Source organism: Roseobacter sp. N2S, from assembly GCF_031454055.1.
Lineage (GTDB): Bacteria > Pseudomonadota > Alphaproteobacteria > Rhodobacterales > Rhodobacteraceae > Amylibacter.
Window position 1 is genome coordinate 113,214 of record NZ_JAVDQB010000007.1, and the last position, 55,433, is coordinate 168,646.

The following is a 55,433-nucleotide window of genomic DNA, read 5'->3' on the forward strand; positions in this document are numbered from 1 at the left end:
TTTTACCGTCGCCCGATACATCAATGGTTTTCATTGAACAATTCCGCCGTGTGGCCAATTGTTGTGCGCCAAACAAAAGGGCTGTACCCAGTCCCGTGGATTCCCCTTCGGAACTGCGCTGCACCCGCGAAACCCGATCGGCTACCGTGCCTAAAACTCCTGGATCGGTAATCCGCGTCCAATCGACCCAAATCCGTTGATGTGTCTGCCCACCCCATTCAAACACCAACAGGTCCACCTCGGCCCCTGTGGCACCAATCATCCAGTCCGCCACCTGTGGATCCCGCAAAGCGCGCACCAACCCGTCACGCTGTAGCAAATATTCGGGCGTCGAAACGCTGGCAGATACATCAATCGCCAGAACCAATGCCTGCCGACAGGCCTGCGCGGTGCTGCCCAATCCCAAAACCAGCCCTAAAACAAGCGCAGCGCTTAACCTTTGACCTGCTGTTTTGAGTATTTCTGGAACATTGAAACGCAATTCCAACACCTCAATCCGCCCCATTCTCTTTTTGTTTTTCAAATATCCAAATCCTGCCATATCAACGGTTTCTAGGGTTCTCACTCCACATGAGCCACCTGTTTTGTAACCTCACGGATCAACTTCCTGCGGATTTTTTCCGGGTAGTCGCGAAATCCAAAGGCGGGGAGGACGAATGAATTGGGACCTGCAATCACTTTTTGGCGGTAGTATTCGGTTAATTGGGCGGTTTCTCCCTCGATCGACAGCCCGTTGATCACAAATCCGGCCGCCGCGAGGGTTTCTTTGATGTCTTCAGGGGCGGCACCTTCGTTTGAAGTGCCATCGCCTGACACGTCTATCACACGTCGTTCGCAATCCGAAACGGCACCGAATTGGTTTGCGGTAAAGGCCAGAGCCTCGCCTATTCCCGTCGAAAAGTTACGCCATTTGCGGGGGACGGTTTCAACTTTGCGGGCCAGTGCTTCTGCGTCTTCCTCTGTCAAAACACGGTGCCATGGAACGACGACGGCTTGTCGGGATTGCCCCGACCAATGGACGACCAATACGGCCGCTTGTTCCGTAATCAGCGCATCTGCTACCAATCCATCGCGCAAAGCGGCTGCCAGTCCACCCATTTGCAGATCATATTCATAGTCATCAACCGAGCCTGACACATCCACAGCCAGCGCAAGGGCCACACCGCAGGCCTGTGCAGAGAGTGCGCTTGCGCCTGTGACCACCATGGCGCAGGCCCAATGTGTCAGTGATTTTACGGCTTTGGACATGCCTTAACCTTTTAAACCTACCTTCACGTTAGCGGCAGGACAGGCTTGCGGCAATCATATGCCGATCACAGGTGTGCCATCGCAACAGCCTAAAAGGTGGATTTAAAGCCCAGGTTCATCCGTAAGTCACGGGTGGAATAAATCGGAATTGAGGAATTGGTTTTGCTGGCACTGACGTTCACAGTCGGCGCAAACCCGTAGTAATTGATCTTGGGGAACAGTACCGAAACTGTGGCCCGTGCCCGCTCGTCACTGCGTTGGACGCCGTTGATATTCAGGTTGCTATACTCTGTACGTTCCAGATTAAGCGAGAAGGTGGGCACCACATCTATTGGCAGGGGAGGCGGCGTATAGGACACATGGGCGCCGACAACTTTGCTTTCGACCACATTAGACTGCGAGGAGGTGTTGCGGGCAGACACCCCATAGCCAACCAGCGCCCGATTTTTGAACCCGTGGCGCATATCAAGGTTCACACTGGCCACATTCGCCGAGGCGCTGTCGGAATCCAGCCGGTTTTGCCGTTCAAGCCCGATGCGGGCGCGCACGAGGGTGGTTTTGGAAATATTGTAATCCTGCCCGACACTGACGCGGGCGTAATTGGACAGGGGGCTACCGCCATACCAGTTTCGGCCCAAGGCCATGTCAAACCGCGTTGGTCCCCAGCCCGGTGCCTTATACGCCTTTGGAAACAGGGTGATGCCCGCCTGCAGTTCCAAGCCTGCATAGGCAAAGTCAGAGCCTTTTTTCCCCGATCCAATCGCTTTTGACGCTTTGGACAGCTTGTAGGTGGTGCCAGTGGCGCTGAACCCAAGGCGCAGTAATGTGTTTTCGTTCAACGACTTGCGGTAGTTTGTTGTTATTCCAAGCGTGATCCCCGTGCCGGAATGGGGTTGCCCTGAGGATGGGATACGAAAGGGCAGGCCGCCGATGATCAGCTCGTCATTGGTTGAGCCGTTGTTGATGTTTGAACTGGGGAAAACCGAAAATGACAGGGCGGTGCTAACAGGCTTGTTACGCCGCACAAAGTTGAAATCCCGTTTTGCCAGCTTGCGCGCCTTTTCGTTGGGCGCGTTCTGCGCGGCGCGGCGCAGCCAGAACTGGGCCCGCATTTTTGCGCCGTCCGCAAAATAGGTTTTCGCCACCAGATGGGCCGCGTTGAATTTATGGTCTTGGGTCTGGGCCAGATCCCAAGCTTCCAATGCCGCTGTCTTCGCAGCTTTGGATTGGCGCATGGTGCGCAAAGCCTCGCCCCGCAACAAAGCGGCTTCAAAATTGTTCGGATCTTGATCTTTTAATGCATCCGCGATTTGCAGCGTGATATGGGGGCGGTTCTTTTCAAGCGAGGTCCAGGCCAAGACGCTGGCTTCTTCGGGGGAAAGGGACAAAGGTGCTGCAAAGCCAACTGAAACGGCCAGCCCAAGGCCGACCGCTGCTACAGTTGCAAGTTTGGTGAAAAAGTGCCGCATGCCCCCAGCGGTCCTTTTAACTATCGTTCAGCAGTGAAGACGCCCAGTTCGCGGGTATCGCCCACAGTTGTGACGATATAGCCTGCCGTTTCCTGACCTTCATCACCGCCAAAAACACCACTGTAGATGCCATCGCCGTCTGTGCCACCCACATTCTGCACGACTTCGCCCTGGAAGGTAGAGTTGTCCCGATCAATAATCGAGTTTTTCAGCGTAATGTCACTGCCAACCTCAACACCAGTATCATTTTGGGTCAGTGTTCGGTTGGTGATCCAACCGCGGAATGTGTCATCCGAGAAATCGGCTTCCATTTTCGCATCGGCGTTGATGATATCCATACCGCCTCCCACATCGCTTGTACGGGTTCCGATATATTTGCCTTCGTAATAAGCGCGCTGCGTTTCGTTCGGCAAGTAGGTGGTTGTGCCGCGTTCATAGGTGGCGCCACTGTAGCCATGGTCAATGTATTCGCCAGAGTTAACGACAATAACAGCTACGTCACCCGTGCTCGATTCCCCACGGAACGCTGTATAATTGTCAAAGCCTCTAACGCTGGAATAGGCTTGATACCCGTTTTGATCCAAAGCCCTGTTGCGATCCAACCGGCTTTCAAAAACTTCGTCATCAAAGGGGATAGTTTCAACGATGATTTGACGGTTGTCGGCGTCATTTTCCAGACGGGTTGCCTGATTGTCACCTACCAATAATACTTTGGCGGGGCTTCTGCCTGAAACATCGTCTGTACCGCCAGTTGAAGAGCCGGGTGTTGTCACGGTGCCATCAGAACTGCCGCCACCACATGCGCTTAAGAGCGTTGCGACCGACGCCGCGACTGCCAATGAGAGTCTCATTTGAATATCCTGCTTTTTTTATTATCACTGCCTCGTTGATCCCACTAACGGTATGGTTGCGGATTCTGTCAATCTTTTCAACGATCACGGACGTCAACCTGTTGCAAAACTATCGCGCAGTGTGTGACATAAAAATTCGTCAAAAACCGCCACATATCGTGTTTCGTAAAAGCCAGCTTCTAGATATAGTGGTCAGCGAGTCAGATATACAGGAACCGTCCCCATGCCACTTACGCCAGAACAACAGGCCGAAATTACCGACCAGCGGGCGCAAACCGCCCAGACCCGTCGTGTTGTTGCCCCCGGAATGGAGGAGCATCTCTATACGGCGCACCCGGTTCTGGACCACGGTTTTGTACGTGTCATTGACTATATGGGCGACGATTCCGCGATCACGCAGGCCGCCCGTGTGTCCTATGGTAAGGGCACCAAAGCGGTGCAAAACGACGAGGGTTTGATCCGCTATCTGATGCGTCACTGGCATTCGACCCCGTTTGAAATGTGCGAAATCAAGCTGCATGTAAAGCTGCCCGTCTTCGTGGCGCGCCAGTGGATTCGCCACCGGACCGCCAACGTGAATGAATACTCTGCCCGCTATTCGATTCTGGACCGCGAATTCTATATTCCCGCCGAGGAACATCTGGCCAGGCAATCTGTTATCAACAATCAGGGCAGGGGCGAAACCCTTGTGGGCGAGGACGCACAGCGGGTGCTGGAAATGCTGAAAGCCGACAGCGCGCGGGCCTATGACAACTATCAAACCATGATCGACGATGGCGGCGAGGACGGCGGCGGCATTGCGCTGGCACGCGAACTGGCCCGGATGAACCTGCCCGCCAACATCTATACCCAATGGTATTGGAAGGTGGACCTGCACAACCTGTTCCACTTCCTGCGCCTGCGCGCCGATGCCCACGCCCAATACGAAATCCGCGTCTACGCCGAAGAAATCTGCCGGCTGGTGGCGGATTGGGTGCCCCACGCCTATAAAGCGTTTGAGGATTATCGGTTGGGTGGCGCACAACTGTCACAACCCGCTGTAGAAGCCCTGCGCAAAATGCTGAAAGGTGAGGAAGTGACTGCTGCTGATGTTGGTATGAGCGTGCGGGAATGGCGGGAGTTTATGGAGGTTGTGGGGTGAGAGAACTGGACAGGTGATATGAAATTCACGGTCTATATTGATGAAAGTGGTGAGGCTGGCATTGCTAAAATAAGGAATGATGCCAGCCGAGGTGCTTCGCCATATTTTGTACTTGGAGCAGCGGTGTTTCAGCCAGAGGCAGAAAATAAAGCACGCCAGACACTTGATGCGTTTAAGCAAAAAATTGGTAAAACGAATTGGAAACACGCTACGGACTTAGGTCATTCGGAAAAGGTTCTTTTGGCTCGGAGTATTGGAAATCTTCAAGTTCGCCTATTCGCTTTAATTTCCAACAAAGCAACTTTGGGCATCTACAAAGAGACGATCGAGGCCGACCCACAGAAATTCTACAATAAGTGTGTTTCTTACCTACTTGAAAGGATCTGCGACTACTTGATTACCGCTGGTGCAAAGGCTGACGATATTCAGGTGACTTTGGAACGTAGGAACCATGACTACGACCGACTGATTAGATATGTAGGGAAGGTCAAGAAAAACCCTTTGAACCCTAAGTCTTTCTCCTTGCGAGTTTTAAATCCTTTTTCCATCACAACCAAAGCTAAAGGTGAGGAGGATTTACTGGAAATTGCAGATTTTGTAGCCCACGCAGTGTACCAATTGGGAAACAAAATCCCCAGTAATTACGAAATTCCCGAGCCAAGGTATTTTCAGGAGCTTAGCTCTAGGTTCGCAGGTGATACTAAGGGTGTAGTAACCAGTGCCGGCTTAAAATGTATTCACAACCTTGAGCAATTGAAGTTGGATCATGACGTAGAGAAAATTGTTCGAAATGCGCGAGCAAGATTGCCGAACCGCTAAAAGTGCAAGCGTAGGGTGCGTGGTTTCCACGCACCGCACTTCCGTTTCTATCCTACAATGGTGCGTGGGAACCACGCACCCTACGGTGTTCGCGCAAATTGATCGGTCCATTCGGGTGGAACCAACCCCCTTTGGGTGTCGCGGTGGATGGATGAATAGGGCCAATCGCTAGGCCTTTCAACCAATCCATGTTTTACGGGGTTGTTCCAACAATATCGCACATGGGCTGCGTAATCGTCGGGTCCGCGAATATGGTGTTCCCAAAAGCGTCGTTGCCAAATCCCCCGCTCACTGCGTTTTATATGGCTTTGCCGTAAATTCTGCCGCGCAAACTTTCGGGAAAACCGGCTTTTGATCACCCGGACCCGCGTTGAATAGGCTGCATCCTCGGCTGGAAGTGTTATGACGGCATGAAAATGGTTTGGCAAAACGACAAATGCATTTACCTTGAACGGCCAATTGCGTTGGGTTTGCCTTATGGCATCACGCAATGCCTCAACTTCGTGAAGTAAAAGTTGCGATCTTCGGTCCGCAAGAGTGACGGTTAAAAAAACACAGGCCCCGTTTTGGACCGGTCGTATGTAATTCGGCATCACCGGAAGCTGCACGATTTCAGTTAATAAATACCTAACGTCAAAGTAGTGGGCGTAACACCATCACAAACGAAAAACGCCCGCAGGTTTCCCTGCGAGCGTTTCAATCGTCTAGCCAGCAGGGCGTACCCTGCCGTGCGCAAATTAATCGCGCATTGCCAGTTGACCAGCGGAGGATTTACCGTCGCGGCCTTGTTCGATTTCGTATGATACTTTGTCGTTGTCGTTCAGGCCGGAAAGACCAGCACGTTCAACAGCAGAAATGTGCACGAATACATCATCACCACCAGCTTCAGGCTCGATAAAGCCGAAACCTTTAGTTGCGTTAAACCATTTTACGGTGCCATTAGCCATCGTAAGTCTCCTAATTTAGTACCACCCACAGTATGTGGCGGCTTGGTGCAGTCTGGTCTCTAGTCGGTACCCGCGTCTGCAACAAAGAAGAAGAACGGAACGTGTGAAAGACGGCTTCACGGGGTCTCTATGCAGCATTTTTTCCCAAATGCAAAGGGTTCGTTGCTTCTATTCTGTCGATTTTTGCCTTTTACCGCCTGTTTTATACGATCTGGGGGCGTATCCGGCCCTGTGGTTCGCTAAATCCAGCCATGGTTCAAAGTTTTTGCGGCCGTGTTGGAACCATCCGCCAAACCGCGCGTTACCTTTTCGTAGCACATGAGATGCAACAGAAAAGGACACGATATGAACCGTACATTTACACGAACCGCCGCCGCCACTTTGATCGCCGCTGCCACACTGCCATTCGCCGTGCAGGCTGATGAGGCGACCCCAAAGGATTCCAACGCGTCCGAATTGGCCGCGCCGTTGAACTGGGATAACAAAGTCCAAGTGGGTGAACTGACTTGTGCGCAATCCGATCGCGAAAACCTGATTGTTTTCTCAAAAGCGACGTTTGATTGCGCCTATGTTCCTGCCGATACCGGTGTCGTTGAACATTACACAGGGACCGCGCGCAAAGTTGGCGTCGATCTGACGGCGCAAAAGGTTGAAACCATGGTTTGGTATGTGTTTGCCCCCACATCCGGTCTTGAAAAAGGCGGACTGGCTGGCAACTTTATCGGCGCAACAGCAGATGCGACGCTGGGTGCGGGTGGTGGTGGCCACTTGTTGGTTGGCGGGCTTGACCGTTCGTTCGCCCTGCAGCCCGCCGCGATTTCTGGCACAACCGGTGTTGGCGTTGCAGTTGGTATTGAAAAATTCAACCTCGACTACAACGAATAACCTCCCCACGTTGTCGTCCCCTCCCTGCGCTCGCAGCTTTTGCTGCGGGCGTTTTTTATGTTCCAATGCCTTTTACACGGCCCGCAAACATAATCCCCATTCGCGAATAACCCGTGCTACACTCAGCCATATATCTTTGGGAGGGATCGTTATGAGCACAGCAATCGAATGGGTTCTGGAAATGGAGATTCAGGTAGGGCAGGCCGACGCGGTTCTGCCTTTGGTCACAGAAATGGCCAAAGCCACGCAGGCAGATGAACCCGGTGCGCTGACCTATGAATATTATCTGAACGCCGATAAAACCCGTTGCACCGTGTTGGAACGCTATGCAGATAATGCTGCCGTAATGGTTCATCTGGGCAATTTCGGCGCAAAATTCGCGGATCGCTTTATGGCCGCCTTTGCGCCTGTATCCTTCACCGTTTACGGTCCCGCCAACGAAGAGGTTCGCAATGCGCTTGCAGGGCTTGGCGCAACCCATCAGGATTTGATTGCAGGTTTCTCTCGTTAAATAGCGCTGAACCTATGCCTTAAACGGCCTTGCCTTGGCGCAGGGACAATGATCCTATCTGCTTGAACCTGATACAAAGATCCGCGTTCTACTCCCTGTAGAAGCTGCGGGTCTTGTGGCTTGGAGGGCCAAAAATGCTGACATTATTTCATTCCCCGGGAAGCTGTTCCAACGGTATTCTGTATCTGCTGGACGAGGCGGGGATAGCCTTTGACACCCAAGTGGTGAACGTGCGCACAGGTGAGCAAAACACACCTGAATACCGTGCGCAAAACCCCAAAGGTAAAGTCCCCGCGTTAAAACTGAAAGACGGCACCGTCCTGACAGAGTTTCAGTCGATCGCCTATTGGATCGGGCAGTCATTGGCGCCACAACTTTGGCCCGGCGATCTAATGGTCCAGACACGCACTCTTGCGGCCTTGGATTTCATGGTGGGATCGGTCCACATGCGGGGCTTTACCTTTGTCAAAGTCCCACAGAAATTCGTCTCCGACACAGACGCCCAAGACGCTTTGCGCAGCCATGGCCGGACGCAGGTGGAAAACGGGTTAAATGTGCTGTCAGAAATGTTGGCCGATCAGGAATATCTGATGGGGCCGATCAGCATTGCGGATGGCGCATTGTTTTACATTCTGGACTGGGCGGCGGCGGACGGTTTTGAACTGCCTAAAAATCTAGCGAGCTGCCTGACCCGACTGCGCGCACGGGCGGGCTTTGCCAATTCCAAAGGGCTGTATTCTTCCTGAAACGGTGGCGGGCACCCCGATCTTTTACCCCGTTGCGCAGCGTTACAGGCGGCGCATCGGGAAAAACCGCGCCACGCCACTGGTCACGGCCAAAGCGGCAGTGATACGCTGGCCCGACCCGCAGGTCCGCTGTGACCCGCATCTTACCCGCCCCCAAGCTCGTTTGGCGCGGGATTTACTGACATAAAACCGAGGATACTATGGCACTTGATCCCGAAACTTTCGACCTTTTGAAAAACACGCTGGAACGCTTTGTGCGCGAACGTCTGGTGCCAAACGAGGCTATAGTCGCGGATACAAACAACATCCCCGAAGACATCCGCGCCGAAATGCGGGATTTGGGTCTGTTCGGCCTGTCGATCCCCGAAGAATACGGTGGTCTGGGTCTTGGCATGGAAGAAGAGGTCAATCTCGCATTCGAGTTGGGCAGAACCTCGCCGGCGTTCAGATCCCTGTTGGGCACCAACAACGGTATCGGCTCGCAAGGCTTGATCATGGATGGGACAGAGGCGCAAAAACAGCATTACCTGCCCAAACTTGCCAGCGGTGAAATGATCGCTTCCTTCGCGTTGACCGAAGCCGAGGCAGGGTCAGACGCCCGCTCATTGCGTACATCCGCCAAACGGGACGGCGATGATTTCATCCTGAACGGCACCAAACGCTTTATCACCAACGCACCGCACGCAGGGCTGTTCACCGTATTTGCCCGCACCGAAGATCCCGAAAACCCAGAGGGCAGCATCACCGCATTTCTGGTCGAAGCGGGGACTCCGGGTCTGTCTACTGGTCCTGTCGATCGCAAAATGGGCCAGCAGGGATCGTTGACCAGTGACGTGATTTTCGAAAACTGCCGTGTGCCTGCATCCGCGGTTCTGGGCGAAAAAACAGGGCAGGGCTTTCGCACCGCCATGAAAGTTCTTGACCGCGGACGCCTGCATATTTCTGCTGTTTGCGTGGGGGCGGCCGAACGTCTGATCTCGGACAGTTTGGATTATGCAATGGAGCGCAAGCAATTCGGCCAACCTATTGCAGAATTCCAGTTGATCCAAGCCATGTTGGCAGACAGCCGCGCCGAGTCCTTTGCCGCCCGTTGCATGGTGCTGGAAACCGCCCGCGCCAAAGACCGCAACGAAGTGGTCACCACAGATGCAGCCTGCTGTAAAATGTACGCAAGCGAAATGGTGGGCCGTGTGGCTGACCGCGCCGTGCAAATCCACGGTGGTGCAGGTTACATGTCTGAATACGCAATAGAACGCTTTTACCGCGATGTGCGCCTGTTCCGCATCTATGAAGGCACCACCCAGATCCAGCAATTGGTCATCGCCCGCAACATGATCAAAGCCCGCAAGAACGAGCGTTAACAACAAACGGGGGCAGTCTGCCCCCGTACCCCCTCAGGATATTTGCCCCAAAAAGAGCCTTTTTTGTTTGTCCAATATCCCCGCCGGAGGCTTTTAATCTTTTAAATGCTGCCTCTGTTCCAGCCACGTCCCTGCGTTCCGAATAATTCGTATCCACTGTCTGTGACCCGCAGCGTGTCTTCCAGCTTGATGAAGCCCCGTTTGGGATGCAGCATGGTGGTTTCCACCGACAGGATCGTATTGGCGCGAAGCGGTTTATCCGCATCGCGGTTTTCATAGGCGACAGGGTGGTTGGTCATCAGGAATGGCGCTTCATGGCTGATTAGCCCCATGCCATGGGCAAAGAAATCGGTGCAGGCCGCATTGGGCTGTGCCGCGCGGCAAGCCTCGCCTGCGGCAATCACGTCAGCGCCTGTGGTCCCTGCACGGATTTTGGCAAAGGCGGCTTGCTGCGTGGTCTCAATTTCCGCCAACAGGTCTTGTAACTCGGTATCTGGTTCACCAAGCACGCCCATGCGACAGATATCCCCAATATAGCCGTTCAGATTGCCGCCGGAATCGATCGAAAGAACCTCGCCCTTTTCCCAAGTCTGGGTTGATGCGGCGCGGTTGTGGCTGCTGCCCAGTGTCAAAAGGCAATATTCAAAGGCCAGCCCCCGTTTGGTTTCTTCCTGTCGTAGGCGATCAATGATGTGGAATTTACTGTCGCCTGCCATAGATGCGGCGATTGTGGCTTGCATGGCTTGGGTGATCAACTCCGAGGCTTGTCGCAATTGCACCAGCTCGGCTTCGGATTTAACCGCGCGTAATTCTTCAAGAACGGCTGTGGCATCCACAAGTGCAATGTTTGGCATCTGCTCGGTGATCATCTGATGGGCATTCATCGGCAGAAAGGACGGTTCCACCCCGATCCGCCCCGTGGTCACGCCGACTTTGGCCAGATGATCCAACGCCTGTTGTGTGGAATCCAGACTGGTCCAGGACATGGTATAGACGCTGTCCGGCCAGAACGGATGGTTCTCATGCTCGCCGCCCTCCATTTTATTGCCCACATAGGCGGTCTTCTCCACAGCGCCTTTGACATAGACAAACACCGGCAAGTAACGGCTGTGGCCGATGGCGTCCATTCCGGCAAAAAAGATGAACTGATAGCCACCAAGCAGATAGCGCACATTGTGTTTCGAAGTGACCAGCAGGGCATCAAGCCCTGCGGCGTCCATCAGATCATCAAGATGGGAAAACGAATAGTGAAGCGATGCGGAGGTCATATTAGTCTGCCTTGCCCTTTGCGGCGTCTTTTGTAGCAGGGATAATATGGAAATCAGGCGCGTCCCGCAGCAGTTTTTCGGGACCTGTGGGGGAGTAGACTACAAACAACTGCATCGGCTGACTGCCTGTGTTCAAGGTGGAATGAAAACGGCTGTCGGGAACAAAAATGGTGCAGCCTGCGCTGACCTCTCGGGTTTCGGGGATGCCGTTTTCATCCTCGACCATTTGTTCGCCTGTGCCACTAAGAACAAAGATGATTTCTTCAGCGTCAGGGTGGTTGTGGCGGCTGTGGCCCTGACCGGGTGGGACAAAGACCACGCCTGCGGAAAACTTCGTCGCACCGTTCACCTCGGGCCCAGTGGTGGGCGCAAACCGTCCCCAGTCAAAGCCGTAATTGTCCACGTCGGCGGGGTAGATGAAATATTTGTCCATAGTAGTCATGTTCAACGTCCTTTTGTCGGAATTTCAATGGCTTTGAAGGTCTTGATCTGGTCGCGGATGGCAACCTCGGCTGGCAAGCGCTCGGCACTGCTGGCGCCATAAAAGCCGTGGCATTGATCGCAGTGGGCCAGAACATAGGCCGCATCATCCGGCATGCTGATCGGCCCGCCGTGACACAGCACAATCACATTGGATCGCACAGAGCGCGCGGCGGCGGCGATGGTGTCGATTTCCGCGACACAATCGTCCAGAGACTTGGCCGAGGTTGCGCCAATCGCCCCGCCAGTTGTCACCCCCATATGGGCGACGATAATATCAGCACCCGCTTTGGTCATGGCGATGGCTTCATCGGGGGTGAATACATATGGCGTGGTCAACAGGCCAAGGTCATGCGCCATCGCAATCATATCCACCTCTAGCCCATAGCCCATTCCGGTTTCTTCAAAGCTTTGCCGCATGGCCCCGTCGAACAGGCCGATGGTGGGAAAGTTTTGCACGCCAGAGAATCCCATGGCCTTTAGTTCAGCCAGAAACTGCGGCATCAGGATGAAAGGATCGGTGCCGTTCACACCTGCCAGAACGGGGGTGTGCTGCACCACGGGCAGCACCTCGACCGCCATTTCCTTGACGATTTCATTGGCATTGCCATAGGCCAGCAACCCCGCCGCCGACCCGCGCCCCGCCATACGGTAACGGCCCGAATTATAGATGATGATCAGATCAATACCGCCGGCTTCTTCGGATTTGGCAGATAGGCCAGTGCCTGCGCCGCCGCCGATAATGGGGCGGTTTTCTGCGATCATGGTTTGGAATCTGCCTAGGATGTCGGCTTTTGGGATGAAGGGCATGGGGTTAACGATCCTCTATCAGGTATTGGAAGGTTTGCACGGCCAGCGCGGAGAAAGCTGCGTCGTTGATGTGATGGGGGCTGCGAATGATCTGGCGTTTGGCGGTCTGCTTCACGCGGGAATGTAGCGTGTCAAACAGGGCGGCATTGGCATCAGGATTCCAGAATGGGCCTTCGGGGGTGTCCAGTGCTGACACCCCGCCTTCGGGAATCAACAGGCGGATCGGGCCGCGACAAGCATTCAGCTTTTTGGCAATCCAGTTGGCGATCTCCACGCTTTCCACCGCCGTGGTGCGCATCAAGGTTACATTTGCATTGTGATTGTAAAACAGACGGTTACTGAACTGGTCTGGTACAGTGTCCGGCGCCCAAAAGTTCACCATGTCAAGCGCACCCAAAGACCCGACCCAAGGCTGTTGCGCGCGCGCGGCGGCCCCCAGACGATCCGGTCCCGCACGCAGTACCCCGCCAACAACCTCATCCGCGATCTCGGTCAGGGTCATGTCCAACACGCCCGTCAGATAACCAGAGTCAGTCAGGCTTTCCAAGGTGCGCCCGCCTGTGCCTGTGGCGTGAAACACCACACAGTCATAGTCTTGGTTCAGCGCGGCAGTGATCTGGGTGACGCAGGGCGTGGTCACACCGAACATGGACAAACCGATGGAGGGTTTTTCCGCGATCGGGCGCACGTAGGGGCTGGCCACCATACCCAAAATCGCCTGAGCCGCGTTATGCAGGATATTACGGCTTAGGCGGTTCAGCCCTGCCAGATCGGTCACCGAAGGGATCACAATTGTATCCGAAGTGCCCACATAAGGCGCCATATCCCCCGAAGCGAGGGTCGAGACCATCAGTTTGGGCACGCCGTAGGGCAGGGCGCGCAGCCCCTCGCAGATCATGGCTGTACCGCCCCCGCCGCCAATTCCGATGATGGCGGCAATGTCGTTCTGGCGGGCGCTACAGAAAATGCCAAAGGCCTCCCCCATGGACGCAACCGCGTGGCCGCGATCTGTGCCGCCCAGCACATGGTTTGCCCCTTTGGGGTGAAAGGCGGCAACGTCATGGGCGGAAATATCAGCCTCTGGGCCGAAACTTTGCGCAGACAGGTCCACTGTCACCACATGCATTGCCCCGCGGCGCAAGATTGCTGCCAGATAGGTCAGTTCCTCGGCTTTGGTGTCATAGGTTCCAACCAGATAAAGTTTCGCCATGTTACGTCTTCGCCTTCGTGCCGCTGCCTTGCCAATTACAATTCCACTAAAATCCCCAGACTTGGGCTACTTGCTAATCTGGTCTGGCCAGAATGGTCAAATTATAAACGAGTCGTAAACTGTTTTTTTCGCCAGAAAGGGAAAAATACTTTTAGCTGAAAACCGCATGACTTGCAAAATAATTGAGGTTTTTAGGTTGTTATGGGCCACCTTGCATCCCTGGGTTTGGTCGAAACAATCGCTTGACTCACTGCCGCATCTGGTATTACCAAAAATACCATAAAGACAATAATACTTCCAAATCGGTGCAAGGGATGGATGCACTGTAAAAGGAAGAGCCGCAAAGTTAGGGACCAACGCTTAAGTCGAAGACCAAAATCAAAACGGGAGGATTATGAAATGAAACGTAAAATCAGTGGCATGCTGGCAGGGGTTGCACTGTCAGCCCTGATGGCAACATCCGCCGCAGCCGAAGATCTGGTAATTTTTTGGGCCGAATGGGACCCTGCCAACTTTTTGCAAGAGCTTGTAAATGAATACGAAGCCGAAACAGGGGTTTCCGTGACGGTGGAAACCACCCCTTGGGCCGATTTCCAAACCAAAGCCTTTACCGAGTTCAACGCTCGTGGCAGCGCCTACGACATGATCGTCGGGGACAGCCAGTGGCTTGGCGCGGCCTCCGAAGGGGGGCATTATGTGGACCTGACGGATTTCTTCATCGAGCATAATCTGGCCGAGGTGATGGCCCCAGCCACCGTGAAATATTACGCTGAATATCCTGGCAATTCCGGCAAATACTGGGCGATTCCTGCCGAGGGGGACGCCGTGGGCTGGTCCTATCGCAAGGACTGGTTTGAAGATCCGGCTGAAATGGAAGCCTTCAAGGCGAAATACGGCTATGATCTGGCACCACCTGCCACATGGGCGCAGTTGATGGATATTTCCGAATTCTTCCATCGTCCGGACGAAAACCGTTACGGCGTCGCGGTTTACACTGACAATTCCTATGATGCGATGGTGATGGGCGTTGAAAACGCGATCTTCTCATATGGTGCGGATTTGGGGGATTTCGAAACCTATAAGGTGGAAGGTTACATCAATTCTGATGCGGCGGTTCAGGCGCTTGAAGATTACAAGAAACTGTATTCCTACACACCTCCGGGTTGGGCAAAGACATTCTTTGTGGAAAACAATCAGGCCATTACCGAAGGTCTGGTGGCCATGTCCATGAACTACTTCGCGTTTTTTCCCGCGCTGTTGAACGAGGCGTCTAACCCCCATGCGGCCAACACAGGCTTCTTTGCCAATCCCGCCGGTCCCACAGGCGCGCAACATGCGGCTTTGGGTGGACAGGGCATTTCAGTGGTGAAATATTCGCAAAACCAAGAAGAAAGCATGAAGTTTCTGGAATGGTTCATCAAGGATGAGACCCAAAAACGCTGGGCAGAACTGGGCGGCTATACAGCCAGTGCTGCGGTTCTGGAATCCGAAGAGTTCCGCAAAGCGACCCCGTATAACGAGGCGTTTTACCAGACCATGTTCAAGGTTAAGGATTTCTGGGCGGTGCCTGAATTTGCGGAATTGCTGACCTCGGCCAACCAACGTCTGTATCCGTTCATTGTGGGCGATGAAGGTACTGCCAAGGAAACCCTTGATGCGCTGGCTGCGGATTGGACTGCAACATTCAAGAAATACGGACGCGGCGAATAAACCCCGCTACCCTTAGGCAAAGACAGGGGGCGCTGCGGCGCCCTTTGTGTCCCAGCCGATAGATTTTCAGACCAATAAGCGAAAAAGGATACCCCTGTGCCGACGCATACTATGACCCGGCTTGATCCAAACTCACATGCGGCCTCTAAGGGGTTAAGTGATTTGTCGATCCGAAACCTGTTTATCATTCCCACAATCGCGTTTCTGATTATCTTTAACATTTTCCCGCTGTTGTATTCGCTTGGGTATTCGTTCACGGATTTTCGTGCATCGACTAACCAGCCTGCCAAATTCATCGGCCTGCAAAACTACCGCGAATTGTTAAGTGATCCGTTCATCTGGAAGAACTTTTCCATCACCGCGAAATACGTGCTGATTTCGGTGACAGGGCAGGTGATTGTCGGCTTTGGTCTGGCGATGTTGCTGAACCGCGCGATCCCCGCCAAAGGGCTGATCACTACGTTGCTGCTGTTGCCGATGATGCTGTCCATGGCGGTTGTGGGCCTGTTCTGGAAACTGCTGTACGACCCGAACTTTGGCATCATTAACTACTTCCTTGGGCTGGGTAAATTCGAATGGCTGGCCGACCCTGATGTGGCGCTTTGGGCCATCGCCATTGTCGATATCTGGATGTGGTCGCCCTTTGTGATGCTGCTGTCACTGGCTGGCCTGTCTGCTGTGCCAAAACACCTGTACGAAGCCGCCGAGATTGACCGCGCAGGCAGTATTTACACCTTCTTCCGCATCACCCTGCCACTGGTCGCACCGATCCTGATGATTGCAATCATCTTTCGCACCATGGAGGCGTTTAAGACCTTTGATCTGGCTTACGTTCTGTCGTCACAGCCCACAACCGAACTGATTGCGATCCGTTTGTACAAGATGGCGTTTCAGGAATGGCAGACGGGGATGTCCTCGGCGCTGGCTTATATTGTGCTGATTATGGTGGTGGCGATTACCAATATCTATGTGAAATACCTCAATAAAGTGAAGGCGCGATAATATGGCTGGCGTTCAGACTTCCCGCGAAAAATGGACGAACCGCACCGCGATTGCCGCAGTGTTCGTTGCCCTGATCATCATGCTGACGCCGATCTACTGGATCGCCGCCACAGCCTTTAAGCCGCGCAATCTGGCTACAACCATTCCGCCCACGGTGATGTATGAACCCACAGTTTCGCCTTTTGTGAAATTGTTCACCAAACGCTCGCAGCTGCGCGAACAGCCCAGCCAAGAAGAATACGATGCCGCCCCGTGGTGGGAGCAAATGGTGTTTGACGGCGGCGAAAAGGTCGTGCGCAACGCCAAAACAGGCGAGGTGCGGTCGTCAGGCTATGGCGACAGGTTCAAAAACTCGCTGATTGTGTCGATCATTTCCACCGTGCTGGCAGTTTCTATGGGCACGTTAACCGCCTACGGGTTTTCGCGCTTCAAAGTCGCGGGGGAGGACGACTGGCTGTTCTTCATCCTGTCCACCCGTATGTTGCCCCCTGTGGTGGTGGCGATCCCCATGTTCCTGATGTACCGCGTGGTCGGGCTGAACGACACCCATATGGGCCTGATCATCCTATACACTGCGTTTAACCTGTCCTTTGCGGTCTGGATTATGAAGGGCTTCATCGACGAAATTCCCCGCGAATACGAAGAGGCAGCCCTTGTGGATGGCTACACCCGCATCCAAGCCTTCTTCAAAGTTGTGGTGCCAGAGGCTTTGACCGGCATGGCCGCAACCGCCGTGTTCTGTTTCATCACCGCATGGAACGAATACGCCTTCGCGCTGATCATGACCAACCGCAACGCCCAAACCGCACCACCCTATATTCCGTCACAGGTGGGCTCTGGCCTGCCAGACTGGACCGTGATCGCAGCAGGCACCTTCCTGTTCCTGATCCCCGTGGCGATTTTCACCTTCCTTCTGCGCAATCACTTGCTGCGTGGCATGTCATTTGGAGCAATCCGCAAATGAGCTTTCGAGAGTTTAACACCCGCTTTCTTGCCCCTGGCGCACAGACGCTGATGATCCTTGGAATTGTCGCGCTTTGCCAACCGTGGAGTGAATTTTTCCACCGCTACGGGCTGACAATGACCCTGTTCGGGCTGGTCAGTTTTCTGGTTACATCGAAAATAGCGCCGCCAATGCCCCCCCACCTAGACGACGAAGAGGAGGCGCACTGATGGCCCAAATAGACATGCGCAGCATTCAAAAGTTTTTTGGGTCTCATCAAGTGCTCAAGGATCTGAACCTGACGATTGAGGACGGCGAATTTGTTGTGATGCTGGGGCAATCAGGTGGCGGGAAAACCACCGCTTTGCGGGCGATTGCGGGGCTGGAAACGGTCACTTCGGGGCAAATCCTGATTGATGGCGTTGAAATGCAAGACAAAAAAGCGGCGGACCGCGATATCGCTTTCGTGTTCCAGTCGTTTTCTTTGTATCCCCATATGACGGTGCGGGAAAACATCTCGTTTCCCCTGCGTGCAGTGCGTATGGGCGCAGCTGAACGGGAAAAAGCGGTGAATGAGGTCGCAGAAATCCTGCAGATCACCAACCATTTGGACAGCAAACCATCAGGTCTGTCCGGTGGCGATATGCAACGGGTGGCCATCGGGCGTGCGTTGGTACGCCGCCCCAAAGCGCTGTTGATGGATGAACCGCTCGGCGTGCTCGACGCCAAGCTGCGCGAACAAATGCGTGCTGAAATCAAACGCTTACATATTTCACGCGGCTCTACTTCGGTTTATGTGACCCATGATCAGGTCGAGGCCATGTCACTGGCCGATCGCATCGTAATCCTGCACGACGGGGTTTTGCAGCAAGTCGGCCCGCCGGATGAGGTCTATTTGCACCCTACCAATGCGTTTGTGGCGAAATTTGTCGGCAGCCCCGTGATGAACATTGCAGACGCCGCGTTTCAAGGCAGCAACGGCGCATCCTCGGTCCATATCGGCGGGGCAGAGACAGGGTTTCATTTCCCCGAGGGGTTGATTAACCACGTGCGTAACACTGGCGCGGCGGTATCCTTGGGCGTGCGGCCAGAGGCAGTCTTGCTGTCTCACACCACCGCATCTGGATATTTTGCGGCGAAAACCAGCAATATCGAACCGCTCGGCAGTCATGACATCGTCGATGTGCAGGTCGGAAACACGGTTCTGCGGGCCCGTACCGAAAGCGGATTTGTTCAGGGCGAGGGCCAAGACGTGTTTGTTAACATCGACCCTGCACAGGCCCATTTCTTTGATGTGACAACCGGATTGAACCTGAAAGGGGCACAGTGATGGCCAATATTACGCTGCAGGGTATTACCAAAAATTTCGGCCAAAACCGCGCTCTGCGCAATCTTGATTTGGAAATCAAAGACGGTGAATTCTTTGTGCTGCTGGGGCAAACGGGTGCTGGGAAAACCACGACATTGCGGGTGATCGCCGGACTGGAAGAACCCAATGAAGGCAAGGTGTTAATCGACGGTGTTGATGCAACCAACTGGAACGCGGCGCAGCGGGATGTGGCCTTGGTGCTGCAACAATATTCGCTGTATCCGCGCCTGACCGTGCGGGGCAATCTGGAATTTCCGCTGAAATCCCGCACCCAGAATTTCACGCCCGCCCAGATCAAGGAACGGGTGGAAAAAGCCGCCGAGACCTTGCAAATCACCCGCCTGCTGGATCGTAAGGTGGAACGACTGTCGGGCGGTGAAATGCAGCGGGTTTCTATCGGGCGGGCCATTGTGCGCCAGCCCCGCGTGTTCCTGATGGATGAACCCCTGTCTGCGCTCGACGCCAATCTGCGCGATGTTTTGCGGGTGGAATTGAAAAAACTGCACAGCGAGTTGGGCGCGACCTTTGTCTTTGTGACCCATGACCAGATTGAGGCCATGTCCATGGGGGATAAGGTCGGGGTGTTGAACAAAGGCCAGTTGGTGCAGGTCGGCACCCCGTCGGAGATTTACAATAATCCGTTAAACACTTTTGTTGCGGGTTCCGTGGGAACGCCGCCGATGAACCTTGTGAATGGCACATTGGAAAGCGGCACCGCGATGATGGATGCGGGCTTTAGCCTGCCTGTGACTGCAAATGGCGCAACCGCGGGGCAGCCGCTGAAATTCGGCGTGCGGCCGGAAAACCTGATCCTTGAAAGCGGCGCACCAGTAGAGGGGCGCGTTTTTGATATCGAAGACCACGGGGTGATGAAAATTCTGACCATTGATGTAGGGTCAAATCGCCTGCACGCCACAGTTTCCGCGCAAATGAAAGTTGCGCTGGATGATGCGATCCGTTTTGGTTGGAAAGCCGATAAAGTGCTGTTGTTCGATCAGGCCAGCGGAATGAATCTGGCCTATTCCTGACCCCTAAGGCGCGGGGAACCGCGCCTGATAGGCTGGTAATACCTCTGGGTTTACCAGATTGTCAGGGGTATCCCCGTTCAGGATTTGCCCAGTGATTTCAACCACTTTGCGCCCCAAACGCAACATGCTTTCTTCGGTGATGCCTGCCATATGGGGGGTTAGAACCACGTTATCCTGCTGTAAAAACGGATGGTCGTCGGGCAGCGGCTGTGTGGTGAAAACATCCACCGCCGCACCGCCCAAATGCCCCGCTTGCAGCGCGTCGATCAGCGCGGTTTCATCCACCACAGCCCCGCGTGACACATTCACCAGAATTGCACCGGGTTTCATCGCGCCAATGGCTTTTGCGTCGATCAATCCACGGGTTTCATCGGTCAAAGGACAACTTAGAACCAGCACATCCGATTGCGCCAACAGGTCAGGCAGGGAAACCGCCGCAACACCGCGCGGCAACTTATCAGGGCTGCGGGTGTGGGAAATCACCGTCATGCCAAAGCCGTTTTTCCCCATGCCCGCCAGCGTTGCCCCGATGTTGCCAAAGCCCAAAATCCCAAGGGTGCGGCCTGAAATCTCGCGCCCGCTGTTTGCGTGACGCCGTCCGTGTTCCCACCCCCCTGAGGCCATATCCTTTGTTACCATCGGGTTTTTGCGCAGCAGCGACATGGCCGACCAGATGGCATGTTCCGCCACTGTCACCGCATTGGCCCCGCGCACATTTGTTGCCAAAACACCCGCCTGAGTGCAGACATCAACAGGTATCATATCCATCCCCGCGCCGTGGCGCACCGTGGCCATCAAACCAGCTTCACGGGTGATAATTTCGGCAGGGATCGGCGCGCGCACCACGATGATATTGGCCCCGACACTTTCTTCCAGAATAGCTGCGGGGGTAGGGGCGCTGGCGATTTTCAGGGTGCCCATTTTAGCCAGATCGCGGCTGACTTCGGGGTGCAGGCTGTGGGTGGAAAAGATCAACGGCGTATCGGGCATAGAAACCTCGGTTGTTTTCAGGATAATTCGTCGCTGCCCGGTTCCAGAAGTTCGGTCCAATAGCTGCGGGCATTGCGCAGGTGAGAATTCATTAAGGCTTTGGCCAAGGCGCCGTCACGGTTTACCAAGGCCTGAAAAATTTGCATGTGATCCGCGTGGGATTTACGGCTGCGTTCCTCTTTTTCAAAATAGACCGGTAGGCGGCTTTCGCTGAGCACGTAAAACGTAGTGCAAATGTTATGGAAAATGGAATTTTGCGTGGCACGGACAATTTCCAGGTGGAAGTCATGGTCCAGTTTGGCCAGCCCTTCACCCGATAGAATGCGCTTTTCTGACTGGTCTAAAATCTCGCGCAGGCGTTCGTAGTTTTCTTCGGTGGCCCGTTCCGCCGCCAGTTCCGCCGCTTGAATTTCATGGATTTTGCGCACTTCCACGGCTTCGTAGATTTGCATGGGTTCCAGCGGGATGCCCGCGCGGGCATAAAAGGCCATCTGTTCAATGCCGTGCTGGTCTTCTTTGACATAGATGCCGGACTTGGCCCGCCTTTCAATCAGCTCCATCGCTTCAAGGATGGCCAATGCCTCGCGGATCTGGCCGCGACTGACTTCAAAATATTCGGCCAATTCCCGTTCGGACGGTGCTTTGCCCGTGTTGTTTTTGGCCACCGTCAACAGGTAGCTGGCCAGCTTGGGAAGGAACTGATTTTCCTGCATTTTACCCCTGTATTGCGTAGGCTTTTATCGCCGTCTCGTTCATATTCAACCCTATACCCGGTGTTTCGGGAATTGCAATCATGCCATCTGACACGGTGACCGGCGCTTTTGACAGATCATGGATCATCGGGTTGGCCCCGAGCGAAAATTCCACCGTAAACGCTGCCGGTGATGCTGCGCAGACCTGCAAGCCCGCAAAGAAACAGGGCGCACCAGCCCAAAGATGCGGGGCCATGCGCAGGTTGAAGGCGCTGGCCAAAGTGCCGATTTTCATGGCTTCGGAAATGCCACCACAATTGGCGGGGTCGGGCTGGAACACATCTGCGGCGCGAAATGTGGCCAGATCGCGGAAATCGTAACGGGTTGCTTCGGATTCACCTGCGGCAATCGGGATATGGGTGGCGGCGCGAACTTCGGCCATACCTTGTTTGTCATCGCCTGTGACCGGTTCTTCGAACCAGGCCAGATCTGCATCGCGGCTAAGATAGGCAAAACGTTTTGCGCCTGCCACGGTAAAGGTGCCATGGGCGTCCACCATCAGATCAATGTCCGGCCCAAGGGCGGCGCGGGCGGCCAAAACCCGCTCGGCTGATCCGTTAGGGGATGAATCCATCGCGCCGACGCGCATTTTCACTGCGCGAAACCCGCCCGTATCGATATAAGATTGTAACTGCTCGCCGATGTTATCCTTATCGGCCCAACCGCCAGAGGCATAGGCCTGCATCCGGTCCGCCTTACGCCCGCCCAGCAATTGCCAGACAGGTTTGTTATCCGCCTTGCCCAGAATATCCCAAAGCGCAATATCAATGGCGCTGATCGCGGCGACAGACATGCCGCGGCGGGCGAAATCGGGCATGGAGTGGCCTGAAACGGCGGATTTTTCTGCCCGCACGCCGTTGTATAAGTCTTCCCAGATGAAGCTGACATCGGCAGGGTCGCGGCCAATCACGCGCGGGCCGAATTCGGTGTTTAACAGATGCACCAGCGTGCCGTAATTGCCAGCACTGCCTGCCGCATTCTTGCCTTCACCCCAGCCGACAACACCGTCGTCGGTTTCCAGCCGTAAAATGGCCGCGTCAAAGGTGCGCAGGCGTCCGAAATCGCTGACGTGCTGTTGGTCGGTTTCAATGGGGATTTGAACCCACCATGCCTGTGCTGACTTAATGCGCATGTAACGTCCTTTGGTAAAGCTGTGACCCGGGCGCAGGGGGAGAAGCCGCGCCCGGGTGTCCTGTTGACCCCTGTGTTATTTCATCAGGGGTAAAAGGGTCTCTGCGGTGATTTCCATCTGGCGGGCGTAAAATTCTTCGGACAGCAGGGATGACCCGTGGTCCTCGATGAATTTCAACTGCTCGGGGGAAATATCGACAGGGTTCTTTTCAACCATATCGGGGTAGGGCGCGGCAGGGGTGCGATCCAACGGCGCGACGAATTCATTGGTCAAGGCGCCGTCATAGCCGATCTCTTTCAAGGTGCCGACGATTTTGGGCCAGTCCAGATGACCAAGCCCCGCGGCAAAGCGATTGTTGTCGGCCACGTGGAAATCAAACAGCCGATCCCCTGCCAGCCGAATGGCATCATAAATATCGTCTTCTTCGATATTGAGGTGAAACGCATCCAGACAGACACCGCATTCCGGACTGACCGCATCCGCCAAGGCCAGCGCCTGCGCACAACGATTGAACAGATATGTTTCAAATCGGTTCAACGGCTCTACCGCGATTTTCACACCGACTTTTTGCGCGTGGTGGAAACATTCCCGGGTGGCATCCACCACCCATTTCCATTCTTCCTCTGGGGTGCCATCGGGCACAACCTTGCCAACGGTTGCTGGCACCAGAGTGATGATTTCACCTTCCAGTTCGGACACCATGGTCAACACGCTTTTCACATAATCAACCGAGCGTTCCCGCTGCCCCTGATCCTTGGCCGCCAGATTGCGTTCCCCCAAAGTCAGCGTCACCGCCCCCCAACACCGCATGCCGGTGTCTTTCAAAAGGGCGCGGGTTTCTTTGGTATCATATTGATCCGGCTCGCCCGAAATCTCGATGCTTTCATAGCCGTATTGCTTGATCCGGCGCACTGTTGTTTCCAACGGTTCCGCCCGCATCCAGTTGTGTGTTGAAAGATGCATTGTGGTCCTCCCAAGGATATATCTTTCGCCTGCAATCCCCCGTCGTCTGTCTTGAATGGGAGGGATAGGCACTTCAAAATTGGTTAGACCAGTTAGCACTCATTTCAAAAGAGGGTCAAGAGGCTTGCGCGTGGGAATTATCCCATGATTTTCTGCATTATTGGCGATGTGGCCCAATTTTATATGTATGAAATCAGGAATCAAGCAGGCATCGCTGATTAATAGACTTTTCTGAATAAGGAAATTTTGGTATGACCAGATTGCGGTGCAGGGTGAGTCTCGGGTTTTTGGGGTTCGGGGCAGAAAAGGGAGAGAAAATGAAAATTGGCATGTGTATGTTTTTATGGACCACACATATCGGACCTGAACATGAATCAATTCTGGCCTCTATCAAAGAGGTGGGGTTTGATGGGGTGGAAATACCGATTTTTGCAGGTAATCCTGATCACTTTCAAACGACGGCCAAAATGCTGGAGTCTTTGGGTTTGGATTGCACGGCCGTGGCGGCCATGGGCGATCCCGAGATGAACCTGATTTCACCGGATGCAAGTGTCCGTCAGGCGGGGGTGGCCCATCTGGACTGGGCGCTTGAATGCTGCGAAGCCTTGGGGGCCGAACAAATCAGCGGCCCGCTGCATTCCACATTAGGGCATTTCACGGGGCAAGGTCCGACGGAAACCGAAATCGGCCATTTCATCGAAACCCAACACCAGATTGGTGATCTTGCCGCACGGCGCGGGGTGGTCATCGGGCTAGAGGCGCTGAACCGGTTTGAATGTTATCTGGTCAACACAATGGATGCGCTTTGCGGTCATATCCGCACCATAAACCACCCCAATATCACCGCCATGTATGACACGTTTCACTGCAATATCGAAGAAACCGACCCGATCGCTGCCCTGACCCGCCACAAAGACGTGATCAGCCATATCCATATTTCTGAAAACGATCGTGGCGTGCCTGGGCGAGGCAATATCCCTTGGGAGGAAACCTTCAACGCGATCAAACAAATCGGTTATGACGATTGGTTAACCATCGAGGCTTTTGGCCGTGGTCTGCCCGATCTTGCCGCTGCCACCAAAGTCTGGCGCGATTTCGCCGAATCTCCGGCTGCGGTCTATCGAGACGGCTATGCACATATCCGCGAGGCTATGGCCAAGGCAGGGCTGACCTGACCCCAAATCTTTAACAACAAGTGATTCAAAACTGTGGCCACAGGCCATTCCGAGGGAGGAACTATCATGAAAACCATCAAAGGACCGGGCTTGTTTCTGGCGCAATTCGCAGGCGACGAGGCGCCGTACAACAGTTGGAAATCCATCACCAAATGGGCCGCTGATTGTGGCTATAAAGGCGTGCAGATCCCCAGCTGGGACGCGCGTATTTTCGATCTGGAAAAGGCAGCTACATCAAAAGATTACTGCGATACGTTAAAGGGTGAAGCCGCAGAAAACGGTATCGAAATAACCGAACTGTCCACCCACCTTCAGGGCCAGTTGGTGGCCGTACATCCCGCCTATGACACAGCATTTGACGGGTTTGCGGATCCGTCCGTGCATGGCGATCCCAAGGCGCGGCAGGCTTGGGCGGTGGATCAGGTGAAAAAGGCGATCACCGCCTCCAACAATCTGGGTATCACGGCCCATGCCACTTTTTCCGGTGCGCTGGCGTGGCCTTATATCTACCCTTGGCCACAGCGCCCCGAAGGTCTGGTCGAGGCCGCTTTTGATGAACTCGCCGCCCGTTGGCGTCCGATTCTGGATCATGCCGAAGATAACGGTGTAGACATTTGTTACGAAATCCACCCCGGCGAAGACCTGCATGACGGGGTCACATTCGAAATGTTTTTGGAGCGCGTAGACAATCATGCCCGCTGTAACATGCTGTACGATCCATCACACTATGCGCTGCAATGCCTTGATTACATTGATAACATCGACATTTACAAAGACCGGATCAAAATGTTCCATGTCAAAGATGCAGAGTTTAACCCAACGGGGCGTCAGGGGGTATATTCGGGCTATCAATCTTGGGTTAATCGCGCAGGACGGTTCCGCTCGCTTGGGGACGGGCAGGTTGATTTTGCGGCGATTTTTTCCAAAATGGCAGCAAATGATTTTGACGGATGGGCTGTGGTGGAATGGGAATGTTGCCTGAAACACCCTGAAGACGGCGCACGCGAAGGGGCGCAATTTGTGAAGGATCACATTATACGTGTGACCGAACGGGCGTTTGATGATTTCGCGGGGGCGGGCGCTGATGACGCGGCGAACCGTAAAATGCTGGGGATTGACTGATGGTAGATCGTATTCGTTTGGGTATGGTGGGGGGCGGAAATGACGCCTTTATCGGTGGGGTGCATCGCATCGCCGCGCGGATTGACAACCGCTTTGAACTGGTCGCTGGTGCGCTGTCCGCCACCCCGGAAAGGGCGCAAGCATCAGGCGCGGCACTGGGGTTGGCGGCAGATCGTACCTATGATGATTTCAAACAAATGGCGATCCGTGAGGCTCGTTTGAAAAACGGCATTGAAGCGGTATCTATCGTCACCCCGAACCACGTTCATTACGCTGCGGCGCGTGAATTTCTAAAGCGGGGCATTCATGTGATTTGCGACAAGCCCCTGACCTCGACGCTGGCCGAAGCCAAGAAACTGGTCAAAGCTGCCGAAGCATCCGATGCGTTGTTTGTGCTGACCCATAATTATACCGGATTTCCGATGATCCGGCAGGCCCGTGAGATGATTGCCAATAGCGAACTCGGCGATATCCGCGTGGTGCAGGCGGAATACCCACAGGATTGGATGACCGAAGAGGTTCAGAACAAACAGGCCGATTGGCGCACCGATCCAGCCCGCAGCGGGGCAGGCGGGTCGATTGGGGATATTGGTGTGCATGCCTATAATCTGGCGTGCTTTGTGACGGGGCTGGAACTGGAATCGTTGTCTGCTGACATGCAGAATTTCGTTGCGGGGCGGCGGGTGGATGACAACGCCCATGTGATGCTGCGCTGGAAAGGGGGCGCACGCGGGATGCTGTGGTGTTCGCAAGTGTCGCCCGGCAATGAAAACGGCCTCAAGCTGCGGGTTTATGGCACCAAAGGCGGGATAGAGTTTTCCCAAGAGGATCCGAATTACCTGTGGTACACACCATTTGGCGAGCCAAAACGCCTGATCACACGGGGCGGCGCAGGATCTGGTGCGGCCGCGGGCCGCGTTTCCCGAATCCCTGCAGGCCATCCCGAGGGATATCTTGAAGGGTTCGCCACTATCTATAATGAGGCTGCCGAGGCCATCATCGCCCACCGCGCAGGCAATCCCGTGCCAGATGGGGTGATCTTTCCAACAGTCCACGACGGGTTGAAAGGAGTCGAATTCATCGACGCCTGCGTGCGATCATCAGGGCGCAATGCCGTGTGGATTGACCTTCCCTAGGCATAATCAAGGCAAATTTTACACAGGTTTTCAGACAGGTGCAGGCAAAGGCCAGCTTTTCTTCACGAAAGAGCAGCCTTTCCAATTCTTTATGCAAACTGTTTCTTGACCATTTCGCAGCTATGAAATAGTACCTGAAACTCGGCGCGGGTATGGTGAAATGGTATCATAAGAGCCTTCCAAGCTTAAGGCGCGGGTTCGATTCCCGCTACCCGCTCCAAAACCACCCTAATACTGTGTTCGGGTGGGATAATGCGGACCGCCGGAGTATGCATGGCCCAGGATCAGAGCCTTTCAACCGACCCGCAATCCCGTGAAAAGTCTAAAACTGTTGGGCCGTTGCGCGGGCTTGCCCCCTATTTGAAACCTTATCGTGTGATGATGGCCCTTGCGGGGCTGGCGCTGGTGGTTACGGCCAGTCTGTCACTGATTTTGCCCTTGGCGGTGCGCCGCGTTGTGGACGGGTTTTCAACCGGCTCGACCGAGTTGATGGACAAATATTTCGCTGCCGCCATTGGAATCGCAGCCCTTTTGGCTGTGGGGACGGGGTTTCGCTATTATTTTGTAACCCGATTGGGCGAGCGGGTCGTGGCGGATATCCGCATGGCCGTATACAATAAAATGATCGGCATGAGCCCTGCGTTTTTTGACAAAGTTATGACGGGTGAGGTTCTAAGCCGCATTACCACGGACACCACGCTGATCCTGTCTGTGATCGGGTCGTCTGTTTCTGTTGCTCTGCGTAACGTGCTGATTTTCTTTGGTGGTCTGGTGCTGATGATGTTCACATCGGCCAAGCTGACAGGGGCGGTTTTGCTGCTGGTGCCTTTTGTTCTGGTGCCGATTCTGGTGCTGGGGCGCCGTGTGCGCAAGCTGAGCCGTGAAAACCAGAACAAGATCGCTGAAAGTTCTGCCAATGCATCCGAAACCCTGCTGGCGGCGACCACGGTGCAGGCCTTTACCCATGAATTTATCAGCCGCACACGGTTTAGCGGCCTGACCGAACAAGCCTTTGAAGCTGCGCGCCAGCGGATCGGCGCGCGGGCCATCACCACAGTCATCGTTATTTTCCTGATCTTCACGGGCATCGTCGGGGTTTTATGGATGGGCGCACGGGACGTGCGGGCCGATCTGATGAGCACGGGCGCGCTGGTGCAGTTTGTGATCTACGCGGTGCTGGTCGCAGGCGCGGTCGCGGCGCTGTCCGAAATCTGGAGCGAGTTGCAAAGAGCCGCAGGCGCGACTGAGCGTTTGGTGGAGTTGCTGACTGCTGAAGATACTGTTCAGGACCCTGAGAACGGGGCCGTACTTCCAAAAAACGTTACAGGTGCTGTGCGGTTTGATGACGTTACTTTCCGCTATCCTGCACGCCCGCAGGTGCCAGCCCTCGACGGGTTTACGCTGGATATCAAAGCGGGGGAAACCGTGGCGCTGGTCGGGCCTTCGGGGGCGGGGAAATCCACAGTATTCCAGCTGTTACTGCGGTTCTTTGATCCGGATGCAGGTCAGGTGCAACTGGACGGGCTGGATATTTCCACCCTGCAACGGGACGCCTTTCGTCAACATCTGGCCTATGTGCCCCAAGATCCGGTGATCTTTGCAACCTCGGCTATGGAAAATATCCGTTTCGGGCGGCCTGATGCCAGTGACGCAGATGTAATCGCTGCTGCCAAAGCCGCCGCTGCGGATGAATTCCTAAGCGCATTGCCCGGTGGCTATAACAGCTTTGTAGGCGAACGGGGCGTGATGCTGTCAGGCGGTCAAAAACAGCGCATTGCCATTGCACGGGCCATTTTGCGCGACGCTCCTGTGTTGCTGCTGGATGAGGCCACATCGGCACTTGATGCCGAAAGCGAGCGGGCGGTGCAATTGGCGGTGGATAAACTGTCAGCGGATCGCACCACTTTGATTGTGGCCCATCGGTTGGCGACGGTTAAACGGGCAGATCGGATTATCGTTCTGGACGGGGGCAAGGTTGTGGCCCAAGGCACCCACGATGCGCTGGTGGCAGAAGGCGGGCTTTACGCCCGTCTGGCACGGCTGCAATTCACCGCAGGTTTGGATGATCCCGACTAGGGTTTGCGACAGATTTAATACAACAACGCATCCCGATCAGTTTGGGACATGGGGGTCAGGCTGCTGGCCTTCCACACAATAAACCGCGTGGCATTGAACCAATAGGCCAGTGACTCGCGGATCACCATACGCATGCCACCCGCGATATTGTCACCGCGAAATTTTCGGGCGTGGACCAGGGCGATTTTTCCGGCCCCCATCACCTTGAAACTGGCCCAACTGCGGGGCAGGTGAAAGCCCTCAGTCACCAGAATGATGTGATTTGCGTTGGCCCAGTCGGCGCGACTGAACAAAGCGTTTTGCAATGTGGATTGGGAATATTCCTCGGTCAGGATCGCGGATTGCGGAACGCCTTGTGCCAGTGCCCGCAAAGCCATTTGCGCCCCGTTTGACGGCGTGCCTGTAAACGCTGATCCCCCCGTGAACAGGATTTTATCGGCAGCCCCGTCCAGAAACAGCTGAACCCCACGATCTACCCGCACACTTGTGGAACGGTGTAGCGTGCCATCGCCAGAAATACCGCCCCCCAGAACCACGATCAAATCCGCTTTGGGATCAATGGGTTCCCACAAGGGTTGCAGGGCGGCAAACCCGAACACAAAGGCCAGGGTCAGCAGGTACAGGCAGGCAAAACCAGCAATCAAACGCCGTATGAAGCGAAGAAGCGCCACGCAATCTCCTTTGCGGCTTTAAAACGCACGCCCAAGGCTGGACGCGTCGCATTGAATAGGCCATATAAGGCACAGCTAGACAAGTGACAGGTGCCACCCAGCCAACACTCGGTTTCGGGGAGGCACCTCATGAAATCTGGCCTAAGCCAAGGCTGGATGTCAGCCTGATGCGGTTGGAGCAAAAGAGTAAAGCGATGAATTCTATCCTGCGATTGTTTACCTGGTGGAACGGCCAGACCCTGAACACCCAATTCTGGACATGGCGCAATGGCGTCAAAGTCGGCATGGATGACGAGGGTAACCAGTTCTACCAAAACAAGGATGGCACCCGTCGCTGGGTTATTTACAACGGCGAGGCAGAGGCCAGCCGCGTGACACCTGCTTGGCACGGTTGGCTGCACCAAACCTATCAAGATCCCCCGACAGAATCCCCTTTGCCCCGCAAGGTTTGGGAAAAAGACCATCTGGAAAACCTGACAGGCACCGCAATGGCCTATGTGCCCAGCGGCAGTTTGCGGGCTGACACAACGGTAAAACGGGCTGATTACGAAGCATGGCAGCCCGAGTAATCCTTGGCAGTGTGCAAAACCGTTAGATTAAACTGATACAACTGACGGCTAGATAGGGGGCCAATATGGCAAACAGTGCAGCAGAAACAGCAATTGGCGCCGTGGTTCTTATCGCAGCGACCGGCTTTTTGTATTATGCGGCCAATGCCGTTGGCGTTGGCAATTCAACGGACAGTTACACGGTCAAAGCGTCGTTCCGCTCGGTTCAGGGGGTTTCCCTTGGCACGGATGTGCGGCTGGCAGGCGTGAAAATCGGAACAGTAACGGCGCTGGATTTGAACCCCACCAGCTTTCGCGCCGAAACCGCAATGGCGGTGGAAAAAGGCATCGTGTTGCCTGATGATTCCTCGGTTGTGATTGCTTCCGAAGGCTTGCTGGGTGGGAATTTCGTGGAAATCGTGCCGGGTGGATCAGAATTCAACCTAGAAGACGGCGGCGAATTGCTGGACACCCAAGGCTCTGTCAGCCTGATTTCCCTTTTGCTAAAGTTCGTGAGCGGCTCATCTGAATGAAGCTGATCGCGGCCCTTTGCGCGGCGCTGATTGCGCCCGCTTTTGCATCGGCACAGAACGCCATCAACACCAAACCCGGTGACATCGTGCAACTGCGCGCGCTTGATACCATCACCGGAGAGGTTGAGGATATCGACCTCGCGGTTGGGGATACGACCGTTTATGAACGGCTGATGATCACTGCCAAAGATTGCCGCTATCCTGCGGGCAATATTTCGGCGGATGCCTTTGCCTTTCTGGTGATCCGCGATGTGCGTGAAGCAGAGCCGGATTTTGAAGGCTGGATGATCGCCTCTAGCCCGGCGCTTTCGGCGCTAGAACATCCGCGCTACGATGTCTGGGTTTTGCGCTGCAAGCTGAAAGACGCAGCCCCTAGCGAGTAAGCTCACCACACCAGCCTGTCTAACCCCTTAGATCTGCCAACAAGCTGGCCGCATCTGGCGTTTGGGCATCGGTGAAGTCTGCACGGGCTTGCAAAGCGTCGATCAGCAAGTTGTGATAGCTGGCACGCGGAATTTCAACGCCGCCTAGACTTTGCAGGTGGGGGGTGATGAACTGGGTGTCAAACAGGGTAAACCCCGCAGTACGCAACCTATGTACCAGAAAACTTAGCGCAATTTTGGACCCGTTGGTGGCCGTTGAAAACATGCTCTCGCCAAAGAACGCGGTGCCAAGGGTCACCCCGTAAACGCCACCAATCATCGCATCCTCGCGCCACACTTCAAGCGAGTGGGCCATGCCCATCTGGTGCAACTGGCAATAGAGATCGAAAATCTCCGCGTTAATCCATGTTTCTTCGCGGTCGGCACAGTGGCGCAGGGTCAGGGCGAAATCGCTGTCGATCCGCACCACGTAATCCGATTTGCGGATCGCCTTGGCCAGCGATTTAGATACATGAAACCCGTCCAGCGGAATGATGCCCCGATCCGTCGGGTCCACCCAGTAAATCGCCTTGCTTTCAGCGGTGTCTGCCATTGGGAAAACACCGCTGGCATAGGCTTGCAGCAGCAGTTCTGGAGTAACCTCGGTCACGGGATCAGGCTGGATTTTGCGCTTCCAGCCAATGTTCCAGCCAGTGAATATCGTAATCCCCTGATTGGATATCGGGTTCCTGCAACAAGGCGTGGAACAGCGGAATCGTGGTGTCAACGCCGTCCACAATCAGTTCGCCCAAAGCGCGGTGCAGACGGGCAAGCGTGGCCTGACGTGTGGTGCCTGTGACGATCAGTTTTGCGATCAGACTGTCGTAATAGGGCGGGATTTTGTAACCTGCATAAAGCGCGCTATCCATCCGTACACCCAGACCACCTGGTGCGTGGAACTGTGTGATTGTACCAGGGCAGGGGCTGAAATTCGGCAGTTTTTCCGCGTTGATCCGTACCTCAATGGCGTGGCCTTTGATGGTCAGTTCTTCCTGCTTGAAAGACATCTCTTCGCCAGAAGCCACACGGATTTGCTGTTTGACCAGATCGACGCCGAAAATAGCCTCGGTTACGGGGTGTTCAACCTGCAAACGGGTGTTCATTTCGATGAAATAGAACTCGTCGTTTTCATACAGAAATTCAATCGTGCCAGCGCCAGCATAGTTAATGTCGGCCACAGCATCCGCACAGGTCTTACCGATCCGTTCGCGCATTTCAGGGGAAATACACGGGCCGGGGGCTTCTTCAAAGACTTTCTGGTGACGGCGTTGCAAAGAGCAATCCCGCTCCCCCAGATGAACCGCGCGGCCTTTGCCATCGCCGAAAACCTGCACTTCGATGTGACGCGGCAGGGTCAGGTATTTCTCGATGTAGACTTCGTCATTGCCAAAAGCCGCCTTGGATTCAGAACGTGCATTGTGAAACGCATCTTCCAGATCGTCACGGGTTTTAGCTAGTTTCATGCCACGCCCGCCACCGCCAGCCGTGGCTTTGACGATCACAGGAAAGCCCATGTCGTCGGATATTTTATAGGCTTCCGCCAGTGTATCCACACCGCCCTCAGAGCCGGGAACACAAGGCACTCCCAGTTTGCGCATGGTGTGTTTGGCGGTGATCTTGTCGCCCATAATGCGGATATGTTCCGCTGTCGGGCCGATGAACTTAATGTCGTGATCTTCCAGAACTTGCACAAAATGCGCATTTTCAGACAGGAAGCCATACCCCGGATGTACAGCCTCGGCACCTGTGATTTCACAGGCCGAAATGATCGCCGGAATGTTCAGATAAGATAGGGCACTGGACGGCGGGCCGATGCAAATGCTCTCATCTGCCATGCGCACATGCATGGCGTCACTGTCGGCGGTAGAGTGAACGGCAACGGTCTGGATACCAAGTTCCTGACAGGCGCGAATAACGCGCAACGCAATTTCACCCCGATTGGCGATGAGGACTTTAGAGAACATAAGCGACGACCTTTGGTTATTCGATAATGACAAGCGGCGAGCCGAATTCGACTGCACTGCCGTCGTCGACAAGGATGCGTTTGATCGTGCCAGCCCGCGGGGCGGGGATCTGGTTCATGGTTTTCATCGCTTCGACGATCATCAAAGTCTGACCTTCGGATACGCTTGCACCAACAGTGATGAAGGGCGGAGACCCCGGTTCGGGTTGCAGATACACTGTACCAACCATCGGCGAAGGCACTGCACCCGGATCATCAGACGGATCATTGGACGCAGCCGCAACCGGTGCTGCTGGTGATCCTGCAGCAGGGGCTGTAGGGGCCGCTGGTGCCTGCGGTGCCGGGGCGGCTTGGGGGGCTGAAACTGTTGCTGTCGCTGCATAGCGCGTCACGCGGACATTCAGGCTTGAATTGTCATCATAGTCCCGTTTGACCTGAATTTCGGCCAGATCTTTTTGTGTAACAAGATCAGAGAGCGCTTCGATAAAGGCGACATCGGCGTCTTGGTGTTTTTTTGACATCAAGGGGTCCTTAACCTGTGGGCGTCTGTCTAAGTGCAGACGTATCCGTCTATATAGGATGTTTTTTAACGCGGTGAAAGCACAGAGTGTGCCAGACCGCGCGGCTTGGTGTATGCGCAGTTGCACGCCTTGTTTGGCGCGCCTCTGCACATCTTAGTTTGTTTTAGTTTGCACGCACTTGCGCGACGATTGTTTGCATATCGGCCAAAGGCAGATACCCGCGCAACATGGTGTCTTCAATAACAAAAGAAGGGGTTCCGGTGATTTGTAAGGTCTGACCCAAGGCGTGCATGCGCGCAATATGATCCGCGACCGCATCGCTTTCAATCAAATCCGCCAGCGGTGCAAAATCAAAGCCCGCTTGTTTGGCAATCGCTGGCATGGTCTGCGGGTTCACTGGCCCTTTAAAGGTCATCAACACATCGTGTAGTCGGTAATAGGCGTCACCTCCATAGTGTTGCAGCGTGGCTGTCGCCAATTTCGAAGACGCCTCGCTATCCGCGCCAAGGATCGGAAATTCTTTGATAATCAAGCGGATATTTCCGTCAGCCTTTAGCAACTCTGCCACATCCGTATGGGCTTTGCGGCAATAACCACATCGGTAATCCAAAAATTCGACAATGGTGATGTCGCCGTCCGGATTGCCGCCCACGAAGGACACTCCGTCGTTGAAGATTTCTTCAGCGTTTTGGGACAGCAACTGGTCATCGGCCTGCGATTCGGCCTGTGCATCGCGATCCCGCAGCACTTGTATCGCCTCCATCAGCACCTCGGGGTTCTCTAACAGATAGGCGCGAACTTCTTCGCGGAAGGAGGCGCGTTCTTCTGCTGTCAGATTGTCCAGATCAGAGGCCGCAACTGGACCCGAAACGGGAATCGCAAGGGCGCCCATCAGTGCGGCAATTTTCAGAGTTTTCATTGAAGGTCCGATCATTTCTTTTTCCCAGTGTCGAGTTTTCGCCCGATGGCGAGGATGTCATCCGCCTTCAGCCAGCCGGTTGTGCCTTGGGGCAACAACCCCTGCGCCCGTTTGGCATGAATCATCGCCTGACGAAAGTTAGATTGTAGCGCATAGCGTTCTGCCGTCACGACCGAAGCCTGCCCGGGTTGGCCGGATTTCGCGTATGCCAGCGCCAGACTGTGCAATGTGCTGCTGTCACGGGGATCACGGGCATAGGCCTTTTTTAGCACATCCAGCGCCTCGTTCAATGAACCGCCCGACCCATTGGCCAGCAAAGCCCGCCCCAAACCTGCCAGAACAAGCGGCTCTTTCGGGCCCAGTTGCGCCGCACGGCGATAACTGCCCACAGCGCTGCGCGCATCACCGCTTTCCAACAGGATCTGCCCGCGCAATTCATGGTAATAGGCGTCATTGGGGCGCATTTTTACCAGCTTATCGATTTCCTTACGGGCCTGTTTCGGCTTGGGAATACGGTGATAGGCAATGGCACGTCCCAGTGTTTGCAGCTCTGCACTGCCTATGTCTTTTACATGGCGCAGATTGTAACTGGGGTTGCCGATAAAGCCGTTAAACTTCACCAGCATTCGTGCGTACCAATAGTTGATCCCGTCAGACTGCTTGCTTGGACTGCCTTTATAGGCCGCTGCCGCCGCTTTCATCCGCGCGATCCGATCAGACGTCAGTGGGTGGGTCAGCACATAGGGGTCTTGGCGGTTGATGGTCAGCGCTTCTTGGCCTTTAAAGATGTTCAACACCTCAACCGCCGCTTGGGGTGAAACGCCAGCCCCCTGCATATACCGAATAGACGCGCGATCCGCCGCGCTTTCTTGTGAACGGGTAAAGGCAAAAACCGATCGGCGCAGGCTTTCCTGCAAGCCTGCCGCCACCCCGATGCCGCCCCCCGCCGCCGCCGCCGCAACCCCGATGGCCAGCCCGATCCCCGCTGCTGTGCGCGCAGACGCCAGATGTGCTGCCCGCGCCGCTTGATGGCCCTGCGTGATATGGCCCAGTTCATGCCCCATCACCGCTTGCAACATTTCCACCGATTTCATCTTGCGGATCAGCCCAGAGTTCAGAAAAATATTGTTCCCGCCCGCCACAAAAGCGTTCAGCGAACGATCATTTACCACAAAAATATCCACCCGCGTTCCGCCAATGCCTGCGGATTTTTGCAAAGGTTGCAGGACCAGACGTAACGTCCGTTCGATTTCTGCGTCACGGATCAATCCCTGCGCTGTGGCCATTTGGGCCTGCATCAGCGCAAAAATAGCCACGAATGTAGGGATAATGGGGGTAAGTCGCATCAAATCGGCACAATCCTTGTGGCTATTGACGGCGCGCTACCCGCCTGAAACAAACTGCGCAAGTCGGGACCAACCTTAGGAGAGATTTCATGCGGATATCAAGCAGAGGCGCGGTTGATCCCTTTATTGTGATGGACGTGATGGAGGCAGCGCGGCGCGAAGAAGAGGCGGGGCGGTCCATCATTCATATGGAAGTGGGTCAGCCCGGCACGGCAGCCCCCCAAACTGCGCGGGATCGGCTGACAACGGAAATGGCGCAGGATTCGCTGGGCTATACGGTTGCTTTGGGCCGCCCCGATCTGCGCGCCCGCATCGCGAAGCTGTATCAGGATTGGTACGGCGTGACCGTGTCGCCCGACCGTATCGTGGTGACCGCAGGATCTTCGGCAGGGTTCACGCTGGCATTCACCACCCTGTTTGACGCAGGCGAGCGGGTTGCCATCGGCGAACCCGGCTATCCCAGTTATCGTAACATCCTGAAAGCCCTGTCGTTGGACCCTGTTGGCATTCAAACCCGCGCTGAAAACCGCTTTCAACCCAGCCTGCAAGACGTTGAAAATGAAAAAGACTTGGCAGGTCTTCTGGTGGCAAGCCCCGCAAATCCTTCGGGGACCATGCTGGATAAGGCGGCGCTGAAAATCCTGATGGATCACTGCACTGAACAGGATATCGCCTTTATTTCGGATGAGATTTACCACGGCATCCAATATGAAGGCCGTGCGGTCAGTGCGCTGGAAATCAGCGACGATGTGTTTGTGATCAATTCGTTTTCCAAGTATTTTTCCATGACAGGCTGGCGGATTGGCTGGATGGTTGTGCCCCAATCCCATGTGCGCGCGGTGGAACGTTTGGCGCAAAACATGTTCATCTGCGCCCCCCACGCCGCCCAAGTCGCCGCCCTTGGCGCGATGGAGGCAGAATCCGAACTGTCGCAAAACTTTGCTGTTTACGCCGAAAACCGCCGTTTGATGCTGGAGGAACTGCCCAAAATGGGCTTTGATCAGATCGCCCCACCGGACGGGGCGTTTTACGTCTATGCTGATATTTCCCGCTGGTCGGACGACAGCGCGGCGTTTTGTGCCGAAATCCTGCGCGATGCGGGCGTGTCCGTAACCCCCGGTCTGGATTTCGATCCCCACCGCGGCCATCAGACCATCCGCTTTTCCTATGCCCGCTCGACAGCGGATATTCGCGAAGGATTGACCCGTTTGGCAGCGTTTATGGCTGCCCGCAGCTAACAGCCCACTTTACCATCCGCTTGTGCAGTTGTATCTAGCGGTCTGATAGATCAAGGACACGGACCCCATGCGCGCAGAAATCGAAACCATCGCGGCCAATATCGGCAATTCGCTGGACCTGCTGAAACAGCGTATGGATTGGGATACAGCTGAACACCGGCTAGAAGAATTCAATGCCATGTCCGAGGATCCTGACCTGTGGAATGATCCTGATAAAGCACAAAAGCTGATGCGGGAACGCCAGGCTTTGGTGGATTCCATGGGGGTTTATACGTCCTTAAAACAAGAGCTTGCGGATAGTCTTGACCTGATCGAACTGGGCGAGATGGAAGATGACACCGATGTGGTGGCCGAAGCCGAAGAGGCCATTCGCAAACTTGCCAAAGTCGCTGCGCAAAAAGAACTAGAGGCTTTGCTGGACGGTGAAGCCGACGCCAATGACACGTTTCTGGAAATTAACGCAGGTGCGGGGGGGACTGAAAGCTGTGACTGGGCGTCTATGCTGGCGCGGATGTATGTGCGTTGGGCCGAAAAACAGGGCTACACCGTTGAAATGCAATCCGAACAGTCGGGCGATGAGGCGGGGATCAAATCGGTGGCCTATAAGATTTCAGGCCATAATGCCTATGGCTGGCTGAAATCTGAAAGCGGCGTGCATCGTCTGGTGCGGATTTCGCCGTTTGATTCTGCGGCCAAGCGGCATACGTCTTTTACTTCGGTTTGGGTCTATCCGGTGGTGGATGATAATATCGAAATTGACGTGAACCCGTCGGACATTCGTATTGATACCTACCGTTCCTCCGGGGCAGGCGGGCAGCACGTGAACACCACGGATTCGGCGGTGCGGATCACCCACCATCCCACAGGGATTGTGGTGACCAGTTCCGAAAAATCCCAACACCAGAACCGTGACATTGCCATGAAGGCGCTGAAATCACGTCTGTATCAGATGGAGTTGGACCGCCGTTCTGCCAGTATCAACGAAGCCCACGAAAACAAGGGCGACGCGGGCTGGGGGAACCAAATTCGATCCTATGTTTTGCAACCTTATCAAATGGTTAAAGACCTGCGCACTAATTTTGAGACCTCGGACACCAAAGGTGTGCTCGACGGGGACCTGACCCCGTTTATGGAGGCTGTTCTGGCCCAAAATGTGGCAGGCATGTCCCGTGCGGACGCTCAGGGCGAATAAGTAAGACGGGCTAGGGCGCGGGGCTGCGCCCTAGAGGTCAGTGCTAAGGTAGGGCTGCGACGACTTTGTCAAACAGGTCCGCTTGGACTTTCATAGTCCGGATCAGTTGCAGCAATTCTGCCCGTGATTTTCCGTCCGTAAAGGCAGCGCCCGATTGCGAATTGGCGTAAGGCGTCAGAAATTTGGCCAGTTTCGGAACGGTCTGCGCCTCGCGGTCGCCAAAACCTGGAATGTCGAACCCGTAACCCAGCATCTTTTTCATATTAACCATGTTTTGCGACATATCCCGACAGGCATCGCGCAGTAAATTTCCAACGTTCTTGGCAATTTCCACATTCTGATCGGGCTGGGTATCGTCCCAATTGCGCATCAAGCGTGCGGAACTGTTGATTTCAGTGTGCCCTTTTGCAGCACAGCTTTTAGCCGCCTTGCTGACAGGACCGATTTGTTTCATCGAGGCTACTTTATCCGCTTCAATCATTGCATGGGCCAGTTTTCCAACGCGGGGGATCAGAACCTTGCGGTCAATCGACTTGCCATAATTGGTGCATTCCGCGCTGATGGTTTTCAACATGGGGATCAGCTTCTTTTCAATCTTGCGCTGGCCCTTGGCTGCATCCGCAAGAGCACGGTCGATGCGGGTGCTGGCGATTTTCAACGCGCCCTGTAGCTGTTTCATTTGCGACCCAGCAATGAATTTTTGGGCGTCAGCGACAAAGGCCTTTGCAATATTTTGCCCGCCTTTGGCACGGGGAAACACCACCGCGCCGCCCGCTGCGGTTATGGCACGGTTCAAATCCTTCAATGTGCCAACAATGTCTTCGAGCTGTTTTTTCTTATCCGCAGATTTCAACGCGGCGTCCGAAAAGACTGCTTGGCCGTCAATTCCATCGGTAAAACTATCGTATAATTTCCAAGGCATGTTAGGTCTCGCTTTCTAAAAATTGTGAGGCAGGAATAAGCGAGAATGCTAATTTGAAAATTGCCAAAAATCACTCTTTTTGAAAGGGACGGCGCTAGGTGGATAAAGCTGCCAAACCCACTACTGCAACCATAGCAATGGCCATTGCGATATTGATAGCCCGCTGGGTGCGGGGGGCAAGGTTAAGCCGTTTCAGCGATGCCCCCGCCCACAGCCATGTGAAATGGACAGGCACCCAGATGATGTTAATTATCAGAAATTTTGTGATAACTTCGAACAAAAACGCCTCCGGCCAAAGAATGAATCCGGAAAACAGTGTGGTTCCAACAACATAGGCCTTGGGGTTGATTGCCTGCAAAGTGATCGCAGCCCAGAAGCCCGGCTGCTTTTCGGCGCGGATAAAGGCAATTTTTGTGCCAGCAAGGGCGATGCGTGCGGCCAGAAACAGCAGGTAGCAAGTGGATAAAATGAACAGGATCGTGCGCAGGCCGGGAATCTGAAATGCAATGGCGGCCAGCCCGGAAACTACGGCCAGGGACACCAGATTTGATCCCACAAATAGCCCGAAAATATAGGGAAGCCCCGCGCGAAAACCGTAAGCGGCGCCCAATCCAGCAGTGGAAAGAACGCCTGGTCCGGGGGTGATCAACAGGAAAAATACGGCGAGGGTGAAGGTTATCATCTTGGCAAAGCAGCAAGCAGGGGGTGGCTATTGCGCTGATTGGCACAGGGGACAGGATTAGGAGCCGGGCAGGTTTTACGCAGCTCTGAAAAATGCAAACCCATGCCAAAGATGCTGTGATTAAAACCGTTCATGCCGATGCCCCCCCATTTTGAGGGAATTCAACACTATGCAACCCCGCGCCGCCACTAAAATATGGCCGCGCGGTTGATATTTAACGAGTTAAGATTCCTTAGCCTGCCATGCGATCTTGAAATCCGTGACGGGCGGATTTGGAGATTGTGTAGCTGTCTTGTTTGACCCGCAAAATACGACCATCGCGCATCAGGCGGTTCAGCGACCGGTTGGCAGCATCTTCAGAGATGTTGTTTTCGGCCATGTAATCGCCAATGGTTTCGATGATGCGCTCTTGGCTGAATCGTGGTTCGTTTTCAACAATGCTTAGATAAGCAGCCGAAGCTTCGAGCAGTTCATGCAGAGTGTTTGCGCCGATTTTCTGAGCGAAGGATTCAAATCCACCATCCAGCGGGTTTTCAGCAGGCACAGCAGCGGATGTTTTCTGGTCGGGACGTACAATTTTCAATTCCGGGCGTTGCGCGCCGGATTGAGATGCATCGGCCAGGCTGGGACCGTCAGCCTCTGGCTTTTTTACGCTATCGGCTGCCTCCGCAGCGTCAGTCGGGGCGATCCGCTGATCTTTGCCCAAGATCAAGGTTGCAATGGAGCTGCGCGCACGTGGGCTGTTGGATTTCGCCACCGGACGGGTCATTTGGATGGACTCTTCATGCTCGCGGCGCACTTTGCTCATGCGGGATTTGAATTCGCCAGCGTCAACTTTCAAGTCTTGTACTTTGGGGCGTTCGGTGCGTGTTGCTGCTTTGCCAGCAGGGGCAGCGCGCAGGCGGCGTTCCGCCTCGGTTGCGGCAACAGCGGCTTTTAACCGTTCCAGCGCATTTGATTTGCGTGAATGGGCCGTGGTTTCCAGTTTGGAATTTGTGGTTTCCAGCAACCGTTCCAATGCGGCTTCTTCCCGTTTGATTTCGTCCTTGGCGATTTCATCCGCGTTTTCCACGGCAAGGATTTGCGAAACGGCTTTGGCTGCGTCTTCGGCATCCAGTCTATAACGGATCGCGGCTTCTTCTTCGGCAACCAATGCGGCTTCTTCTTCGGCAACCAATGCGGCTTCTTCTTCGGCGGCCAAACGTTCAGCGGCTTCCTGATCCAGTTCGGATGGCAGCTCTACAGCTTGGGGTGTTGCTTCGGCTGGGGTGTCTTCTTCAAAGACGTTCAAACCAGTATCATCAAAGGCGAATGTGTTTTCGTCGTCATCCTCCTCCTCGGCGCTTAACAGGGCAGAGGCGGGCAGGCTTGGTTCGGATTTCGCGGCGGCCAAAGCGCCCCGACGGGATGAGAATACCGCAGCCTCTACAAATGGAGACTCTTCTTTTTCGGCGGGGGCAGGTTTTGCTGGGGCCGTTGCAGCCTGTGCCTGACGCTGCGCAGAAATGGCGCGGGTCGAGGCGAACAAAGGTGTCGGTGCTTTTGCGACGGGTGCTTCGACTTGCGGGGCGTCAGCCTGTGGCGCCTCTACGTGCGCAGCCGCAGTTTGCAGCGGATCTGCCGGTTGGGATTGTGGGGTAACCGCATCGCTGGGTTTTTCAGCATCAAGCACATTGGCTTTGCGCAGGGTAATACCCGTGTCGGTGACTTCAGCGTCGACACGGTAGGGGTTTGCGTCTTTGGCGATTTGGTGCAGGGCATTATGATCGGGGCGCAAGGGTTCACCGCCGAAATAGCGATCGCCTTTGGCCAGCTTACGGAAGTATTCAGCGACCAGTTGCATGGTCGTGAACGGGTCATCGAACCCCTCCAGCGTACAGGAGAAGGTCCCGTAGGACACTGTCATTACTTTTGGATGCGATTCCATGATAAAACCCTACTACTCGTTACTGTCACGTTACTATGGTTAATTTACTACCAAGTCATGGTTCACCCTAGGAAAAAACTCTAAAAGTTTCGTGAATCGTCGTGATTATTATTCGATTGAACCGGAATAGGAACCAATTTGGAAGACTTTAGGCGTATTGTTCACAGTGCCTCATCGGTGACGCTTTTAGGCGGCGGTTCTGCACGAAAATCTGACCTCAGAGAATCCCTTAGCATGGCCCCTTTGCTGGTTTGTGCGGATGGCGGCGCGAATCATGCGCGCAAATGGGGGGTGACGCCTGCGGGCATTATTGGGGATATGGACAGTTACCGCGTTGATCCTGCTTTAGAATCTGAAATTCCCTTGCTTCCGGTCAGTGATCAGAACTCTACCGACTTTGAAAAATGTCTGGCGATTGTGACAGCGCCTTTGGTGGTGGGGGTCGGGTTTCTGGGCAAGCGGTTGGATCATCAATTGGCGGCTTTGAATGGGCTGTGCAAGCATCCGGGGCGGGCGATTGTGTTGATTGGAAAAAAAGATGTGGTGTTCCGTGCGCCCCCCAAATTTGCGATGCAATTGGCGGCGGAAACCCGCGTATCGTTGCACCCGATCACAGGGGTGCAGGCCAAAAGCAAAGGGCTGGTTTGGCCTGTAGAGGGATTGGATTTTCAACCTAACGGTCAAATTGGAAGCTCTAACGCAGCCATAGGTGGAGAGCTTGTGTTGGAGATTATGCAGGGCGACCTTTTGGTCATGCTGCCGCGCAAACACCTTAAACGGGTGGTTCAGGCGTTGCGGGCAGGCTTGGCATAGGGGCAGGCGCTCCGCGCGGGGATATTTCTGTTCTAAAGAAGCGGTGCATTCGGGTCAGCAGGCGGGCAGGTTCACAGCGAGCCCGCCAAGTGAAGTCTCTTTATATTTATCCGACATATCAAAGCCAGTCTGGCGCATTGTTTCCACGCAGTTGTCCAGCGATACTAAATGTTGACCATCGCCGCGTAGGGATAGGGAAGCGGCGCTGACGGCTTTGATGGCTCCAAGGCCGTTGCGTTCAATGCAGGGGGCTTGGACTAAACCTCTGATAGGGTCGCAGGTCATGCCGAGGTGGTGTTCCAGTGCGATTTCTGCGGCGTTTTCGACCTGTTGGGGGGTGCCACCCAAAACCGCACACAGACCTGCGGCGGCCATGGCAGAGGCAGATCCAACTTCGCCCTGACAGCCCACTTCGGCGCCGGAAATAGAAGCGTTGTTTTTAATGATGCCGCCGATGGCGGCGGCGGTCAGCAGGAAATCTACCACATCATCCCGTTTGGCGGTGGGCACATGATCCAAATAGTAGCGGATGGTTGCAGGCACCACACCTGCCGCGCCGTTGGTGGGGGCCGTGACCACTTGGCCCCCCGCGGCGTTTTCTTCGTTCACGGCCATGGCGTAGGCGGCGATCCAGTCGTTGATCACATGGGGCGGGGTCAGATTCTTGCCCTGTTCCGCCTGCAACTGGCTGTGGATTCCCATAGCGCGGCGTTTGACGTTCAGCCCACCCGGAAGGATACCGCCCGTATCAAGGCCCTTGTCGATGCAGCGTTCCATCACCTCCCAGATGCGCATGATGCGGCCGCGCAGGTTTTCGGCGCCAGAGCGGACCAGTTCATTGTCCCATTTCATTTGGGCTACGGATTTTCCACTGCGCAAAGATAGCTCTAGCATGTGATCTGCATTGCGGAACGGGAAGGGCACTTCATCTGGTACAGCGCCCTGTTCGGCCTCGACCTGTTCCATGGCTTCGGCTGTGGCGACAAAGCCACCCCCTATAGAGTAGTAGATCTGCTCTGTCAGAATCGCGCCGTGGGCATCTTTGGCCCAGAATTTCATTCCATTGGCGTGGCCGGTCAGGATGGTTTCATAATCAAAGACCAGATCGGTATCAGGATCAAAGGCGTATGGGGGGTGGCCTGCGGGTTTGACCGATTTATTATCAGCGATCCGGTTCTCGGCCATTTTAGCGGCATCTGGGTCAAAATCATCGGGGGTAAATCCGTCCAGACCCAGCACAACGGCCTGATCGGTGCGATGGCCCTTGCCGGTAAACGCCAGTGATCCATGCAGGGAGGCGCCCAAACCGGCTGCGGAAATTCCCTCTGCTTTCAGCTTGTCCAGAAACATCGCCGCTGCTGTCATCGGCCCCATAGTATGCGAAGACGACGGCCCGACGCCGACTTTGAAGATTTCGAAGATGCTAAGGAACATTACGCCACTTCCCGATTGGTGTTTCATCCGATGTTAGCCCGTCTGTGGCCCCTGCAGGGCGGGCCTGCTGTACCATATCCGACGTTTTGACCCGTCAAAGTGCCACAGCCCCCGTTAAAGCCAAAAAAAGGGTGCGAAAAACTGGAAAAATGGGGCAATTCACACTCGCAGCAGACGACATAAAGACTTATACCTGCTGGGAACACAACAACCAAAGGGCGTGTCATGAGCAGTGAATTTTCCCCCATCGACAAAGCAAAGTTTGTGGCTGCAAAACGTGCGGTGGATTACGTGGACGACGGTATGCGCGTCGGGCTGGGAACGGGCTCTACTGCTGCGTGGATGGTCAAGATGCTGGGCGAACTGGTCCGCGACGAAGGTCTGAAGATCAAAGCGGTGCCCACATCGAACCGCACAGCGCAACTGGCGCGGGATGTGGGGATTGATGTCTTCACGCTGGATCAGGTGAAATGGCTGGATCTGACCATTGATGGTGCGGATGAATTTGACGCCAATCTGAATCTGATCAAAGGCGGTGGCGGGGCGTTGTTGCAAGAAAAAATCGTGGCCACGGCCAGCGACCAGATGATTGTGATTTCCGATGCCAGCAAAGCCGTTGAAACGCTGGGCGCCTTTCCTTTGCCGGTTGAGGTGGTGAAATTTGGCTGGCAGACCACCAAGGAACTGATCGAGGAATGTTTATCCAACGTGAATGTTCTGGGCAGCGCGGTATCCCTGCGCTTGCAAAATGACGCCCCGATGCTGACGGATGAGGGACACTATATACTGGACCTGCATCTGAAACGGATTCAAAACCCCCGAGAACTGTCTTTGATCCTGAACCAAGTGCCCGGTGTCGTTGAAAACGGCCTGTTTCTGGATATCGCTGACGCCATCGTGATTGGACACGGGGACGGACGGGTCGAAGTTCGGGATATCAACAATGGTACGGTCGAGCAGGAACAGATTGATATTCTGCTGAACGAGAATCTGTTCGCCGATATCGAAGATTAAGGAAGTTACTATGTCTTATGATTACGACCTGTTCGTCATTGGCGGCGGCTCGGGCGGGGTGCGTGCGGCACGGGTTGCGTCGCAAACCGGCGCGCGTGTGGCTTTGGCCGAGGAATATCGCTACGGCGGGACGTGTGTCATTCGGGGCTGTGTTCCCAAGAAGTTGATGGTTTATGCGTCACAATTCGCCGAAGCCTTTGAAGACGCCAAAGGCTTTGGCTGGACAGTTGGGGAGTCCTCGTTCGATTGGGCTACTTTTATGGCGGCCAAGGACGCGGAAATTGATCGGCTCGAAGGCATCTATAATAAGAACCTGAAAGCGGCGGGCGTCACTTTGTATGATGCACGCGCTATTGTGACTGGCCCGCAAGAGGTGACTTTGGCCAGCGATCAGGTGATCACTGCCAAGACGATTCTGGTGGCCACAGGTGGCACTCCGTTCATTCCCGAGGTCGAAGGCCGCGAACTGGCGATTTCCTCAAACGAGATTTTCCACCTTCCGACCCAGCCCAAACGGGTTGTTGTGGTGGGCGGCGGGTATATTGCCTGCGAATTCGCCTGTATCCTGAACGGGATGGGCACCGAGGTAACGCAGCTTTATCGGGGCACACAAATCCTGCGCGGCTTTGACAATGAAGTTCAGGATTTCGTCGCCGAAGAAATGCGCGGCAAAGGTGTGAACCTTTTGGTTGGCACGGATGTGGCCAAAATGGAAAAGACCGCCGATGGCATTCTTGTGACACCGGATAACGGCGCTGCCTTTACGGTGGATGAAGTCCTCTATGCCACGGGGCGTGCGCCCAATTCGGCCAAGATGGGTCTGGAAGACGTCGGTGTTGCTCTCGGCAAAAAAGGCGAGGTGATTGTGGATCAATATTCCGCCACCTCCGTGCCTTCGATCTATGCGGTGGGCGATGTGACCGACCGTGTGGCACTGACACCGGTTGCGATCCGTGAAGGCATGGCCTTTGTAGAAACCGTATTCAAAGACAATCCCACAAGCCCGGATCACGAATTGATCCCGACCGCTGTATTTACCCAGCCTGAAATCGGCACTGTAGGCCTAAGCGAAGAAGACGCCCGTGCAATCGAGCCGATCGAAGTTTACAGCGCGGCATTTCGTCCGATGATGCATATTCTAGCAGGCCGTTCTGAGCGGATGTTGATGAAATTGATCGTTTCCAAAGCCAGCCGTAAGGTGCTTGGCTGTCATATTGTGGGTCACGGGGCCGGAGAAATGATACAATTGGCCGGAATCGCCGTTAAAATGGGCGCAACCAAAGAAGATTTCGACCGAACAGTGGCAGTACATCCTACTGCGGCGGAGGAACTGGTCACAATGTCGACCCCCACGCGATAAGTTAACGCGTGGTGTGGTTGATATTTTGATAAAAACAGCCATCTAGAGGGCTGGTAGCTGAACACCTGACGAAAGGACGCTAGGGAACATGGCAGGAAATAATTCGGGGGGTCCCTGGGGCGGTGGCGGCGGAAGCCGTGGCGGTGGAGACGACAAAGACCGTGGAAATGATCAACGGGGCGACAAGGGGCGCAAACCCTCGGGTGGCAACCAGCCACAGATGCCAGAAATTGATGAAATCGTCCGCAAAGGACAGGAACAACTGCGCGTTCTGATGGGCGGCAAAAGCAGCAACGGCGGCGGCGGTGGCAGCAACCGTGGCACAGGCGGTGGCTTTCCGGGGGGCGGCATTGGCCGAGGCACTATCGGTATCGCTTTGCTGGCAGGTGTAGCCCTGTGGGCCTTCGCCAGTTTTTACCGTGTAGACACATCCGAACAATCCGTTGAACTGTTGTTTGGGAAATACGTGGAAACCGGCGAAGAGGGTCTGAACTTTGCCCCTTGGCCGATTGTGACCAAAGAAATTCGCGCTGTAACCCGTGAAAACACCGAAGACATTGGTGTGGGTCGGGGCGCACGTTCTGACAACGGGTTGATGCTGACAGGCGATGAAAACATCGTCGATATTGATTTTCAAGTCGTTTGGAACATCAGCGATCTGCGTAAATACCTGTTCAATCTGGGCGAACCGGAAAACACCATTCGTGCGGTATCTGAATCCGCCATGCGTGAAATTATCGCCCGTTCAAACCTTGCACCGATCCTGAACCGGGACCGGGGTGCGATTGCGCAAGAACTGCAAGAGCTGATCCAGGCCACGCTCGACAGCTATGAAAGTGGCATGAACATCGTGCGGATCAACTTTGACAAAGCCGACCCACCGGAGGAGGTCATCGACGCCTTCCGTCAGGTACAGGCTGCCGAACAGACCCGCGACACACTGGAAAAACAGGCTGACAAATACGCCAATGAAAAGCTGGCCGAAGCCCGTGGTCAAGCCGCACAGTTGCTAGAGCAAGCCGAAGGCTACCGCGCCCAGCAGATCAACCAAGCCGAGGGTGAAGCCTCGCGGTTTATCGCGGTTTATAACGAATACGCCAAAGCGCCCGAAGTGACGCGCAAACGGCTGTATCTGGAAACCATGGAGCGCGTGCTTGGCGATGTGGATAAAGTCATCATCGACGAAGGCGTCGGCGGGGGGCAGGGCGTAGTGCCGTATCTGCCGTTGAATGATCTGAACAAAACACGCGGGGAGACAAAGTAATGAAGCGTTTACAATTCCTTGGTCCAATCCTTGCTGTCATCCTGATTGTGCTCGCCAGCTCTGTTTATGTGGTGGACGAACGTCAAAAAGTCCTGCGATTGTGGTTCGGTGAAGTCACCGCTGAAATCACGGATCCCGGGCTTTATTTCAAAATCCCGCTGTTCCATGAAATCATCAAATATGATGACCGTATTCTTGCGATGGATACGCAGCCGCTGGAAGTAACCCCATTGGACGATCGCCGTCTTGTGGTTGATGCCTTTGCCCGCTGGCGCATTGCAGATGCCAAAACCTTTCGCCGTGCGGTGGGTGTTGGCGGTGTTGACGGTGCGCGCCCCCGTCTTGAACGCATCCTGAACGCTGAACTGCGTGAAGTGCTGGGTAGTGTGACGTCCGGGGCGGTTCTGTCTGCTGATCGTGTTTCGCTGATGAACCGGATTCGTGACCAGTCCCGCGACGAGGCCAATTCGCTGGGTGTGGAAATCGTTGATGTGCGCATCAAACGGGCCGACCTGCCGACACAAAACCTTGAAGCCACATTCGAACGGATGCGCGCTGAACGGGAACGGGAAGCCGCGGATGAAATCGCCCGTGGTAACGAGGCTGCACAACGGGTTCGTGCCCAAGCTGATCGTACTGTGGTTGAAACCGTGTCCGAAGCACAAAAGAATTCTGACATTATCCGTGGTGAGGCAGACGCAGCCCGCAACGCAATCTTTGCGGGGGCTTTTGGCCGCGACGCTGAATTCTTTACCTTCTACCGGTCCTTGGCCGCCTATGAGAAATCCCTCAAAGGCCGCAATTCGACTATGGTGATGTCGCCCAACAGCGAGTTCTTTGACTATCTCAAAAACGACGCGGGCAAATAATGCACGAGTTGCTTTTGGCACTCGGCCTGATGGCCGCTATCGAGGGGCTGGTGCTTGCACTGGCCCCTTTGCGTTTTGAAGAGCTGGTGAAAACACTTGGCAGCCTGTCTGAACAGCAAAAACGCGGCATCGGGCTGGGTATTCTGGCCTTTGGCGTGGTGCTGGTCTGGATCGCCAAATCATTCTGACAGAGGAATTTAGGGCAAAACAGTCCACTGGCCCTTTGAAGCGTTGATTGGGCTTTTCACACAGATCGCACAGGTAATAGTATTTTAACCCCTGAAACGTCAGATGATTGGGTTTTGACGAATGAGCGGGAATTGGATCATCGGGTGGTGAATGGGGGCTTCACCAAGGGCTCACGGAAAATTCACCTTTTGTTGCAGTCGAATTCGTTGCAATGTTGCGCAAACGACACGACATAGAGGACAGGGAAACGCCAAATCGAGCAGCAGTCCCGACAGTCTGGCAGTTTTGAGGAGAAAAAAAAGATGAAAGCAATCGCAGCCCCCCGTGAACGCAGCACGGACAAAGCTATGGCCTATGCGGCCGGCGCTTTGTTTACGCTGACCTTCGTAGTGATGCAGGCCCTCAGCGCCTCTGCACGCGGTGCGCCTGACAGTTTCGCGGATTTGGCCGAGCGCCTAAGCCCCTCTGTGGTGAACATCACCACCAGCACAATGGTTGCAGGGCGCGACTTGCCAGCCTTGCCGCGCGCGCCACAAGGCTCGCCGCTGGAAGAATTGTTTCCGGATTTGTTCGGCCCCCAAGGCAACGGCGAAGACCGTCAACGCCGCGCCTCTGCGCTGGGGTCAGGGTTTATCATTTCGGCAGACGGGTTCATCGTCACCAACAATCACGTGATTGATGGTGCGGATGAAATCCAGATTGAATTATTCGATGGCGGGCCTTTGTTGGACGCCAAACTGATTGGCACAGACGCAAAAACCGACATTGCCTTGCTAAAGGTTGAGGCTGATGCGCCCCTGCCTTTCGTTGGATTCGGCGACAGTGATGTTTCCCGTGTCGGCGATTGGGTGCTGGCCATCGGCAATCCGCTGGGGCAGGGGTTTTCGGTTTCGTCGGGGATTATTTCCGCCCGCAACCGTTCATTGCGCGGCACTTATGACGATTACATCCAGACAGATGCGGCGATCAACAAAGGCAACTCTGGCGGGCCGTTGTTTAACATGGATGGCACTGTGATTGGCGTGAACACGGCGATTATTTCGCCCACTGGCGGGTCAATCGGCCTCGGTTTTTCTATGTCGTCCAATGTGGTGTCCCGCGTTGTTGAACAGTTGAAAGAATACGGCGAAACCCGTCGCGGCTGGTTGGGCGTGCAAATTCAGGACGTGGATAAAGATATCGCAAATGCGGTTGGACTGGAGTCTGTCAAAGGCGCGCTGGTCAGCAATGTGCCTGATGGCCCTGCCATGGAAGCGGGTATTCTGGCGGGCGATGTGATCCTGAATTTTGACGGACGTGAAGTATCAGACACCCGCGGCTTGGTGCGTGCGGTTGGCAATGCCGAGGTAGGCAAGGCCGTGCGTGTTGTTATCTTCCGTGAGGGGAAAACACAGACGTTGAAAGTGGTTCTGGGCCGCCGTGAAGATGCGGAACGCGATCCGGTGGTGCCTGTGGTAGGCCAACCCGACGCAACCGCCGATCACGAGGCGATGGGTATGCGGCTTACTGGCCTTACGGATGAGGTACGGGGTCAGTTGGGACTGGAAGACAACGTTAAAGGTGTAGCGGTCCTGACGGTGGATGAAGCTTCTGATGCGTTCAAAAAAGGCATGCGCTCGGGCGATCTGATTTCCGAGGTGGGCCAGAAACCTGTCACGGCACCAACAGATGTGACAGAGGCGCTGAAGGCCGCCAAAGACGCAGGACGCAAATCAGTCTTGCTGTTGGTGCGCCGTGATGGGGCACCGCGCTTTGTCGCGCTGGCGCTTGACGAATAAACGTCGATTTATACGGATAGAAAAAGGGCGCTGAAGATTTCAGCGCCCTTTTTTGTTAGGTATTTAGGCTCAAAAGAAGCCATTGTGGCAGGATTAGACTAGCATGGACATGGGTTTTTCCATGTAGCCCGCAAAGGCGTTCAGGAATTCAGCGCCCAAAGCGCCATCAATCACGCGGTGATCCACAGACAGGGTTACCGACATCACTGTAGCGATGCTCAGCGTACCGTCATCACCCACAACAGGTTTCTTTTGACCAGCACCCACCGCTAGGATCGAGCCGTGGGGCGGGTTGATCACGGCGTCGAAGTTTTCGATCCCGAACATGCCCAGATTGGAAATGGCAAAGCTGCCGCCCTGATATTCATGGGGGGCGAGTTTGCGATCTTTGGCGCGGCTGGCGAGGTCTTTCATCTGGGTAGATATCAGGCTGAGCGTTTTGTTTTCCGCGTCCTGAATAACCGGTGTGAACAGCCCGCCTTCAATGGCCACAGCCACGGCCACATCGCTTGCCTTCATTTGCAAGATGCGATCCCCAGCCCAAACCGCGTTACAGCCGGGCACGTCTTGCAGGGCTTTGGCGCTGGCTTTGATGATAAAGTCGTTCACCGACAGTTTCACGCCACTGTCTGCCAGACCTGCGTTGATTTCACCGCGCATTTTCAGCAATGCATCCAACTGGATAGAGCGCCGCAGGTAGAAATGCGGGATGGTCTGTTTGGCCTCGGTCAGGCGGGCAGCGATGGTTTTACGCATGCCGTTGAGTGTGATTTCCTCATACTCGCGCTCGGCATACATCTTCTTGACGGTTTCGCTATCCGCAGAGGTCGCCAGCGCAGGCGCAGCCTTGGCGGCATCCGCAGACTGGGCGGGCGCTGCATCCGCTTTGGCGTTTTCTACATCGGATTTCACAATGCGACCACGGGGGCCAGAGCCTTTGATCTGACCTAGATCAAGCCCCTTTTGATCCGCAATCCGCCGTGCCAGAGGTGACGCAAAAATTCGTTCGCCGTCCTTTTTAGGGGCCGCAGGCGCGGGTTTGGCAGCCGTTTCAGGTGCTGCCGCTGGTTTCTGTGCAGGTTTCGGTGCGGCTTCTTTTGCCTCCGGTTTTTCCTCGGCCTTTGGCGTTTCGGCTTTGGGTTCCTTACTGGCAGGCACCGCATCAGCGTCTTCGCCCTCTTCCAGCAGCACAGCAATCGGCGCGTTTACCTTCACGCCTTCGGTGCCTTCTGCCACAAGGATTTTGCCGATGACGCCTTCGTCAACCGCTTCAAATTCCATTGTGGCTTTGTCGGTTTCGATTTCAGCCAGCAGATCGCCGCTTTCCACGGTGTCGCCTTCTTTGACCAGCCATTTGGCCAGCGTGCCTTCCTCCATTGTGGGGGACAGGGCGGGCATCAGAATTTCTATAGCCATGGGTCTGTCTCCTAGCGGTAGGTTACGGATTTAACGGCTTCGATCACTTCTGGTGTGGTGATCAGGGCCAGTTTTTCCAGATTGGCGGCATAGGGCATGGGAACATCCTTGCCGGTGCAGTTGATGACAGGCGCGTCCAGATAATCGAACGCCTGTTGCATCAGAACCGCGCTGATGTGGTTGCCGATGGAACAGACGGGAAAGCCTTCTTCGACGGTCACGCAGCGGTTGGTTTTCTTAACCGAGTTGATGACCGTTTCCGTGTCCATCGGGCGCAGGCTGCGCAGGTCAATCACCTCGGCGCTGATGCCGTCTTCAGCCAGTTTATCTGCCGCTTCAAGCGCGTATTTCATCCCGATGCCAAAGGAAACGATGGTCACGTCATCCCCCGCACGGGCGATTTTCGCCTTACCGATCGGGACCGTGAAATCATCAAGTTCAGGTACCTCAAAGGATTGCCCGTACATGATTTCATTTTCCAGCATGATCACAGGGTTCGGATCGCGGATTGCAGATTTCATCAGGCCTTTGTAATCGGCGGCAGTATAGGGCATCACAACTTTCAACCCTGGAATCTGGGCATACCACGCAGCGTAGTCGTGGCTGTGTTGCGCGCCCACATGGGCCGCAGCGCCGTTTGGCCCGCGAAATACAATCGGTGCGCCCATCTGGCCCCCCGACATATAGCGTGTTTTGGCCGCAGAGTTGATGATCTGGTCAATCGCCTGCATGGCAAAGTTAAAGGTCATGAATTCCACAATGGGCCGCAGCCCGCCAAAGGCCGCGCCAACTGCGATGCCCGCAAAGCCGTGTTCGGTGATGGGGGTGTCAATCACACGGCGCGGTCCGAATTCTTCGAGCATGCCCTGGCTGACCTTGTAAGCACCCTGATATTCGGCCACTTCTTCGCCCATCAAGAAGACTTCGTCGTGGGCGCGCATTTCTTCGGCCATGGCATCACGGATCGCTTCACGCACGGTTTGTTTTTTGAAGGTTGTGCCCTCTGGCACGTTTTCCATCGGGATTTCCGGCGTAGCAGGGGCTGCCTGTGCAGGGGCTTTGGCGGGGGCGTCTTCTTTTGTAGTGTCCTTTTCAGCGGAGTCTTCCGCTTTCGGGGCAGGGGCCTCATCCGCGGCAGAGGCGTCTTCGCCTTCTTCCAGCAGCACAGCGATGGGGGTGTTTACTTTCACGCCCTCTGTGCCCTCGGCAATCAGGATTTTGCCGATGACGCCTTCATCCACAGCTTCGAATTCCATCGTGGCCTTGTCGGTTTCGATTTCCGCCATAATGTCGCCAGAGGCAACTGTGTCGCCTTCTTTAACCAACCATTTGGCCAATGTGCCTTCTTCCATCGTCGGCGAAAGGGCGGGCATAAGTATTTGAATTGCCATGTTTATGTTCCTTAAGCGTAGATGTCTGTGTAAAGTTCTTCGAGCGCCGGTTCAGGGCTTTCGGATGCGAAATCAGCCGCCTCTGACACGATCTTTTTGACCTCTTTGTCGATGGCTTTCAAATCATCCTCGGTGGCATGTTTGCCGGTGACCAGCAAATCGCGCACGTGATCAATCGGGTCTTTTTCTGCCTTCACCTTTTGCACTTCTTCGCGGGTGCGGTATTTGGCGGGGTCTGACATGGAATGGCCACGGTAGCGGTAGGTTTTCATTTCAAGAATATACGGGCCGTCACCTGCGCGACAATGGGCGAGTGCCCGTTCGCCAGCCTCTTTCACCGCCAGAACATCCATGCCGTCAACGGCTTCCCCCGGGATGCCAAAGGCTTCTCCTCGGGTGTATAGTTCGGGTGTCGAAGATCCCCGTTGCAGGGAGGTGCCCATAGCGTATTGGTTGTTTTCGATCACAAAAATACAAGGCAGTTTCCACAGGCTGGCCATGTTGAAGGTTTCATAGATCTGGCCTTGGTTGGCTGCCCCATCGCCGAAATAGGCAAAGGAAACATCGTCTGTACCATTGTATTTATTGGCAAACGCCAGCCCTGCGCCGATTGGAACCTGCGCGCCTACAATGCCGTGTCCGCCATAAAAGCGTTTCTCGATAGAAAACATATGCATCGAGCCGCCCTTGCCTTTGGAATAGCCGCCCTCGCGTCCGGTCAGTTCGGCCATGACCCCCTTGGGGTCCATGCCACAGGCCAACATATGGCCGTGATCGCGGTAGGATGTGACCCGTTGGTCACCGTCTTTGGTCGCAGCTTCAAGGCCGACAACAATGGCTTCTTGTCCGATGTACAAATGGCAGAACCCGCCAATCAAACCCATGCCGTATAATTGGCCGGCTTTTTCTTCAAACCTTCGGATCATCAGCATTTCACGGTAATGGCCCAGCAGCTCTTCTGCTGAAACATTGGATTTGGATGATTTCTTGGCTGCAGCCATCTGGGGGACTCCGGAATGGTTTAATGTTAAACTATATTATAATCCAAGATGCGGCAGAATACACGTTTTATTTTTCCTATCCTGCTGGCCCGCAAAACACCGCTTGTTGTCTTAGGGTGCGGGCATAAAAAAGACCGCTGTCTTGGGAACAGCGGTCAATTTATTTTGCACCTTGGGGAAACGTCGGGTGTTATTGGATGATAATTTCATCCCCTCTTGCCATGCCGAGAACTTTGCGCGCCCGTTCGTCCAGAAGGTCCAGATCCAGGTAATTATCTGAAAGACGTCGGGTCTTGTTTTGCAGGATTTCTCGTTCCGCATGGAGTTGCGCCAGTTGCAGTTTCAAAGCGTCCTCATCCGCTTCGATCTGTACCCGGCGAAAGTGGCCGTAATCACCTTGCACAGCAGCAAAGACGAAATAGGCAGATAGCCCGAATGCCGTGATGAAAAGCATCACGGAACCGATTGCCGCCCCTGTTTTACCTTGCTGTAACAAAATTGACCTACCTCATTGCCCATTCTTGTGACGGGTTAACCTGACTATAGGGCAAGCGAATCAGGATGTGAATCCCAAAACGAATCGCTTTGTCACTTTTTTATCGAAAATCGGGGGCGGGGGCGTTTGCGCGGATATCCGCCCCCGCATTATTGATATTACGCGTTAGATGCGGCGCAGATGCTGTCGATTGTGGCAGCGATTGTGCTGTTGAAATCCGCGTCGGATTGATCTGCTGACAGGCCTTCGCTAAGCGCACGAGAGAAGCTGGCGATCATGCCGCTGTTTTGGGCCAGACGGGTGTTTGCTTCGTCCCGCGCATAACCACCCGACAAGGCCACAACCCGCATGACAGAGGGATGATCCACCAGAGATTTATA

General features: G+C 54.8%; 58 protein-coding genes and 1 tRNA gene (2 of these 59 cut by a window edge). 30 read left to right on the top strand and 29 right to left on the bottom strand.

Going from position 1 to position 55,433, the window contains the following annotated elements; all coding sequences use genetic code 11:
- The 4 genes from GGE09_RS16280 to GGE09_RS16295 form a co-directional block, all read right to left on the bottom strand.
- On the bottom strand, positions 1-523 hold the 5' portion of the coding sequence (locus tag GGE09_RS16280; RefSeq protein ID WP_309747222.1) for a DUF1194 domain-containing protein. It extends 242 nt beyond the left edge of the window; the window shows 523 of its 765 coding nt (coding positions 1-523); its start codon is at positions 521-523; the stop codon falls past the left edge of the window.
- Between the two features lie 38 nt (positions 524-561).
- Entirely contained in the window at positions 562-1,248 is a 687-nt protein-coding gene (locus GGE09_RS16285; RefSeq protein WP_309747223.1) for a DUF1194 domain-containing protein, read from the bottom strand.
- A gap of 89 nt (positions 1,249-1,337) precedes the next feature.
- On the bottom strand, positions 1,338-2,717 hold the full coding sequence (locus GGE09_RS16290; protein ID WP_309747224.1) for a surface lipoprotein assembly modifier: 1,380 nt from the start codon (positions 2,715-2,717) through the stop codon (positions 1,338-1,340).
- Between the two features lie 20 nt (positions 2,718-2,737).
- On the bottom strand, positions 2,738-3,568 hold the full coding sequence (locus GGE09_RS16295) for a hypothetical protein (protein ID WP_309747225.1): 831 nt from the start codon (positions 3,566-3,568) through the stop codon (positions 2,738-2,740).
- Between the two features lie 223 nt (positions 3,569-3,791).
- Here GGE09_RS16295 and thyX point away from each other — a divergent pair, with 223 nt between their 5' ends.
- Positions 3,792-4,709: an FAD-dependent thymidylate synthase gene (gene thyX / locus GGE09_RS16300; protein WP_309747226.1), complete on the top strand. Its 918-nt coding sequence runs from the start codon at positions 3,792-3,794 to the stop codon at positions 4,707-4,709.
- An 18-nt stretch (positions 4,710-4,727) separates the two neighbouring features.
- Positions 4,728-5,528 (top strand): DUF3800 domain-containing protein, encoded by an 801-nt coding sequence (locus GGE09_RS16305; protein WP_309747227.1) that lies wholly within the window; start codon positions 4,728-4,730, stop codon positions 5,526-5,528.
- Between the two features lie 80 nt (positions 5,529-5,608).
- Here GGE09_RS16305 and GGE09_RS16310 read toward each other — a convergent pair whose 3' ends face one another.
- On the bottom strand, positions 5,609-6,121 hold the full coding sequence (locus GGE09_RS16310; protein ID WP_309747228.1) for an REP-associated tyrosine transposase: 513 nt from the start codon (positions 6,119-6,121) through the stop codon (positions 5,609-5,611).
- Between the two features lie 144 nt (positions 6,122-6,265).
- Complete coding sequence (locus tag GGE09_RS16315) at positions 6,266-6,475, bottom strand: cold-shock protein (RefSeq protein ID WP_309747229.1); 210 nt, start codon at positions 6,473-6,475, stop codon at positions 6,266-6,268.
- 345 nt (positions 6,476-6,820) lie between these two features.
- Here GGE09_RS16315 and GGE09_RS16320 point away from each other — a divergent pair, with 345 nt between their 5' ends.
- The 5 genes from GGE09_RS16320 (at position 6,821) to GGE09_RS16340 (ending at position 9,978) form a co-directional block, all read left to right on the top strand.
- On the top strand, positions 6,821-7,360 hold the full coding sequence (locus GGE09_RS16320; protein WP_309747230.1) for a DUF992 domain-containing protein: 540 nt from the start codon (positions 6,821-6,823) through the stop codon (positions 7,358-7,360).
- Between the two features lie 151 nt (positions 7,361-7,511).
- A complete protein-coding gene (locus tag GGE09_RS16325; RefSeq protein WP_309747231.1) occupies positions 7,512-7,871 on the top strand; it encodes an antibiotic biosynthesis monooxygenase in 360 nt (119 codons plus the stop codon).
- Positions 7,872-8,005: 134 nt separating this feature from the next.
- Positions 8,006-8,617, top strand: a complete 612-nt coding sequence (locus GGE09_RS16330) for a glutathione S-transferase N-terminal domain-containing protein (RefSeq protein ID WP_309747232.1) — start codon at positions 8,006-8,008, stop codon at positions 8,615-8,617.
- Positions 8,586-8,804: a hypothetical protein gene (locus tag GGE09_RS16335; RefSeq protein ID WP_309747233.1), complete on the top strand. Its 219-nt coding sequence runs from the start codon at positions 8,586-8,588 to the stop codon at positions 8,802-8,804. The genes GGE09_RS16330 and GGE09_RS16335 overlap by 32 nt, the downstream gene beginning before the upstream one ends.
- 13 nt (positions 8,805-8,817) lie before the next feature.
- Positions 8,818-9,978, top strand: coding sequence for an acyl-CoA dehydrogenase family protein (locus GGE09_RS16340; RefSeq protein ID WP_309747234.1), 1,161 nt, complete (start codon positions 8,818-8,820; stop codon positions 9,976-9,978).
- 101 nt (positions 9,979-10,079) lie between these two features.
- Here GGE09_RS16340 and GGE09_RS16345 read toward each other — a convergent pair whose 3' ends face one another.
- From GGE09_RS16345 to GGE09_RS16360, 4 genes are read right to left on the bottom strand one after another with little or no spacing between them, the layout of a single operon-like run.
- Entirely contained in the window at positions 10,080-11,246 is a 1,167-nt protein-coding gene (locus GGE09_RS16345) for a Xaa-Pro peptidase family protein (RefSeq protein ID WP_309747235.1), read from the bottom strand.
- A gap of 1 nt (position 11,247) precedes the next feature.
- Positions 11,248-11,688 (bottom strand): cupin domain-containing protein, encoded by a 441-nt coding sequence (locus tag GGE09_RS16350; protein WP_309747236.1) that lies wholly within the window; start codon positions 11,686-11,688, stop codon positions 11,248-11,250.
- A 2-nt stretch (positions 11,689-11,690) separates the two neighbouring features.
- Entirely contained in the window at positions 11,691-12,536 is an 846-nt protein-coding gene (locus GGE09_RS16355) for a phosphoenolpyruvate hydrolase family protein (protein ID WP_309747237.1), read from the bottom strand.
- Between the two features lie 4 nt (positions 12,537-12,540).
- Entirely contained in the window at positions 12,541-13,746 is a 1,206-nt protein-coding gene (locus GGE09_RS16360; protein ID WP_309747238.1) for a Tm-1-like ATP-binding domain-containing protein, read from the bottom strand.
- Between the two features lie 399 nt (positions 13,747-14,145).
- Here GGE09_RS16360 and GGE09_RS16365 point away from each other — a divergent pair, with 399 nt between their 5' ends.
- The 6 genes from GGE09_RS16365 to GGE09_RS16390 all read left to right on the top strand — a co-directional run bounded on the left by GGE09_RS16365 (position 14,146) and on the right by GGE09_RS16390 (position 19,798).
- A complete protein-coding gene (locus tag GGE09_RS16365) occupies positions 14,146-15,456 on the top strand; it encodes an extracellular solute-binding protein (RefSeq protein WP_309747239.1) in 1,311 nt (436 codons plus the stop codon).
- 96 nt (positions 15,457-15,552) lie between these two features.
- Positions 15,553-16,458, top strand: coding sequence for a sugar ABC transporter permease (locus GGE09_RS16370; protein WP_309747240.1), 906 nt, complete (start codon positions 15,553-15,555; stop codon positions 16,456-16,458).
- A gap of 1 nt (position 16,459) precedes the next feature.
- Positions 16,460-17,422, top strand: a complete 963-nt coding sequence (locus GGE09_RS16375; protein ID WP_309747241.1) for a carbohydrate ABC transporter permease — start codon at positions 16,460-16,462, stop codon at positions 17,420-17,422.
- A complete protein-coding gene (locus tag GGE09_RS16380) occupies positions 17,419-17,631 on the top strand; it encodes a hypothetical protein (RefSeq protein ID WP_309747242.1) in 213 nt (70 codons plus the stop codon). The genes GGE09_RS16375 and GGE09_RS16380 overlap by 4 nt, the downstream gene beginning before the upstream one ends.
- On the top strand, positions 17,631-18,731 hold the full coding sequence (locus tag GGE09_RS16385; protein WP_309747243.1) for an ABC transporter ATP-binding protein: 1,101 nt from the start codon (positions 17,631-17,633) through the stop codon (positions 18,729-18,731). Before GGE09_RS16380 ends, GGE09_RS16385 begins: the two co-directional genes overlap by 1 nt.
- Complete coding sequence (locus GGE09_RS16390; protein WP_309747244.1) at positions 18,731-19,798, top strand: ABC transporter ATP-binding protein; 1,068 nt, start codon at positions 18,731-18,733, stop codon at positions 19,796-19,798. The genes GGE09_RS16385 and GGE09_RS16390 overlap by 1 nt, the downstream gene beginning before the upstream one ends.
- A 3-nt stretch (positions 19,799-19,801) precedes the next feature.
- Here GGE09_RS16390 and GGE09_RS16395 read toward each other — a convergent pair whose 3' ends face one another.
- The 4 genes from GGE09_RS16395 to GGE09_RS16410 form a co-directional block, all read right to left on the bottom strand.
- The gene (locus GGE09_RS16395; protein ID WP_309747245.1) at positions 19,802-20,788 is read right to left on the bottom strand and encodes an NAD(P)-dependent oxidoreductase; all 987 of its coding nucleotides are present in this window, start codon (positions 20,786-20,788) and stop codon (positions 19,802-19,804) included.
- Between the two features lie 17 nt (positions 20,789-20,805).
- On the bottom strand, positions 20,806-21,501 hold the full coding sequence (locus tag GGE09_RS16400) for a FadR/GntR family transcriptional regulator (RefSeq protein WP_309747246.1): 696 nt from the start codon (positions 21,499-21,501) through the stop codon (positions 20,806-20,808).
- A 1-nt stretch (position 21,502) separates the two neighbouring features.
- Complete coding sequence (locus GGE09_RS16405) at positions 21,503-22,672, bottom strand: mandelate racemase/muconate lactonizing enzyme family protein (protein WP_309747247.1); 1,170 nt, start codon at positions 22,670-22,672, stop codon at positions 21,503-21,505.
- Positions 22,673-22,747: 75 nt separating this feature from the next.
- A complete protein-coding gene (locus GGE09_RS16410) occupies positions 22,748-23,635 on the bottom strand; it encodes a sugar phosphate isomerase/epimerase (RefSeq protein ID WP_309747248.1) in 888 nt (295 codons plus the stop codon).
- Positions 23,636-23,952: 317 nt separating this feature from the next.
- On the opposite strand from GGE09_RS16410, the gene GGE09_RS16415 reads away from it, so the two are divergent.
- From GGE09_RS16415 to GGE09_RS16435, 5 genes are all read left to right on the top strand, one after another.
- Positions 23,953-24,810: a sugar phosphate isomerase/epimerase gene (locus GGE09_RS16415; protein WP_309747249.1), complete on the top strand. Its 858-nt coding sequence runs from the start codon at positions 23,953-23,955 to the stop codon at positions 24,808-24,810.
- A 66-nt stretch (positions 24,811-24,876) separates the two neighbouring features.
- Positions 24,877-25,932 carry a sugar phosphate isomerase/epimerase gene (locus tag GGE09_RS16420; RefSeq protein ID WP_309747250.1) on the top strand — a complete coding sequence of 352 codons (1,056 nt, stop codon included), beginning with the start codon at positions 24,877-24,879 and terminating at the stop codon, positions 25,930-25,932.
- Positions 25,932-27,068, top strand: coding sequence for a Gfo/Idh/MocA family oxidoreductase (locus GGE09_RS16425; protein ID WP_309747251.1), 1,137 nt, complete (start codon positions 25,932-25,934; stop codon positions 27,066-27,068). The genes GGE09_RS16420 and GGE09_RS16425 overlap by 1 nt, the downstream gene beginning before the upstream one ends.
- Before the next feature lie 146 nt (positions 27,069-27,214).
- A tRNA-Gly gene (locus tag GGE09_RS16430) sits at positions 27,215-27,288 on the top strand.
- A gap of 53 nt (positions 27,289-27,341) precedes the next feature.
- Positions 27,342-29,144, top strand: coding sequence for an ABC transporter transmembrane domain-containing protein (locus GGE09_RS16435; RefSeq protein ID WP_309747252.1), 1,803 nt, complete (start codon positions 27,342-27,344; stop codon positions 29,142-29,144).
- Between the two features lie 14 nt (positions 29,145-29,158).
- Here the strand turns inward: GGE09_RS16435 and GGE09_RS16440 are convergent, their stop codons facing one another.
- Complete coding sequence (locus GGE09_RS16440; protein ID WP_309747253.1) at positions 29,159-29,815, bottom strand: YdcF family protein; 657 nt, start codon at positions 29,813-29,815, stop codon at positions 29,159-29,161.
- A gap of 194 nt (positions 29,816-30,009) precedes the next feature.
- On the opposite strand from GGE09_RS16440, the gene GGE09_RS16445 reads away from it, so the two are divergent.
- The 3 genes from GGE09_RS16445 (at position 30,010) to GGE09_RS16455 (ending at position 31,279) form a co-directional block, all read left to right on the top strand.
- A complete protein-coding gene (locus tag GGE09_RS16445) occupies positions 30,010-30,384 on the top strand; it encodes an NADH:ubiquinone oxidoreductase subunit NDUFA12 (RefSeq protein WP_309747254.1) in 375 nt (124 codons plus the stop codon).
- Positions 30,385-30,449: 65 nt separating this feature from the next.
- Positions 30,450-30,896: an outer membrane lipid asymmetry maintenance protein MlaD gene (gene mlaD / locus GGE09_RS16450; RefSeq protein WP_309747255.1), complete on the top strand. Its 447-nt coding sequence runs from the start codon at positions 30,450-30,452 to the stop codon at positions 30,894-30,896.
- Positions 30,893-31,279 carry a DUF2155 domain-containing protein gene (locus GGE09_RS16455; protein WP_309747256.1) on the top strand — a complete coding sequence of 129 codons (387 nt, stop codon included), beginning with the start codon at positions 30,893-30,895 and terminating at the stop codon, positions 31,277-31,279. The genes mlaD and GGE09_RS16455 overlap by 4 nt, the downstream gene beginning before the upstream one ends.
- A 19-nt stretch (positions 31,280-31,298) precedes the next feature.
- Here the strand turns inward: GGE09_RS16455 and aat are convergent, their stop codons facing one another.
- The 5 genes from aat to GGE09_RS16480 form a co-directional block, all read right to left on the bottom strand.
- Positions 31,299-31,928 carry a leucyl/phenylalanyl-tRNA--protein transferase gene (gene aat / locus GGE09_RS16460; RefSeq protein WP_309747257.1) on the bottom strand — a complete coding sequence of 210 codons (630 nt, stop codon included), beginning with the start codon at positions 31,926-31,928 and terminating at the stop codon, positions 31,299-31,301.
- Positions 31,929-31,932: 4 nt separating this feature from the next.
- Positions 31,933-33,282 carry an acetyl-CoA carboxylase biotin carboxylase subunit gene (gene accC, locus GGE09_RS16465; protein WP_309747258.1) on the bottom strand — a complete coding sequence of 450 codons (1,350 nt, stop codon included), beginning with the start codon at positions 33,280-33,282 and terminating at the stop codon, positions 31,933-31,935.
- 16 nt (positions 33,283-33,298) lie between these two features.
- Entirely contained in the window at positions 33,299-33,802 is a 504-nt protein-coding gene (accB, locus tag GGE09_RS16470) for an acetyl-CoA carboxylase biotin carboxyl carrier protein (RefSeq protein ID WP_309747259.1), read from the bottom strand.
- A gap of 163 nt (positions 33,803-33,965) precedes the next feature.
- Complete coding sequence (locus tag GGE09_RS16475) at positions 33,966-34,721, bottom strand: DsbA family protein (RefSeq protein ID WP_309747260.1); 756 nt, start codon at positions 34,719-34,721, stop codon at positions 33,966-33,968.
- Positions 34,722-34,732: 11 nt separating this feature from the next.
- On the bottom strand, positions 34,733-36,067 hold the full coding sequence (locus GGE09_RS16480) for a M48 family metalloprotease (protein WP_309747261.1): 1,335 nt from the start codon (positions 36,065-36,067) through the stop codon (positions 34,733-34,735).
- Between the two features lie 89 nt (positions 36,068-36,156).
- On the opposite strand from GGE09_RS16480, the gene GGE09_RS16485 reads away from it, so the two are divergent.
- Together GGE09_RS16485 and prfB are read left to right on the top strand one after the other, a co-directional pair.
- On the top strand, positions 36,157-37,305 hold the full coding sequence (locus GGE09_RS16485; protein ID WP_309747262.1) for an aminotransferase class I/II-fold pyridoxal phosphate-dependent enzyme: 1,149 nt from the start codon (positions 36,157-36,159) through the stop codon (positions 37,303-37,305).
- Positions 37,306-37,372: 67 nt separating this feature from the next.
- Positions 37,373-38,497, top strand: a complete 1,125-nt coding sequence (gene prfB, locus GGE09_RS16490; RefSeq protein ID WP_309747263.1) for a peptide chain release factor 2 — start codon at positions 37,373-37,375, stop codon at positions 38,495-38,497.
- Positions 38,498-38,540: 43 nt separating this feature from the next.
- Here prfB and GGE09_RS16495 read toward each other — a convergent pair whose 3' ends face one another.
- From GGE09_RS16495 to GGE09_RS16505, 3 genes are all read right to left on the bottom strand, one after another.
- On the bottom strand, positions 38,541-39,419 hold the full coding sequence (locus GGE09_RS16495) for a hypothetical protein (RefSeq protein ID WP_309747264.1): 879 nt from the start codon (positions 39,417-39,419) through the stop codon (positions 38,541-38,543).
- A 94-nt stretch (positions 39,420-39,513) separates the two neighbouring features.
- Positions 39,514-40,101: a LysE family translocator gene (locus GGE09_RS16500; protein ID WP_309747265.1), complete on the bottom strand. Its 588-nt coding sequence runs from the start codon at positions 40,099-40,101 to the stop codon at positions 39,514-39,516.
- Between the two features lie 232 nt (positions 40,102-40,333).
- Positions 40,334-42,028, bottom strand: a complete 1,695-nt coding sequence (locus GGE09_RS16505; RefSeq protein ID WP_309747266.1) for a hypothetical protein — start codon at positions 42,026-42,028, stop codon at positions 40,334-40,336.
- A gap of 177 nt (positions 42,029-42,205) precedes the next feature.
- Between GGE09_RS16505 and GGE09_RS16510 the strand changes: the two genes are divergently transcribed.
- Positions 42,206-42,841 carry a thiamine diphosphokinase gene (locus tag GGE09_RS16510; protein ID WP_309747321.1) on the top strand — a complete coding sequence of 212 codons (636 nt, stop codon included), beginning with the start codon at positions 42,206-42,208 and terminating at the stop codon, positions 42,839-42,841.
- A 54-nt stretch (positions 42,842-42,895) separates the two neighbouring features.
- Here GGE09_RS16510 and GGE09_RS16515 read toward each other — a convergent pair whose 3' ends face one another.
- The gene (locus GGE09_RS16515; RefSeq protein WP_309747267.1) at positions 42,896-44,275 is read right to left on the bottom strand and encodes an L-serine ammonia-lyase; all 1,380 of its coding nucleotides are present in this window, start codon (positions 44,273-44,275) and stop codon (positions 42,896-42,898) included.
- Positions 44,276-44,500: 225 nt separating this feature from the next.
- Here GGE09_RS16515 and rpiA point away from each other — a divergent pair, with 225 nt between their 5' ends.
- The 6 genes from rpiA (at position 44,501) to GGE09_RS16545 (ending at position 50,749) form a co-directional block, all read left to right on the top strand.
- Positions 44,501-45,289: a ribose-5-phosphate isomerase RpiA gene (rpiA, locus tag GGE09_RS16520; RefSeq protein WP_309747268.1), complete on the top strand. Its 789-nt coding sequence runs from the start codon at positions 44,501-44,503 to the stop codon at positions 45,287-45,289.
- 10 nt (positions 45,290-45,299) lie between these two features.
- Positions 45,300-46,649 (top strand): glutathione-disulfide reductase, encoded by a 1,350-nt coding sequence (gor, locus tag GGE09_RS16525; RefSeq protein WP_309747269.1) that lies wholly within the window; start codon positions 45,300-45,302, stop codon positions 46,647-46,649.
- A gap of 88 nt (positions 46,650-46,737) precedes the next feature.
- On the top strand, positions 46,738-47,913 hold the full coding sequence (gene hflK, locus GGE09_RS16530) for an FtsH protease activity modulator HflK (RefSeq protein WP_309747270.1): 1,176 nt from the start codon (positions 46,738-46,740) through the stop codon (positions 47,911-47,913).
- Complete coding sequence (locus tag GGE09_RS16535) at positions 47,913-48,782, top strand: protease modulator HflC (RefSeq protein WP_309747271.1); 870 nt, start codon at positions 47,913-47,915, stop codon at positions 48,780-48,782. The genes hflK and GGE09_RS16535 overlap by 1 nt, the downstream gene beginning before the upstream one ends.
- On the top strand, positions 48,782-48,970 hold the full coding sequence (locus GGE09_RS16540; protein ID WP_309747272.1) for a DUF2065 domain-containing protein: 189 nt from the start codon (positions 48,782-48,784) through the stop codon (positions 48,968-48,970). Before GGE09_RS16535 ends, GGE09_RS16540 begins: the two co-directional genes overlap by 1 nt.
- Before the next feature lie 348 nt (positions 48,971-49,318).
- The gene (locus tag GGE09_RS16545; RefSeq protein ID WP_323778538.1) at positions 49,319-50,749 is read left to right on the top strand and encodes a Do family serine endopeptidase; all 1,431 of its coding nucleotides are present in this window, start codon (positions 49,319-49,321) and stop codon (positions 50,747-50,749) included.
- Positions 50,750-50,842: 93 nt separating this feature from the next.
- Here the strand turns inward: GGE09_RS16545 and GGE09_RS16550 are convergent, their stop codons facing one another.
- From GGE09_RS16550 to GGE09_RS16570, 5 genes are all read right to left on the bottom strand, one after another.
- Positions 50,843-52,165 carry a pyruvate dehydrogenase complex dihydrolipoamide acetyltransferase gene (locus GGE09_RS16550; protein ID WP_309747274.1) on the bottom strand — a complete coding sequence of 441 codons (1,323 nt, stop codon included), beginning with the start codon at positions 52,163-52,165 and terminating at the stop codon, positions 50,843-50,845.
- Between the two features lie 11 nt (positions 52,166-52,176).
- Positions 52,177-53,556: a pyruvate dehydrogenase complex E1 component subunit beta gene (locus GGE09_RS16555; RefSeq protein WP_309747275.1), complete on the bottom strand. Its 1,380-nt coding sequence runs from the start codon at positions 53,554-53,556 to the stop codon at positions 52,177-52,179.
- An 11-nt stretch (positions 53,557-53,567) separates the two neighbouring features.
- On the bottom strand, positions 53,568-54,557 hold the full coding sequence (gene pdhA, locus GGE09_RS16560) for a pyruvate dehydrogenase (acetyl-transferring) E1 component subunit alpha (RefSeq protein WP_309747276.1): 990 nt from the start codon (positions 54,555-54,557) through the stop codon (positions 53,568-53,570).
- 190 nt (positions 54,558-54,747) lie between these two features.
- Positions 54,748-55,011, bottom strand: a complete 264-nt coding sequence (locus tag GGE09_RS16565) for a septum formation initiator family protein (protein WP_309747277.1) — start codon at positions 55,009-55,011, stop codon at positions 54,748-54,750.
- A gap of 200 nt (positions 55,012-55,211) precedes the next feature.
- A protein-coding gene (locus GGE09_RS16570) for a fructose bisphosphate aldolase (protein ID WP_309747278.1) crosses the window boundary here: on the bottom strand, positions 55,212-55,433 show its final stretch. Its footprint extends 669 nt past the window's final position; 222 of the gene's 891 nt are visible here — the last part of the coding sequence; its start codon lies beyond the right edge, outside the window; it ends in the stop codon at positions 55,212-55,214.

What these genes read in the sequence shown, in the direction of transcription:
- GGE09_RS16285 (WP_309747223.1), bottom strand. Translation starts at nt 1,248, where the DNA reads ATGTCCAAAGCCGTAAAATCACTGACACATTGGGCCTGCGCCATGGTG.
- GGE09_RS16290 (WP_309747224.1), bottom strand. Translation starts at nt 2,717, where the DNA reads ATGCGGCACTTTTTCACCAAACTTGCAACTGTAGCAGCGGTCGGCCTT.
- GGE09_RS16295 (WP_309747225.1), bottom strand. Translation starts at nt 3,568, where the DNA reads ATGAGACTCTCATTGGCAGTCGCGGCGTCGGTCGCAACGCTCTTAAGC.
- thyX (WP_309747226.1), top strand. Translation starts at nt 3,792, where the DNA reads ATGCCACTTACGCCAGAACAACAGGCCGAAATTACCGACCAGCGGGCG.
- GGE09_RS16305 (WP_309747227.1), top strand. Translation starts at nt 4,728, where the DNA reads ATGAAATTCACGGTCTATATTGATGAAAGTGGTGAGGCTGGCATTGCT.
- GGE09_RS16310 (WP_309747228.1), bottom strand. Translation starts at nt 6,121, where the DNA reads ATGCCGAATTACATACGACCGGTCCAAAACGGGGCCTGTGTTTTTTTA.
- GGE09_RS16315 (WP_309747229.1), bottom strand. Translation starts at nt 6,475, where the DNA reads ATGGCTAATGGCACCGTAAAATGGTTTAACGCAACTAAAGGTTTCGGC.
- GGE09_RS16320 (WP_309747230.1), top strand. Translation starts at nt 6,821, where the DNA reads ATGAACCGTACATTTACACGAACCGCCGCCGCCACTTTGATCGCCGCT.
- GGE09_RS16325 (WP_309747231.1), top strand. Translation starts at nt 7,512, where the DNA reads ATGAGCACAGCAATCGAATGGGTTCTGGAAATGGAGATTCAGGTAGGG.
- GGE09_RS16330 (WP_309747232.1), top strand. Translation starts at nt 8,006, where the DNA reads ATGCTGACATTATTTCATTCCCCGGGAAGCTGTTCCAACGGTATTCTG.
- GGE09_RS16340 (WP_309747234.1), top strand. Translation starts at nt 8,818, where the DNA reads ATGGCACTTGATCCCGAAACTTTCGACCTTTTGAAAAACACGCTGGAA.
- GGE09_RS16345 (WP_309747235.1), bottom strand. Translation starts at nt 11,246, where the DNA reads ATGACCTCCGCATCGCTTCACTATTCGTTTTCCCATCTTGATGATCTG.
- GGE09_RS16350 (WP_309747236.1), bottom strand. Translation starts at nt 11,688, where the DNA reads ATGACTACTATGGACAAATATTTCATCTACCCCGCCGACGTGGACAAT.
- GGE09_RS16355 (WP_309747237.1), bottom strand. Translation starts at nt 12,536, where the DNA reads ATGCCCTTCATCCCAAAAGCCGACATCCTAGGCAGATTCCAAACCATG.
- GGE09_RS16360 (WP_309747238.1), bottom strand. Translation starts at nt 13,746, where the DNA reads ATGGCGAAACTTTATCTGGTTGGAACCTATGACACCAAAGCCGAGGAA.
- GGE09_RS16365 (WP_309747239.1), top strand. Translation starts at nt 14,146, where the DNA reads ATGAAACGTAAAATCAGTGGCATGCTGGCAGGGGTTGCACTGTCAGCC.
- GGE09_RS16375 (WP_309747241.1), top strand. Translation starts at nt 16,460, where the DNA reads ATGGCTGGCGTTCAGACTTCCCGCGAAAAATGGACGAACCGCACCGCG.
- GGE09_RS16380 (WP_309747242.1), top strand. Translation starts at nt 17,419, where the DNA reads ATGAGCTTTCGAGAGTTTAACACCCGCTTTCTTGCCCCTGGCGCACAG.
- GGE09_RS16385 (WP_309747243.1), top strand. Translation starts at nt 17,631, where the DNA reads ATGGCCCAAATAGACATGCGCAGCATTCAAAAGTTTTTTGGGTCTCAT.
- GGE09_RS16390 (WP_309747244.1), top strand. Translation starts at nt 18,731, where the DNA reads ATGGCCAATATTACGCTGCAGGGTATTACCAAAAATTTCGGCCAAAAC.
- GGE09_RS16395 (WP_309747245.1), bottom strand. Translation starts at nt 20,788, where the DNA reads ATGCCCGATACGCCGTTGATCTTTTCCACCCACAGCCTGCACCCCGAA.
- GGE09_RS16400 (WP_309747246.1), bottom strand. Translation starts at nt 21,501, where the DNA reads ATGCAGGAAAATCAGTTCCTTCCCAAGCTGGCCAGCTACCTGTTGACG.
- GGE09_RS16405 (WP_309747247.1), bottom strand. Translation starts at nt 22,672, where the DNA reads ATGCGCATTAAGTCAGCACAGGCATGGTGGGTTCAAATCCCCATTGAA.
- GGE09_RS16410 (WP_309747248.1), bottom strand. Translation starts at nt 23,635, where the DNA reads ATGCATCTTTCAACACACAACTGGATGCGGGCGGAACCGTTGGAAACA.
- GGE09_RS16415 (WP_309747249.1), top strand. Translation starts at nt 23,953, where the DNA reads ATGAAAATTGGCATGTGTATGTTTTTATGGACCACACATATCGGACCT.
- GGE09_RS16420 (WP_309747250.1), top strand. Translation starts at nt 24,877, where the DNA reads ATGAAAACCATCAAAGGACCGGGCTTGTTTCTGGCGCAATTCGCAGGC.
- GGE09_RS16425 (WP_309747251.1), top strand. Translation starts at nt 25,932, where the DNA reads ATGGTAGATCGTATTCGTTTGGGTATGGTGGGGGGCGGAAATGACGCC.
- GGE09_RS16435 (WP_309747252.1), top strand. Translation starts at nt 27,342, where the DNA reads ATGGCCCAGGATCAGAGCCTTTCAACCGACCCGCAATCCCGTGAAAAG.
- GGE09_RS16445 (WP_309747254.1), top strand. Translation starts at nt 30,010, where the DNA reads ATGAATTCTATCCTGCGATTGTTTACCTGGTGGAACGGCCAGACCCTG.
- mlaD (WP_309747255.1), top strand. Translation starts at nt 30,450, where the DNA reads ATGGCAAACAGTGCAGCAGAAACAGCAATTGGCGCCGTGGTTCTTATC.
- GGE09_RS16455 (WP_309747256.1), top strand. Translation starts at nt 30,893, where the DNA reads ATGAAGCTGATCGCGGCCCTTTGCGCGGCGCTGATTGCGCCCGCTTTT.
- accC (WP_309747258.1), bottom strand. Translation starts at nt 33,282, where the DNA reads ATGTTCTCTAAAGTCCTCATCGCCAATCGGGGTGAAATTGCGTTGCGC.
- accB (WP_309747259.1), bottom strand. Translation starts at nt 33,802, where the DNA reads ATGTCAAAAAAACACCAAGACGCCGATGTCGCCTTTATCGAAGCGCTC.
- GGE09_RS16475 (WP_309747260.1), bottom strand. Translation starts at nt 34,721, where the DNA reads ATGAAAACTCTGAAAATTGCCGCACTGATGGGCGCCCTTGCGATTCCC.
- GGE09_RS16480 (WP_309747261.1), bottom strand. Translation starts at nt 36,067, where the DNA reads ATGCGACTTACCCCCATTATCCCTACATTCGTGGCTATTTTTGCGCTG.
- GGE09_RS16485 (WP_309747262.1), top strand. Translation starts at nt 36,157, where the DNA reads ATGCGGATATCAAGCAGAGGCGCGGTTGATCCCTTTATTGTGATGGAC.
- prfB (WP_309747263.1), top strand. Translation starts at nt 37,373, where the DNA reads ATGCGCGCAGAAATCGAAACCATCGCGGCCAATATCGGCAATTCGCTG.
- GGE09_RS16495 (WP_309747264.1), bottom strand. Translation starts at nt 39,419, where the DNA reads ATGCCTTGGAAATTATACGATAGTTTTACCGATGGAATTGACGGCCAA.
- GGE09_RS16500 (WP_309747265.1), bottom strand. Translation starts at nt 40,101, where the DNA reads ATGATAACCTTCACCCTCGCCGTATTTTTCCTGTTGATCACCCCCGGA.
- GGE09_RS16505 (WP_309747266.1), bottom strand. Translation starts at nt 42,028, where the DNA reads ATGGAATCGCATCCAAAAGTAATGACAGTGTCCTACGGGACCTTCTCC.
- GGE09_RS16515 (WP_309747267.1), bottom strand. Translation starts at nt 44,275, where the DNA reads ATGTTCCTTAGCATCTTCGAAATCTTCAAAGTCGGCGTCGGGCCGTCG.
- rpiA (WP_309747268.1), top strand. Translation starts at nt 44,501, where the DNA reads ATGAGCAGTGAATTTTCCCCCATCGACAAAGCAAAGTTTGTGGCTGCA.
- gor (WP_309747269.1), top strand. Translation starts at nt 45,300, where the DNA reads ATGTCTTATGATTACGACCTGTTCGTCATTGGCGGCGGCTCGGGCGGG.
- hflK (WP_309747270.1), top strand. Translation starts at nt 46,738, where the DNA reads ATGGCAGGAAATAATTCGGGGGGTCCCTGGGGCGGTGGCGGCGGAAGC.
- GGE09_RS16535 (WP_309747271.1), top strand. Translation starts at nt 47,913, where the DNA reads ATGAAGCGTTTACAATTCCTTGGTCCAATCCTTGCTGTCATCCTGATT.
- GGE09_RS16540 (WP_309747272.1), top strand. Translation starts at nt 48,782, where the DNA reads ATGCACGAGTTGCTTTTGGCACTCGGCCTGATGGCCGCTATCGAGGGG.
- GGE09_RS16545 (WP_323778538.1), top strand. Translation starts at nt 49,319, where the DNA reads ATGGCCTATGCGGCCGGCGCTTTGTTTACGCTGACCTTCGTAGTGATG.
- GGE09_RS16550 (WP_309747274.1), bottom strand. Translation starts at nt 52,165, where the DNA reads ATGGCTATAGAAATTCTGATGCCCGCCCTGTCCCCCACAATGGAGGAA.
- GGE09_RS16555 (WP_309747275.1), bottom strand. Translation starts at nt 53,556, where the DNA reads ATGGCAATTCAAATACTTATGCCCGCCCTTTCGCCGACGATGGAAGAA.
- pdhA (WP_309747276.1), bottom strand. Translation starts at nt 54,557, where the DNA reads ATGGCTGCAGCCAAGAAATCATCCAAATCCAATGTTTCAGCAGAAGAG.
- GGE09_RS16565 (WP_309747277.1), bottom strand. Translation starts at nt 55,011, where the DNA reads ATGCTTTTCATCACGGCATTCGGGCTATCTGCCTATTTCGTCTTTGCT.